This window comes from Desulfatibacillum aliphaticivorans DSM 15576, from assembly GCF_000429905.1.
GTDB classification, from domain to species: Bacteria; Desulfobacterota; Desulfobacteria; order Desulfobacterales; family Desulfatibacillaceae; genus Desulfatibacillum; species Desulfatibacillum aliphaticivorans.
In genome coordinates, this window is the sequence record NZ_AUCT01000013.1 from 114,952 (window position 1) to 172,622 (window position 57,671).

Sequence of the window (57,671 nt, forward strand, 5' to 3'; positions counted from 1 at the left end):
CCCTTTTTCCAGGGAAAAGGAGACGTCTTTTAGTACGGGCTCACGGGTTTTGGGGTACGTGTAGCAGAGGTTTTTTACCTCAATAAATGGCGCGGCTTCCCGTTCAGCCCTTACAAGGGATATGTGATGGGAATTCAGGGGCAAAAGCGGGAAGACCGCGCTATTCATAATATCTTCCACAGAGGGGATTGATTTGGATTGTATGTTTAAGCAAGCTCCCAAACGAACGCCGGCTGGAATTTCCAGGCCGAGTTTCGTCAATTGATCCTGATAACCGCCGATTGCATCGGGCGAAAAGTCCAGGACCAGTTTTCCTTTGTCCATAATCAGAACGCGGGAGGCGATCCGCAAGGCCTCGGAAAGCCTGTGCTCCACAAGGATGATGGTCAGGCCTTCCTCCCTGAGGGATTGCAAACATCCAAGCACGTCCCTGGCGCCCGCCGGATCCAACTGGCTGATGGGCTCGTCCAAAGCCAGGATCGGGGCGCCCATGGCCAGTTGGGCGGCTATGGCCACCCTTTGCTTTTGGCCGCCGGAAAGGGTTTGGATTTTGACGGAACCAAAGCCCTCCAGGCCCACGCGGGCCAGGGCCTGGGAAACCAAATCGGGAATATGCCGGGGATCCACGCCTATATTTTCCAGGCCAAAGGCCAGTTCGTCCTCCACGTATTCGCAAAACAACTGATCGTCCGGGCTTTGAAAAACCAGGCCGGCCTTTTTCGCCATTTCGGGCAGGGTTGACTGACCGGAATTAACGCCTTCCACCCAAACCTCTCCTTGCATAATCCCGGAGGATGCGTGGGGGATGATGCCGCTGACAGCCTTCAACAGCGTGCTTTTGCCGCAGCCAGTAGGTCCGGCGACAAGGACGCACTCCTGTTTTCGGATGGAGGCTGATACGGCGTCCAGGCTGTTTTTGTCTCCCGAAGGGTAGCGAAAGGAGACCTTATCCAATCGCACCATTACCGGCTTGTCAGTTTCCATGCATAATCCCACTTTTCCACGTCGTCTGCGGTCATAACCGTCACCTCGCCGCCCTGGAATTCTCCCTCGACATCCCCCATTATTTCCTCCATGTCCCCTTCGATTTCCAAGGCCTGCTCCCGGACTGCGTTCAACCGGTCTTCGTCCGCATCCCATAATCCCCGGGAATGGGCTTCCAGCAAACGGCGCGTAATTTCCTCCATGGCGTAGGGATTGTTTTCCTTTAACCATGCCGCGTTCTCTGGGTTGTTTATATAGGTATCCACCACAGAGTCGAACATCCAGGAGCCCACCTCGCCGCTGGTCGCGCTCCACCTGAAGAGATTGTTCACCCGGCCGGACACGCTGGAGGCGCCTTTGTATCCGTGCCTTTTCATGGCGTCGATCCAGTGGCGGTTAAAGAGCTTGGCCCGGGCGGAACGCTCCAGTTCCTCCTTGAAATCCACCACCTGGGCCTTGCCGGAAAATCCGTCGTCGGCCCACAGCGTTTTGGGCTGTTTGCCGCCCAGGCCTCGCGCCGAGGCCGCCATGCCGCCCTGGAAGCTGGCGTAGCATCCGCAGTCGAGCAGGTCGTATTCCCGGGAGAATTGGCGCATATAAGCCACGTCCAGGCTTTTCAGGCGTTTTGCCAGCATATTGTGGGCTGCCCGGCTGCCTTGCAGGTCGCCGTAAGCGTGACCGCCCCAGTTGATATAGGCTTCGGCGAGATCTTTTTCATCGGTCCAGGCGCTGGCGTCCACGGCCAGGCCCACGCCGATGCCATAAGTTCCGGGCGCGGAGGAAAACACCCGGAAAGTCGCCTTCCGGAACATGGCGGAGTCATCCAGGGCCTCGTCCAGGGATTGGGACATTTCCTCCATTTCCTCCTGCACATGCTTGCGGATGAAATTTCTTTCCAGGGGTTCATCCAAGGCGGCGGCCATTTGCACGGCTTTGTCCGTCCACTTACAGAAATTGGGAACCAGGTCCCGGACAATGCCCGAGGTCTGAATGGTCACGTCCACCCTGGGGCGGGGAATTGTTTTTCCGTTTGAAAGCTCCAGAACCAGGGACTCCAGGCTTAGTACGGCCAGGCCTTCCAGCCTGCCGGAATAGCTCCATTTGGGCATGACGCCCATGAGGTAGAGGATTTGGGCGAAGACCTCGCCGTCGCACTTGAACGCGTCCGAACTCCACAGGCTCACGCCCACGTTTTCGCAAAAACTCCCTTCCTCCTCGTAATATTTCAGAAGCAGACCGTCAGCCAGTTCCTTGCCCACTTCCCAGGCCGCCGCCGTGGGGACCGCTTCCACGTCCGTGGCGAAAAAATTCCGGCCCGTTGGCAGGGCCTCGGTCTTTCCCTTGAGCAGCGAGGCGGAAAGTCCCGGCTCCACGTATTCTCCGTTTAAGGTTTTAAGCAGGTATTCCAGCTCCCTATGAGACTGGGCCAGTAAGGCTGCGGTATGGGGCTCGTCAAAAACCGCGCCTTTGCCGCCCTGGCGGATGGAATCCAGGTACAGGGCCGTGTCCTCCTCGTTGGGGTTTCGACCCAGAACATGCATGCCGTTAGGCATGAGGGTCTCACGCGCTCTTTGGATATGCCGGGAAACCAGAGGCAAGGCTTTCTTAAACCCGTTTGAGCCGTTTTTATTGAGCATGCCAAGGCTATCCATGAGGGGCGTCATATCTTTTTCCAGGCGGGCGCGGCGGGCTTCGTCCCGGGAGGCCTCGGCTTTTTGGTATTGAACGAGCAAATCCTCCAGGTCCCGCATTTTATCGCCCAGGGGAGCGGGAAGGTAAGGAGGAGTCAGGTGATCCACCAGAACGGCCCGAGCCCTGCGCTTGGCGATTATCCCCTCTCCCGTGACGTCCATGGAATACACATAGGCGTTGGGAATCTGGTTCAGGCAAATATCGGAATAGCAAAGATGGGACATGGCGGCCCGCTTGCCCGGAAGATACTCCAGGGCGCCTTCCGTGCCGAAATGGATGACGGCGTCGGACGTGCGTTCGATAAAATGATAGGTCGCCAGAAAATTGTGGGGCGGCGGGATTTCCGGGTCGTGCAGGATGCGGCACACCTCGCCGTTGCACTTGGCGCCGTAGCAGCCTCTTTTGGGCTGAAGCATGATTTTCAGGTTCCCGTATTCCAGCCCGGTAATGACGATTTGTCCGTCATAGACCATGCCTTCACCCGGAAAACGGTCCCAGGCTTCGTTAACCCGTTTGCGGATGGAGTCCGGCAGGATGTCGAACCATGCTCCGTAATCCCATTGGTCCATCATATACAGGGCGCCGCCCTTGTTGACGATTTCGTCCACCGTGGTCCATCGGAATTCGCTGATGGCCTTTTTTTCCATGATGGCGTCCAGGATTTCCTGTCCGGTTTCCGGGCAGTCCCCTACGTCGTAACCGGCCGCCTTAAGCTCTTTGATGACCGCCGCGAGGCTTTCAAACACATCCAGGCCCACGGCGACGCCCACGGTGGCTTCCACGCCTTTGCAGGGCGCGTTGTGCAGTACGATGGTCAGCTTTTTATCCTGGTTGGATTTGTTACGCAGGACCGTCCAGCGCGCCGCCCTTTTGCAGGCCGCTTCCACACGTTCCGGGATGGGAATGTATTTGCGTCCTCCGTGAGGGTCGGCGTCCGGGGCCGTCGCATCGGCGCCGGCGACCATGATGGGCTCGATGGCGCCGGCCATTTCAGGCTGGGCCAGTCCGTATCCGATGGAAAAGGACGGCATGCCTTCCGGATCGTTCAACCATTCCTTCGGGGTGCGCTGGTGGTTGCGTAAAAGCTGCATGACCGGAACGTTAAGCCTGCTTAGAACGGGGTAGTCCTCGGCTTTGGAAAGAAGCCTGCCGGCCAGGAGATTGAGAATCACCTGTACAGGCGCCTTTTCATCCTGGAAATAGTCCAGCCAGGGATACCGGTCTTTTTCCGGCAGAGCTCCGTCCCCGGGGCCTTCGCAATACACGCACACGGGAAAAAGCCCCTGCTTTTCCAACTCCGGAATCACGGCGTCGATATCGTCCTTGTTGTCCTCCACAATCTGGCCGTAGTAGCAAAGCACGCCCGCCGCGTTATTTTGCGGGGACCGCCCCCTGGATTGCGACCATTCCAGGTATTGGGAGAGATCCGTGAACGTTTTTTCAGACTCCGGGTGGTATATTCCATAGGTTCGAACCGCCTGTACAGGTTCGTAAGATATATCCGACCCGGCGCAATGGCCTAGAAACCGAACTCCTTGTTCGTAATTTTTGGCGGAAAGATGCTCTATATAACGTTGGAATGCGGCGGCTTCCTCCTCACTAAACGTGGAAAAGGCCGGGTCCGCCTCCATGCCCACGGCGATCCTGTGGAGGGCGGTTTGAATTTGCTCCCGGATTGCAGCGTACTCAGGGAGACTGGCGGAAAGATCCGCTATGACCATGTCCGGCGCAAATTCCCTGACGGCCTCGGCTGCACCGGGCCTTTGCATAAATAACCGCAATGTCAGGCCTGAAGGCGCCAGGGCCTTGGCTGCTTTACGCCAGGTTTTTTCCGAAAAGCCGTAACAACGAACATACGCTATTTTCATGAGAATCCGCCTTTATTATTGAAGGGCTTCCCGGCGCCTGGGAGCGGTTTGCAGACGCCGGAAAACCCTGGGTGGACAAGCAGGCGATCCGGAGGAGACATCCTGTAGAGCCTGCTTGTCCTTACATGGTTAATGCTCGATTTCCACGCCGATGATGCCGTAGAAGCCGGGCTGTTCGTAACCGAGGCCTTCCTGAGTCTTATCGTCAGTCAGGTTTTCCAACCGGGTGTACAGCTTGACGTTATTCAGCACCCGGACGCTGGCCGCCGCATCCACCCTTAGGTAGTCGTCCATTTCAATATCCCCGTTCCAGCGCAGGCGGGGGCCTGTGTAATAAGGATGAATGTTGAAAGTGTATTTGCCGTCGTCATACGCGATATCCAGGTTGGCCTTGTTGCGGGCGACCTGGACGTTGCGGAACTTTTCTCCGTCTTCAAAGCTGTAAGAGTCGCAATAGGTGTAATTGGCTGAAACGGTCACTGTGTGCGTCGCCATGAATGACAAACCCAGTTCCACGCCTTCGGTCTCGCCGTTGTCGCGGTTTACGTATGCGCCTGTTCCATTCACGTAAAAACGTTTTTGTTTGCTGTCATAGACAATGATGTTATCCAGTTCGCTCTTCCAATAGCAGACCTCGGCGTTTAGGCGTTTGCCGAACAGGCTCTGCCGGACGCCGCCTTCGTAGGTCCAGCCGTCCTCCGGAGTAATGCCCGGATTGCCGTATTTGGGGTCGTACATGTTGGAGAAGGTAGGAGCGCGGAAGCTGGTTCCATAGTTCGTGAACAGCGTGGTTCCCACGCTCTTGAACAGGTAGGACGCGCCCAGTTTGTAGTTGGTTTGGTCGCTGTAGGTCTCGTGGTCGTCAAAGCGGAGTCCGGCGGAGAGGATCAGGGTTTCATCCATAAGCAGAAGCTGGTCGTTCAGGAAAAAGGAGTCATTCTTGGCTTCGGCTTCGGCTTCTCCGTAACGCCCCCATTTCTGGCCTTCCTGCTTGATATACTCGTAACCCAAAAGCAGGGTGTTGGCGTGGTTTTGCCCAATGTTCGCATCGTAGATGAAGTTGTATTCAAATTGGTAGTTCTGGTTTTTTGTATTGGAGGAAAGCCCGTTGCCGCCGTCGGAAACCGGGACCCGATCTCCTGCATTGGGGTATGTTACTCCGCCAAAAACAAAACCATCATACGGAGCTTCCTGATATCCCAAAAAACCGTCGTCAATGTCGATGCCAGTGCTTTCCTTCTTAAACCATCCGTACATGGCTTTCTGGGAAAATTTTTCGTTGATTGTGTGGTTAACGCTTAAGGAGCCGATCCAATGATCGTAGGTGTTGGTGTTGTGGGGGTCGGGAGTCTGGAACGCCCAGTGAGTCGTATTGGCCTGGCTGCAATCATCAGAGGATTCATCCAGTTCCGCGGAATTGAACTCCGTTTTCATGTAAGTCAGGGAAGCCCCCAGTTCCACGCTTCCCAAAGTGTATCCCATGTTGGCGCTGGCGGTTTGATTGTCGTAGGTTTCGAATTTATGCACGCCGCCGGAATCGGTCATGGCTACATTTACACCGTACTTTAAATTGTCTTTGGTTCCCCGGGAGGAGGCGTAGGCCTTTTTCCAATCCAAAGAGCCGTATTCGCCGCCGAAGTTGATCTGCTGACCTTCCACCCCGCCCTTGGTGGTGATGGCGATGACGCCCGCCGTGGTGTTGGCGCCGTACAAGGCGGTCTGGGGGCCCCGGAGGATTTCAACGTTTTCCACAATGCCTGGGTCTAACTGGCCCAAAAAATGTCCAACGCTGCCGCCAAGACCCTCGTTGATTTTCACGCCGTCTATTACAACGAGAAAGTGGCCCTCGCCGTAACCGCGCATTTTGGGATAGCTAAACTGCCCCGGACCGCCGGCCTGTTTGAATTCCACTCCGGGAGTAAAGCGCAGCACCTCGGTGAAGTCCGTAAACTGCTTGGACTTGATGTCGTACTCCGAGATCACGGTCATGGAGTCCGTCACGTTCTCCAGTTTTCTTTCGATTTTTGTGGATTTCACCACGATGGTTTCGTCAGTCTTCGGCTCTGCAATTTCTTCCGCAAAACCCGTTTGAATTAATAAACACACGCACGCTGACAAGGCGAAAACGCCCATGAAGCATTGTTTTGCCAAACGATTCATTCGTCCATTCCTCTCTAATTGCTCAACATCATCATCGTTTCGGCGAGATACAGCCCAACCTCACGGGCGGCCGGATGCAATAATCCCCTTGCGGCCGCTCAAATACCGCGCACCTGTGCGAAGGAAGTCGAGGCCGGGTGACTCGCCGACCTTTACCGATTGCGCAACCCCGCCAGGTCTTCTGACTTCCGGATCGTCCTAGTAACCGCTCCTTCCCATTCCCATGCAGCGAACAGTGGATTCATTGCGGCTTTCGTCCCCGGTAACAGCGGCGCACCCGTGACGGATTTTCACCGTCTTCCCTATTAAGCTTTGCGGCGCCGGAGCTGCTCCTTTTATTTAAAGGTTAATTGCTCTTTTTCTCTCCCCCCCTTTCTTTGTTATCCGTATTTTGACTTTTCATAGTCCACTTGTCGCGGAATCCAAGGCCCAGAGCTTTCAGCGCCAAATCCAAAAATTCGGCTGAGCTCATCTTTTGGGAGCTAGGGGATAGTTCTTCCCTATATTGCGTAAATCTGGAAAAATCGCCGGAAATGGAACATGCCGCCAACGCAGCCTGGCCTCCCATCAATTCGGGCAGGCAGGTTTCCGGCAAGAGTCCCCATGCATACTTGTCCCGAATGTGGACCAGGGCCATAATAGCCCCGGCGGTGACCGGGTCTTTGTCAATGCAGGAAAAATTATCCTCTAAAAGTTGCTGCTCCTGTTGGTTCAGACAGGCGGCCATTCCCCGGAGCATGGATTCTTTGGTCACACCAAAACGCTGCAAATGAATGCGGCAGGAGCATTGCCTTTCCGGGTTCATGCCGTTTTGACGCAGCAGGGTCTGCTTGATCGCTTTTTTTACGGCCAGCCCGATCAACTCCCCGAGTTTGGAGTGTTTCCCTGCTCCGGTCATGGGTTTTCCTGTATTCAACTTGGAAGCGATGGCGATCTGATCTGTTCCCGTGCCAGTGGCCAGGCCGTCTGAATACCGGGAGTTGACTGCAAGTTCCTGCAAAACCGCCGTCTTAGCCTCCGTGGCGGTCATGACCGCCCGGACCATGGCGCCTTTGGTCAGCTCCTTGTTGATGCAGATCATGGTGTTGATGGTGCCGTGAGGGGGCGGCTGGGGCGCTTCCAGTTTTTCGCTTCCGGTTTCCGTTTCCCAAAACGAAGCCGGGTCGCCCACGCGGCCGGCATTGGTTTCCACTCCGCCTGTACAGGCCGTAACCACCATGAGGTCCCGAAAGGACTCCACGGCCACGGCTGCGCAGTTCATATTGGCGGCCGTGCCAAGCGTCGCCCATTTTTCCGAACCCAGGCCGTGTTGCTTGCAGGCTATCCTGCGGTACTCCGCCGGGTCCGTCACCGCTGTCTTTTGCACGCCATGCATGTGATTGGTCGGTTCGCACCCTTGCTGGTTGAACATGCCGTCGTAATCGTCCGTCAGGCCGCCTTCAGCCCGGCAGGTAGAAATAGTCCGGTGCGGAGAGGTAAAGCGGACAATCAGAATTTTGTCGCCTCTGTGAAGCTCCATGCCCTCGTAATATTGGCCCATAAGCATTAATCAAATCCTCGTTAAGTCGTATGTGTTCCCGCTCCGGCTAAAACCCAACGCTGGCCCCTGCGGTCCAAGTGCGGGGCCATCCCGGATACCCGTCGCCGTAGAGATATGTTTTGTCAGCCAGGTTTTCCACTTCTCCAAACAGGGAGAAGCTATCGTGCTTGTATTCCGCGCGAAAATCCGCCGTTGCGTATTCGGAGACCTGCTCTGAATTGTCCGTAAGGGTGAATTGGCTGGAGTAGTAGTTCACAGAAAGCCCCATCAAAAGACTGTCCCAGGGCTGAAAGGCGGCTTCACACTTGACCTTGTGCTTGGGTTTGCAAGTCAGCCAAAGGCCGGTTTCATCGTCTTTGGCTTCCAGGTAGGTGTAGGAAGCGGCGAGCGAAAAACACCTGCATGGAATCAACTTGACGTTCGCCTCTCCTCCCTTGAGGGAGGTTTCTCCGAAGTTTTGGTACTGGCCCATGGCCCCATGGCGAACATAGGTAATGCGATCCCTGATGAAATTTGCAAAAAGAGTCGCCCCCCAATGCAACCAGGGCGCTGTTTCGTCCTGATAGGAAAGGGAGCAGCTTTGCACGTTCTCCAGGCCCAGCCCGGGATTGGGATTGGTCGTCGAACTTTTGCTGTAGCGCTGCCTGATGGTGGGAGTGTTGGCCGAGAGGTTTGCTTTGGCCTGGAAGGTCCGTTGTCCGATTGTCCACATCAGTGCCGCTTCCGGGTTCAACACCGGGTCGTATTCGGAATAGTAATCGCCTCTAAGGCCCAAAGAAAGGGAAAGAGGGAGGCTCCCCAAAGGAAAGCCTTTTTTGGCGAAAGCGAAAAAGCCGTGTTCGTCATGCCCTCCAAACCCTGTACCCTGAGCCCGGATGCACTTTCCTCCGGCGCCAACAGACATCCCCTGCAACGGCCCGTCGTTCGCCTGGAGAAGGAATTTCTGCCCCCATTCCGTGGAGCGGAGGATTGAGTCCAGGTTTTTGCTGTGGTCCGTGTTTTCCGAGTCGCCGAAGTTAAAGTAGGTTTTAGAGGCCAGGGAGTCTATCTTGCCGTCAAGAAGCAAGGAGCCTTGGCTCTGATCATTACGGGAGTGGGGAGTGGGGTATTCGGGCAGTCCGGCGTATCCCTGCTCCATATCCACAATGTTACCGGACAAGGAAAGCGTGCGTTTATCCGAGGCCTTGTACTGAAGCCGCGCCCCCGCTCGCAGGGTTTGCTTGTCGTTGTTTATGCGGAATCCGTCTGTGCGCTCACATCCCGCGTCAAACCCGACGCCGAGCTTGCCTTGGGCCGCCTGGACGGATGCGCTTCCATATGCGCCGCCGTAATTGCCTCCGTAACCCTTTATCCGGCCCGAAAAGGTCTTGATGCTCCCCGTGCTTATTAGAATTACGCCGCCGCTGGCGTCCTCTCCGTATTCCACGCCGCCGCTTTTCAACACCTCTATCCGGCTTAGGCTTTCCAGGGAAACCAAGTCCCAGCGCACGCTGCCTGCATGGGTTGCATCATTGATGGGCCTGCCGTCCAAAAGCACTTTAACTTTGTACGACCCTCTGATGGATATGCTGGAGCTTGAGGCCTTCACACCTGGGGTCCTGTTTAACACGTCCTCAATGGACTGGGCCTGCATGGCCCTGATTTCCTCTTCTTCAAGGACTACCCGGTCCGCATCGGCCAAAGCCCATGGAGGGAAAAGCATCAGGGCTGACAGAAAAAGCAATATAAAAAGACGCACTATCATGGTTACTCGGTCAACTCCTCGATTTCGCCTTCCATATCCAGGTATTCCTGCATGAGGTTTTCCTCCATTTCCTCCGAGGCGTTCCACATGCCCCGCTTGATGGCCTCCAGCAGCTTGTCCAGGATGTTTTGCAGGGCGTAGGGATTGACCTCTTTCATCCAATCCTGCATTTCCCGGTCCAGAGCGTATTTATTAGCGACCCGCTCGTACATCCAGTCATCCATGACGTCCGCCGTGGCGTCCCAGCCGAGCATGACGTCCATCATGTGGGAGATGTCGCCGGCGCCTTTGTATCCGTGGCGTTTGAGGCCGTCCAGCCACTTGGGATTGATAAGGCGAGACCGGAGGATGTGCTTGGCTTCCTCCTGCGTGGTGCGCATTTTCACCCGTCTCGGGTCGGAGCTGTCCCCCATCAGGGACAAGGGGGCCTCGCCCCGGACGGTTTTGGCCGCCACAATCAAGCCTCCGTAATAATTGTAATAATCCGTGCAGCTCATCATGTCGTATTCGCGGGAGTCCTCATTTTTTACTGTTGTGTCCATGCGGGACAAGACCCTGCGGAAGGTTTCGGGCTTTTGAGCGCCGTAGGTTCCTTTTCCATAGGCATGGGAGGAATAGCGGATGTAATTGGCGGCCAGGTCGTCCTGCGTGTCCCACTGCTTGGATTCCACCAGTTCGGCCACGCCCGCGCCGTAAGCGCCGGGAGGACAGCCGAAAACCCGGAACGTGGCTTCCCGAAAGGCTTCGTCTTTACTCATGCCCGATTCCATATAGGTCTGCATGTCCGTGACCACGTGCTTGCGGATCAGGTTGGATTCTTCAGGTTCGTCCAGGACGGCGGCCATTTGGGCTGCATCATCCAGCAATTCCATGAGATTGGGAAAGGAATCCCGGAAGAATCCCGATGTCCGGGGGGTGACGTCGATTCTCGGCCTGTTTAGTTGCGAGGAAGGGATGACCTCCAGGCCGACAACCCTGCCGCTTCCCTTGGCCCACACAGGTTTCAAACCATACAGATAGAGGATCTCGGCGATGTCATCCCCCCGGGATCGCATGGTGGGGCCGCCGTATATGACGATGCCTACGTTTTCAGGATATTTGCCTGTTTCCTCCCGGGTGCGTTCAATGAGCGCGTCGCCCAGCCGCACCCCCACCTCCCAGGCGCCTGGCGTGGGGATGGTCAGGGGGTCCACGGAATAAAAATTGCGGCCCGTGGGCAATATGTCCGCCTGCCCTCTGGAGGGCGCGCCGGAAGGGCCGGGCGGAACGAATTCGCCGTTCAGGCCGGCCATGGTTGCGTCTATTTCTTCGGTAGTCCTGGCTATATTGGGCGCCAGAGATTCGGCGATGTATGCCAGGCTTTTTTCCAGCATAAGGTCGCGCTTGCCAACAGCGTCCTCGACAATAGAGGGAACGGCGTTTTTATCAAAACCGGTCTTGTGGAAATTACCCACCATGGCCAGGGCGGTCTCGTGAGCCAGGCGGATGCATTCACCGCCTTTTTTACCGCCATATTGAGCCAAGGCGTTGCCTTTGTTGTCCAGCAGCACGTCCATGTCCCACCCCAATGTCTGGCACACGGACTCCCGCAAGGACGGGACGTCCCCATTATCCAGGCGGGTGAGTTGGACCAGAAACTCCACCAACTGCTCGCCTTGGGGCGGAACGGAGAAGGTGTGCAGGCCGTCCTCGATCATGGTGTCGGAAAGCTCGTGCATGTAGGAATGGAGCTTTTCCAGGAATGCGTTAAAGTCAGCAAAAACGCTTTCCTCCGCCGCCTCCAGGTCCTTGTCCAGATCCGCCTCCTTGACCGCCTCCCACACCAGGGGCTTGAGCACACTGCATTTTGCCGGATCTTCCTTTTTGGCGTCCTCGTATTCCTTGACCTTGGATTCCACCTTGGTCAGGTCTTCATACAAGTCCGCATTGGTGAAGACCGGGGTCAGGTGGTCGATAATGCAGCAATAGGAACGCCTTTTGGCCTGGGCGCCCTCGCTGGGATCGTTGATGATGTAAGGATAGATGTTGGGCAGATCCATGATGGCCGAGTCGGGATAGCATTCCTCGGACAGGCCGAGAGCCTTGCCTGGCAGCCATTCCAGGGACCCGTGCTTGCCAATGTGCATGACGGCGTCGGCCTTGAACACGTTTTTAATCCATCGGTAGTGCGCCAGATAATGGTGCGGCGGAGAAAGGTACATGTCGTGATAGATGGCTTCCGTGTTTTCGAAAAAGCCCCTGGGCGGCTGGATGGTCACGAACACATTGCCGTTGACGAATCCCGGAAACATCATTTGCTCTTTGTAAACAAAGAGTTCGCCGGGGATTTTTCCCCAATCGTGGGTTTGCTTCTGCCGCGTTGCTGCGGGAAGCCCTTCGTGCCATGGCTTGTATTCCTTGTCCGAGGCGAAAGCCTGGCAGCGTTCCGCCATTTTATCGTAGGTGAGCCACCGTTGGTCGCAGGTCATGCAGCCCAGGATGCGTTCGGCCAGTTGCTGGCCGTTTTCAAAGCATTCCTCCACCTGGTATCCGTCGTTTTTCATCCTGTCCAGCATGAGCTTGACCGACTCGAAACTGTCCAGGCCCCTGGCGCAGCCGATCCGGTCGTTTCGGGGCGGGTAGTGATGAAAGACGATGGCGACTTTTTTCTCGCTGTTTTTCAATTTGGAAAGCCTGCCCCAGTTGAGCGCCAGGGAGACCATTTTTTTGCTGCGGTTTTCAATGGGCTTGTACCGGCTGAGCAGGGCCCCCGTGACCGGGTCAACGTCCTCTTCCTCCCGGCTGGCTATGGGTACGGTAATAAGGGCGCCGTCAAATTCAGGCTGGGCCGCATTGAACGAAACCTCCATGGTTTTCATGCCCTGGACCGAAGCCCGCCAAACCTCTTGGGGCTGCATGGTCATCATGGCCTGGATGACCGGAACGTTCATGGCGGGATAGAGTTTTTTGTACTCTTTGGAAACCATGGTGAGGGCGAACATCATGGGGTTGATCAGGACGTCAATAACGGACTTTCCGTCCTCCATGAAAAAATTTTCCACCACGTAATCCGAGCCCCGGTTTTTAACCACGACGTCCTTAAACCGTTGGTGAAACACGGGGATGACGTTGGCGCCCCGCCGCTCTATTTCCCGTATGATTGCGTCAATATAGGCCAGATTGTTGTTCACCCAATAGGATTGATAAAACCACAGGCCCACCGTCAGCCTGCCAGGGCGGATATTTTTCTCCTTATACTCCTCAATAGAGGGGATGCCGGGAAAATCCGGGTGGTAGATTCCCTCCTGGGGCAAAACCTCGGGCAAAGGCGCGTCGGGCGCCCGTCTGTCCAAAAAGGCTTCCAGATACCGCATGAGGGAACAAAAATTCATGGCGCCGCCGTAGGAAAGATAGGCGCAGATATCCTTCCATTCCGGGGAGTCGAATCGGGTGGAGTACTCCTGAGCCAGAGCCATGGACTCTTCGTCTCCGCCCGTGGGTTGGACGTGCAGCAGGGGCTTGGCCCCGTCTTCCATTTCCATGGCAGCCATCATGGCGTCCCAGGCCGGGCAGGATTGCTTTCCGCCGTGGAGGCCTATGATAACAATATCGGAAGTCATGGCGCGCTTGACAAAGGAATCAATTTGCCTTTGATCGAAAAGCTGGCTTTGGGTCCGGGCGAAAACCCGGGCCAGGCCGCCCTGGCCCAGAAAACGTTGAATTCCCCCGGACAAGGATTGGATCTCCATGGAAGTGGCGCTGAAATAGCAAAGGCTGAATTGGCTCATAATCTTTTCCCTGATAGCATGGCTACGCGGCCGAAGCCTCTTTGTGCAGCTTGAAAAGGGTTCTTGTCATAACGCAGGATAAAGGCGCTCCGGTTTCCTTGTTGTAATAGAGGCGGGAGGGGCATTCTCCCGGGCAAACCTCCCTGGCCTCGCAGGTGCGGCATTCCTTATAAATGGAGTGCTTGATCAGCGCTGTGCATATGAGGGGCGCTGCGCCCTCCATGATGTTTCCCTTAAAAAATGCCGGATCTCCAATAGCTTGCCCGCAGGGATAAACCCCGCCGGCAGGACTCACAGCCAGGCTTTGCCCCAGTTGAGCGCGGCAATAGGCCTTTGTTTTTCGGTTTGAAGAAGGGCGAAACAGCCTTTCGGCCTCCCGGAGGGCAATGGGGCTTTTCCTGCGGGCGTTTACAAAGTCAAGGCAGCGCTGTAGATCCTCAAGCCCGTCAACCAGCGCTTGATGAGAAGGCGGAAAAACACCGGACTTTGGTTGAGATCCTTTGCGAACCAAAAGATCCAAAGCCATGCCCTGGATGGTGGGGAACGCGGCCAGAAGCAGGGCGGTTTTGCCCAAACTGGCGGCGTTATCCGCAGTAACCACGGTGGTGGTTCGAAACGGTACGTTACGGTCGGTAAGGAGCGCCAGGTTGTTCAAGGTCTGCTCGGCCTTTCCCCGCAATTTGTTGTGGATATGGATGGGGCCGTCCAAAGAAACGCCCAATTGGACCTTGTGTGTGAGCAAGGCCCGGGCAATATTGTCGTCAATAAGCGTTCCGTTGGTTTGCAGGCCAACGCTGGCCTGAACCTTTGATTTTTGGATGTAATCCAGAATTTCCAGAACCACGTCCCAGGCCAGTAAGGGCTCTCCGCCCGTGATTTGAATGTGGAAGCTCTCGCCGCCGGCGGCCGCCAGGTCAATGGCCGTTTTCGCCCATTCGGGCTTCATGACATCGTTATTGGGTTCGCCCCTGTAGCAATATTTGCAAGCCAGGTTGCACTTGCCGGTGACCGAAAGGGTCAGGTATTTGATGGGGCGGTTTTCCATGGTCATTCTCCATGCAGCCCGGGCCGGCTGGCGGCCAGGAGCTTTTCCAACAGTTCGGTGGCGCTGTTGCACAGGATTATGGACGAAGAGTCCTTACCGTAGATGGATTGTGCGTCCTGTTTGGAGCGCAGGGAGAACACGGGCTTATGGGCTGAGAGGGCCGCCTGGATCAACCGGGTGTTATTTCGGTTGGCCGGGCCGATTTCGTAACCGGCGTCCACAATCAGGTCTGCGCGGAGTGCGGATTTCAGGGCGTTATCCAGGGAATCGCCGCCCACGGGCTCCTGGGGGCTTTGGATAAAGCAATCGGCTCCGATGGCGGAAGCCACAAAACAGTCCAGGTCGTTGGCGTGCACGACTCCCGCGGCCAGGGAGAATCCGTGCTTGGAGAGAAGCCGGAACAAACCGGCCCCGCTTCCCATGCCGGAGTTTACAAAAACCTTTTCCCGGCTGGCTTTGGGGCGCATTTCCAGTGTGCACAGGCTCGAGTCAAAGCTGGCGTCTTCGAATTCATAAAGCTCCGCCACCCGGTTTTCGGAAAGCACTTGCTCCGTGGGGCCGGAGCGGGCCGCCCTGCCCTTTGCCACGCACACGGCTATGTCCGACACCCTGGCGGCCACGTCCACGTCGTGGAGGGAGGCGGCCACGGCCAGCCCTTTTTCCCGGCAAAGCTGGCGTAAAATACCCATGACCTCCATGCGGTGTTTCAGGTCCAGGTGCATGGTGGGTTCGTCCAAAAGAATGATTTCCGGCTCCTGAGCCAGGGCTCTGGCGATGGAAACCTTTTGGCGCTCCCCGTCGGAAAGCTCGCCCATTTGCCGATGGGCCAGGTTTGCCGCTTTGACCCATTCCAGGCATTCCCTGACCACTTCCAGGTCGCGGCCCGACAACCGGCCCATAAATCCGGTGTGGGGGTGGCGTCCCAGAGAGACGAATTCAAACATGGTGAAGACGCCGGGGTTGACCTTTTCGGTCAATACCACGGAAAGGCGCTTGGCCAGAGCGGAAGCGGAGTAGTCGTACAAATTTTTCCCCTGCAGAAAAATTTTACCCCTTACAGGGGGAAGCAAACGCGCTAAGGTGCGCAGGAGGGTGGTTTTACCGGCCCCGTTGGGCCCCAGGAGCGCCGTAAATGTCCCGGGCGGAAAAGAAAGATCCAGGCCGTAAAGAACTTCCTTGTTTCCATAACCCACACAGAGGTCTTGAGTAAAAATGGCTGCATCGGGTTTACCATTCATGAGACCACCCTCCTGCGCAACAGTAGTCCGATAACAATGGGCGCGCCGAAAAAGGCCGTGATGGCCGATATGGGCAATTCCACCGGTGAGAACAGCAACCGGGCAAGGAGGTCGCAAATACCGGTAACCACTGCTCCCAGCAGGGCCGCCCCCGGCGCCAGTACATTGTTATCCGAGGTCCTGAAAACCAGCCTGGCCATATGGGGGACCGCCAGGCCTATGAAGGCTACAGGACCGGCCATGCCCGTCACCATTCCGGCGAGGGCGCAGGCCGCTAAAAGGATGAGGATGCGGAACAAGCGAATATTCACTCCCATGGAAGCCGCATATTCCTCACCCAGCAAGAACGCGTTGAGGGGCTTGGAAAGCAGATACACGCCGAACGCGACGGCCCCTCCACCAAAAAACAAAATATATATTTCGGATTGATGAAATCCCGAAAAACTGCCTAATTGCCACAAAACAAAGCCCTTGACCTGCTCCTTTTCAGCGAAGGCCACCAAGATGCTGGTCACCGCATGGCAAAGGTAGCCGATCATGAGGCCAAGGATTAAAAGCGTCACCCCCTGGCGAATCCTGGAAGCTGCGGCAAGGACCAGCATCATGACCCCATAGGCTCCTGCAAAGGCCGCCAAGGTGGTGAGATAAGGCGCAATTTGCGTCAGGCCCAATTGAAGGGAGGTAAGCATGACCAGGCTCACCATGAGAGTGGCGCCGGAGGAGATTCCCAGGATATAAGGCCCGACCACAGGGTTCCGGAAATATACCTGGAGCAGCAGGCCGGCTATGGCCAGGTAGGCGCCGCCCATGGCGCTTGCCAGGGCGCGGGGAATGCGGATTTTCCACAGGATGGTTCCCAACGTGCTCGCGTCGTCCCCGCTCATGATGATGTGCATAGCCTGGCTGAAGTCGATTTTCACCGAGCCCAGGAATATATTGGCGCATAAGACGACCATCAAGGCGGCGGACAAGCCAATAAACCCGGCGGTCCATCGTTGTTTGGATATTTGTGCAAAATCTTCCATCTAGGCGTCTTTCTCGGGCAGTTCGGTAAAGTACTTCCGTTCATAATCAGGGTACAAATCAGGGTGCACAATGGCGGCGATTTCCAATAAAATTTCGTCCAATTTGTCCCCGGATTGAGCGTAATGGGGCAAAGGCGCGAACACCTTGCCAGCATGCAAAGGCTGTATGGCCGACATGGACGGGTTGGTTTTGGCCAGGGCTTCCTTGGACGTGGCGCCCGTCAAGGGCGTGCGGTAGGTAAAGAGGATTTCCGCGTCTTCGCCGCCCGTCAGGAATCGTTCCATGGAAATCTCGATGCACGAGGCGCCGAACACGTCGTCAAATACATAGTCCCCCATGGCCAGGCCCACCAACTCGCCAACCCAGGCGTTGCCCGGCTCTACCAGCACGCGTTTTTCGTAGATGTCGCCCCACATGACCTTGGGGTGCTCATTCGTTTGGGCCGCTTTTTCCGCGATTTCCTGCAGGACGCCGGCCACCTGGCCGAAATATTCCGAGGCTTCCGTCTCCCTGCCGAAAAAGGGCGCCAAAAAATTTACGAACTTCATTTTGGCGTTTAAACACATGGCCACGGGCGTGGAGGTGATGAGGCACGGAATGCCCAGGTCCTCCAAAATAGGGATGACGGAGTGATCCCAGGTCATGACCATTTCCGGGCTGGATTTTTTAAGCACTTCAAAATCTATGGAATTATAGCTTCCCAGGTAGGCGATCTTGCCGGATTCCATGCCTTGAACCACTTCCGGGATGACCCATTCGTCCTGGGGAGCGGTCACGCCCACCAGCACGTCATCGATGACGCCCAGAACCTTGAGGATGGAGATGTCAAAATATCCATAGGCGGCCACGCTGCGCACCGGGGTTTCCACGATCCGGCATTTGGGAAAGCCTTCCAAAGGGGGCTTGCCGCAGGGAACCAGCAAAAATTCCCGCTTGGCGCCGTCCCGAACCTTTACGTAGCCGTCGTCCAGGTATTCCAAGGAAAACTCGCCCAGGGCTAAAAAAGAGGCTGGCGTGGGCGCGGCCTTTTCCGCATGTTTCTCCTGGATGGAGGCTTCGGATGAGGAATTACAGCCGGTGCAAAGCAGCAGGGCGGCCGTAAAGATGCAAATGAGGGCGGACAAAAAAATCGAAGCCCTGGCTCCAAGTCCTGGGTTTGAAGTGTCGTGAAAAGGTAGCCCGGGAACCTTCGTCCCTTCCCCCCTGGCGGGGGAAGGACAGGATGGGGGGAAACGGTTTTCCTTAACTGATGACCATCACCCCCACCCCAACCCTCCCCCGTCAAGGGGGAGGGGGTTTTGGAAGCGCCTGCTTTGCCGTACGTTTCATATTCGCTGGCAACACATTTTTGCCTAAGCGAGAAGTGATTTGTTTTTGAGCGTTGTGTAATAAAACTAAGCATAACTACCCCGCATATGCCTTTCACCCCAGGGGGTGATGGAAAAAACGTAAAAAATCAGGCCCAGAACGAAAAGGGCCATGCCTGCATAGTAAATGGGGATGCCGGGGTCCTGGCGGACCGTCAATCCCACGTATTTGCGCCGAACCATGCCTCCTTCGGACCGGGGCGCAAATTCGGCCATGTGCGCGGACAGGCCCTGAAACCGGGCGGGGCGGTTGACGCCCGCCCGGGCGGTTTTGGTTCGGCCCTGGGAATCCTGAAAAAGGAGCGACGCGGTCGCGTTGATGGCGCGGCCGTCAAAGGGGGCCATGCGCTTTCCCCGATAGGTCTGGGTTTGCAAGCCGGTCAGGGTAATGGTTATGGACGTGTTTTCCACCCTGGTCGGCCGGTCGGGCAATAGGATCAGGCTGGTCACCGTATTGGCGAAGATGTAACTGGTCAGATACCCGGCCAGGATGATGATCAAGGCGTAATGCATGATGTGCGGAGACAGGCGCAAAACCAGGGACGTCCGGCCGGGAAGCCTCTTCCTGTTGCGCCAGATGGCGTTCACCCTGTCCGTGGTGCACACAAAGGTGTTCAGGCAGAGCAAAGCCAGCAAGCCCAGCAGCAGGAAAAACCACCACGTCACGGAGAGATGAGCCAGCCCCCAGGTTTTGGCCCAGGAAATCAGCGAGAGATCCTGCAGGGGCTTGAACACATGCACCTGGCTTCTGATCAGAAAGTATCCTAATCCCGCGCACACGCAAAGGTTCGTCATGCACACGAAGGTGAGACGCACGCTCGCCAGGGCATGCCAACTTTTTTTTATCAAGGCATCCATGTCGGCGGAAACAACCTCCCCATATCCGGTAAGCACGCGAACACAAAGGCGACGACCGCTCCAAATACGGCGGCCCAGGCGATGCGATGCGTTTCAAAAAAGCGTAAAAGATCCAAGTGAAGAAACAGGGCGTAATAAAACCACACGACCATGCCCGCGATGACGGCCGGGTCCTCCCATACTATGGGGGCGCCCCACCCCAGGTAGGACCATAATTCCCCGCTGAACATGGACGCGGTGAACAAGGCAAAACCCCAGACCGTCCACTTGCGCCAGGATTTCTTCGCGGCCATGGCCGGGCGCTCCCCCTCTGGGGAAAGCAGCCAGGCGCCGGCAATGCCTGCGGCGGCGAAAAAGCACGCCCGGGCGCCTGCGCCCAGCAGCATGAACAGAAATGCGAAAACGGTTCTCGTCTGAAGAAAAGGCAGGTAATGGTCTTTGGGAAAAAATAAGGCCAGCAGGGATAATGCAGCCAGGATAACGAAAAACAGCCTGCGTTCCTTGTCGCCGGCGAACGGCCGGAACAGGCAAATGCCCGCAAAGGCCCAGACCGCAAAATACGGGGCCTGATACAAGGCCAATAGCGGATGCCATTTCACCAGGCGCAGAATGCACGAAATTCCAGCCAGGAGAAATCCCAACCCGACAAAGGATTTTGCCAGTGTTTTCACTGAAAGAAATGACGATAGGGCGGCTGCGCAATGCGCTATGCACCCCAAGAAAAATATGGCTTTAAAAACAGCAGGTTCCATGATCCAAAATAAAAAGCCCTGCCTGTCGGGGAACAGGCAGGGCTGGATATGCCCTACAAAGCGAAGATCACGGATATAACGAATCCGCATCCCGCCTTAGACCCGAAGGCGAATGGAACGGCAACGGTTACGGCAGGTTTCCTGGCTCGTGAATCGTTCTACTTGCCGCGCCTTCCCATTTGCCTTGGCAAACAGTGGCTTGTGCAGCTTTCGTCCTCACTTACAGTGGCGGGTCCGCAGCGGATTTGCACCGCTTTCCCATTTTAACCCCGAAGGGTCCGTAACGACTAATTTTGTTTGGCTATAAAGTTTTTCCACGCGCTCTGTCAAGGAAAAACGAACGGGATGCATAAATTGCGTCAATGCGGCCTATGGGTAAAAGGACGATAAATCAGGCCGTCCGCTGATTTTGCCAGACGGCCTTTAAAAAGGCCATGGGGCTGGGGTAGACGCTAAAGGCACTGGGTCCCCGCCAATCGCCGTCCACGGCCTGCCGGTACTCAGCAAAGCAAAATTTTTCCATAAGAATAGGAGCGCATTATTGCGAGTTGGAGGAGTTAACAAAAGCCCGTAATCAGGCTGCGACCACCGCCTGGCAGAAAAGGTTGGTCAACTGTTCGATTTCCTTCATTTTATCGAAGCGGTTGTCCTTATCCATGATAACCCAGCGGAGCGCCATGTGGCTGAAAGCGCCCAAAAACATGTTTCTGAAAACATGGGGGTTGATGTCGGTTCTAAAGTCGCCCTGTTCCTGGCCTTCCTTGATGATGTCCTCCAGGGTTTTGATGTAGGTCATAAAAAGGTCAAAGGCCTTGGAGCCGTAAAACCTTTTATTCAATTGGACGTCCAGGAGAAAGACTTGCAGAAAGTCCCTGTCGGGCAGGTACAGCCAAAAATGGAATTTGATGAACCTGCGGAGCTTGGACAAGGGCGGTTTGATGATAAAGGCCTCGGACAACGCGTCCACGTGGGCCTGTAGGCGCTTTTCCGGGATGGAAAGCAGGAGGTCTTCCTTGTTTTTAAAATAATCGTATATGGTGCCTTCCGCCACTTCCGCCAACTGGGCGATTTCAGTGATTCTGGCCTTGCCGAAGCCTTTTTGCGAGAATACCTCCAGGGCGGCCTTGAGTATGCGGGGCTCCTTGTCGTTGTTGGCATCGCGCTGTTTGACGGAAATCATGGCCAGAATGAGCGTCATGATGTCGTCGAAGTCCTTGATGCTTTCGTCCAGTTCGCCGATGGCCAGTTTGCTGACCGCCTCGAAATCCACCAGGCCGTAAACGCATTCCCTGAGCAGATACAGGTTGATGTCTTTTCGGAACACGCCTTCCTGGATGCCGCTTTTCAGAATATCCATGAGGACAGCGGCGTGCTTTCTCATGACCTGATAGCCGGGCGTGGAGTAAAAGGCCTTGTTTGAACGGCATTCGAACAAGAGGGTTCGTACGTATCCGGGGTGGGTGTCGTTGTATTTGAGGCTGTACCAGATGAATTTGCGAAGCCGGGATTCCGGGTCCCTAATCCCTTCCAACTGCTCGTCCAGTTGGCACAAGGACTCGTTCATTCTTTCCGTAGCCACGGAAAAAAGCAGGTCTTCCTTGCCTTTAAAATACTGATACACCAAGGAATCCGCCACGCCCGCCTTTTTGGCGACCTTGGCGATGGTGGCGCCGGCGATGCCCGATTCCGCGATCAGTTCTTCGGCTGCTTTTAGTATACCGTATTTATTGTCGCTCATTTCAAACTCTACGAAGCCTTTTATCAAACTTGAACTGGCGTACAGCAATACCTCTAAATTGAATTGGTTTCAAGGCCTTCGATGGCTATGAGCCATGATTATGAGAGAAAAGTTAAGCGATTTTTCCGGATTGGTCGCGTTGGAGCCCGGACGCCCTGCAAAACGGCGCCCGGGCAATAGTTATTTTATGAGGATTCCAACTCCTTCAGGATCATGTCAGCGTACAGCATGGCGCTGGTGGAAGCGCCGTTGGCCGCCAGGCCCCTGCCGATATAGGCGTCCCCTGCTTTTTGATCGGCTTCCCTGGCAAGAATGGCGGACGCGCCAAGCCCGCCGATGCCTGCGCCGACGATTATAGTATCGTACTTAGCGCTCATGATTCGCTGCCTCCTGAAAAAGTAACAGCGTCAGATTACGGGGCACGCATAAGGCGTTTTGAAATCCACGGGCGCGTTCCGGTCTCTGTACTCCAGGGATATGCAACGCTTGATGTATTCCTTTTCCTGCATGCCTGTGGCGCCCCCCATAATAATGCAGGCGTCAACCGGCTTCATCCGGCCGGGTTCCAGGGCGATTATCGCCGCGTCATCCTGTACTGTATTTTCCTGAGCGATTAATGTTAACAAGGCTTCCGGGACCTCATGCACCTCCGGGACCGGAGGCGGCGCCGCGCCGTTAACCCGCCGCCCGAAGCAGGCGTTCATGGCGCTGTCCGGAACTCCGTCGGAAGTCATGATCCACAAGGCGCCGGGCTCGGCCTCCAGCCATTCGGCCTGATACAGGGCGTTGGTTTTGCCCGCCAGCCAGAAATTTCTTTGGGACAGCATGGTCAGCCTTCCGCTTTGGCGGCCGTAGGCGTACAAAGCGCTGTCCCCCATGTGCATGAGCAAGGCTTTCCAACCCTCTTCGGTTTGTACGAACTTCAGCGCCGTAAGCGTGCAGCTTGCGGTTCGCGGGACGGCGGAAATAGCCTTGGACGCCTGATTTACAGCCTCTTTCTTAAAAGGCTCCAGGCCCGACTCATCGAGATCAAGCCTGGAGCAATTTTTTCGAAACAGGGCGTCCAAACGCAGCAGCAGGTCTCTGGAGGCTGCGGGATTTCTATCCGAACTGTCCGATACGGCGAAAAAGCAGGTTTTAAAGTCAAGCAATATGCAGTCCCCGTTTCCCACAGGGCCTGCGTCGGGCCTGAATCCTGCTCGGACTCCTGCGCCGGCTGATCCCGGCCGCAGGAATGTCCGCCTGGCGAGGTTGATGAAAATAGCCGCCTCCCCTGCTTCGCCTTTAGCTGATGATATCAAAATGTATGATATCGGTAATATGTCCCTGCATTTCTTCTTTGGGCTTGAACACGGCTTTGAGCCTCATGCCCACTTCAATTTTGCTGACGTCGGTTTCGTTGATGATGTGAGAAAAGATATTGTCCGCGCCGTCCATCTGAATGTATCCGTAGGTGTAGGGAACAGGGCGCTGTCCGCCTGTGTTGGGGTCGATGAACGGGTAGTTCACCACGGAAAAGGCCCGCAAGGTCCCGGTGTCGGACAGGGGCACGAGTTCGTCCATTTCCGTGTAGCAGGGTCCGCAGACCCGCCTGGGCGGCACGTAGACCTTTTTGCATTGGGGACAGCGAATTCCCACAAACCGCTGATTCTCCCGAATTTCCTGGAAAAACATGCTGCCATGCAGACCGATGGACCAATCATAGGGCATGGCTTTATCCAATGCAACCGTGAGCAATTTGTCGTAATCTCTTTCAGTTGTCATGAAAGATTCCTCCTTGCAATCCTCAAGAGCGTTCAGCGCCTAAAATCATCACGTCGGACCAGAAGCATCCGCCGAAGCCTGTTGCCAGGGCCTTGTTGACCTTGGGGAGCTGGCGTTTTCCGCCTTTTCCCATTACCTGGATGGAGGCTTCGGCCACCCTGAGCAGGGCCGTGGCGCCGATGCAGTTTGTGCTGATCACGCCGCCTGAGGGGTTGACCGGGATCATTCCGTCCATGTTTGTGTTTCCGTCCCGGACGAATTTGGCGCCTTCGCCGCGGCCGCAGAAATTAAGGTCTTCAATCCATTTGATGCCGGCGTAGGTGTATGGCAGATAAAGCTCGGCCACGTCCAGCTCCTCGGCCGGATTGCTTATGCCCGCTTTTTTGTAAGCTTCCTGGGAAGCGCGCGCCAAAGAGACCAGCCCGGCGTCATAGTCCGTGGAATCCCCGAACCAGCTATAGGTGTGCCGCACGGCAGTCGCGTGCACCCAGGCGGGTTGTTTGGCCAGCCTTTGGGCTTCTCCGTCCGCGGCGAAAACCACGGCGCAGGCGCCGTCGGTCCTGGGGCAGACGTCCAGAAGTTTGATGGGATGGGCCAGCATGGGGGAGGACATGACGTCCTCCAGGGTGATGGGCCGCTGCAAGTGGGCGTGAGGGTTGTTAAGGGCGTTGTTGCGGTCCCTCACGGCCACGCGGGCAGCGTCTTCCTGGGTGGCGCCGTACTGCTTCATATAGGCCGTGGCTTCGGTGGCCAGGCTGGGAATGGCGCCGGAATAGGAGAAGCGGTCCCAAATGGGGTCGCTGCACGTGATGATGGCGCCCGTGGTGTCGCTTTCGGAGTTTTTCTCCCACCCTATGGCGAGCACCCGGTCGAACATGCCCGAGGCCACGTGGTAATAGGCTGCGATGGCCACGGAGGCGCCTGTGGTTCCGCCCGTGGTGACCTTCATAATGGGCTTCATGAACCCGCCGGAGCCTTCGATGCTCCAGTTGTCCACATAATTGATTGATTCGAAATGGTCCATATTGCCAATGACAATGGCGTCGATGTCCCTGATGGTGATGCCGCAGTCCTCCAGGGCTCTATCGACGGCCTCGCGGATCATTTCCTGTCCTGTTACGTCCGGCCTGTGACTTTTATGATCGGTCTGGCCGGTTCCGACGATTGCAACTTTTTGGGCCATGGTTAACCTCTTATTTTTGGTTGCCGAGAATCCACACGCAATGGGCCTGGCCGCATGCACCGTTGATTCCGTGGGCCAAGGCTGTTTTAGCGTTTTCCACCTGCCGCTGTCCTGCTTCGCCTCTCAGCTGAAGCACGGACTCGATGATGCGGGCCAATCCTGCGACCAGCATGGCGTGGGAGGATAAAACGCCGCCCGAGGGGTTGACGGGCAGGCCGCCGGACATGGCGGTGACGCCCTGATCCAGGAGCCTTGCTCCTTTTCCCGCCTCGCAGAACCCCATGCCTTCGAGCCACATGGGCTCCATGTAGCTGAACGCGTCGTACAGCTCCACCAGGTCGATGGATTTCAAGGGATCGGAGATTCCGGCCATGGTGTAAGCCTTTTTCGAGGCGGCGGCCAAGGATTGGGGAACGGCGAGATCGCGGTCGCCCAGGAGATAGGCGTCCGAGCAATGAGCCATTCCGCGCACCCAGACGGGCTTTGTTTTGGCCTTTTTTACATGGGACTCATTGGCAATGATTATGGCTGCGGCGCCGTCGCTGACCGGGCTGCAATCCAGCTTTTTCAGCGGATCCGCCAGCTTTTCCGAGTTCATGACGTCGTCCACGGTCACGTCCAACTGAAGATGGGCGAAAGGATTGTTTTTTCCGTTTGCGTGATTCTTGACGGAAACCCTGGCGAAGTCTTCTTCCGTCAGCCCGTAGCGGTCCATGTACATGCGGGCCTGAAGCGCGCTGGAGCTGATGGATTCCAGGCCCAAAAGGCGCTGGTAGATGGGGTCGAACATTCCGTTGGTGATGAACCGGACATCCCCTTCGCTGCCTTTGGCGTGGGTCACCACCAGGGTGGTTCCGAATCCGCCCAGGGTTCTCATGGCGCCGTAAAGGGCGCCGAAGGTTCCGTCGCCTTCCACGGTGGAGATGTTTTTGTCGTGCGCGCCGGCTGCGTCGCCCACGGCCATGGAGGAAATGGTCCGGCCGTCAATAAAGTCGTTGGAGACGGTCACTACATTATCCACGTCCCCCAGGGTCAGGCCGGCGTCTTCCATGGCTGCGCGGGTTACGTCAAAGACCAGGTCCGCACAGGTTTTATCTTTTTTTCTTTTGGCGTATTTTGTCTGTGCAACGCCAACGATGGCTATGTTGTCCATTGTATCCTCCGCAAACCGGAATCAGATGATCTCAAAACCGTCAATATCCAGGATATGCCCCTTTCTTTCGGATTTCTCCTTGAAGCAGGCGCGCACCCGGACTCCTTTTTCCAGTTTATCCAAATCCTTTTTGATCAAATGCACCAGGCTCACATCCGCTCCGTCCAGTTGGATCATGGCGTATGCGAACGGGACCTCCACAGGCTGCAGAGGGTGTGAAAACCGGACGACGGTGTAGGACTGAACGGTTCCCTCGTTGCTCAGTTGGACCCATTCCCCCGTGTCCGTAAAGCATTGCGCGCATGTCCTGCGGGGAGGAACATAGACTGTGCCGCAGCTGTTGCAGCGGCATCCCATAATGGTTTCCTTGTCGCGAAGCCCCATGAGAAACAGGCTTCCTGTCTCGCCCGCCCACCATGTGTAAGGCACGGCGATTTGCCCTTTAAAAGTCAGAGGCTCTACTTGCTCCAGCCATTTTTCCATGCTGATTATCCTCCAATGGTTTCTATACCGATAACATCAAGGCTTCCCCCTGGGAGAGTCCGCCGCAAATGGCGGCTGCGCCCAGGCCCCCGCCCCTGCGCATCAACTCGTACATGAGCGTCATGGTTATTCTTGCGCCGCTGGCGCCCACGGGATGGCCGATGGCTATGGCGCCGCCGTTGACGTTGGTTTTTGCCTGCAGTTCGGCGAACTTGTCCATGTTGTCCTGGGCCAGCATTTTCAGGCTGACCAGGGTGACGGCGGCGAAGGCCTCGTTGATTTCGATCAGGTCCAGGTCGTCCACGGACCGGCCCGTCTTTTCCAGCATGGCCTGGATGGCCTGAGCGGGCACGCAGGCCATGTACTTGGGCGATCCTGCGGCGGACTGGCAGGCCTCGATTTTCGCCAAGGGCTTCAGGCCCAGGGATTCGGCTCTTTTGCGCCGCATGATGACAATGGCCGAAGCGCCGGAGTTCAGGCCCGGAGCGTTGCCGGCCGTGACCGTGGGGCTGCCGTAAACCGGCCTGAGCTTGGCCATTTTGGCCGGGTCGATGTTGTTCCTGGGAGACTCGTCCTTGTCCATGACAATGGGATCGCCTCTTTTTTGGGGGACCGAAACGCTCATCAATTCTTCGCCCATTTTGAACTTGCCCTCGTCAAAGGCCCGGAACCACCGTGCGTGGCTTTGAAGCGCCCACTCATCCTGGAGCTCGCGCGAGACGCCGTACTCCAGGGCCACCTCGCCGGCGTCCGCCGCTACGGGGGCGAAGCCTTTGCGGCCGTATCCCAGTTCGAACAGCACGTCTTCCAGCTCAATGGGGCCGAGACGGGCGCCCCAGCGGGCTTTTTCCGCTCTGGCTATCAAGGGGGTGTTGCCCATGTTTTCCGCTCCGCTAGCGATAATCACGTCCGCCTCCCCGGCCTTGATGGCCCGGAGCCCCATGCGCAAAGCGGTCATGGATGAGCAGCACGCCCTATCAATGGTCAGGGAAATGGAGCTTTCCGGAAACCCGGCCAGCAGGCTGATTTGCCGGGCGGGCACGTTGGTGTAAATGGCGTACTCGGCCGGAATGCAGGTCCCGTAATAGATTTCGTCCACTTCTTTGGGGTCCAGACCAATTCGGTCCACGACCTCCCTGAGCGCCAAGGCCCCCAGCTCGATGCTGTCCGTGCTTTTCAACAATCCGTCAAACTTGCCGAAAGGCGTTCTTACGGCGCTGACGATCACCACATCATCCTGGTTCATGTTGCGTCCTCCAACAAAGGGCGGCCCCTCCGCCGCCCAGGCTGAATCACTGCATTATTTGCCTTTCCAGGACCCTTTTCCGGACTTTGCCGGTGGGGGTCATGGGCAGGGCTTCCACAAAGGTTACTGCTTTGGGCAATTTATATCTGGCTATTTTGCCGTCGCAGAATTGCAATACCAATTTTTCGGTCAGTTCCTGCTCGTTGGGCACGATGACGGCCATGGGAACTTCGCCCCATTTTTCGTCGGGCTTCCTCCGGTCCTGAAAAGTCAGAATTGCTTGTAAAGCCGTTACTGGCAGGTTGCTATTGGGAAACAAAAACGGAAGCGCAGATATTATCGTTCAAATTCGAACTAATATTGAATAATATTCATAACCCTGTCAAGCGATTTTTATTGGGCCTTGAGATGTCTCATACAGCAAATTCCCTGCTTAGGCATATATAGCAGGTCTTTTCGCGGATAAAACTTTTTCGCCGCTTGCGTCTTTAGGGATAAAACCGAATATCTCCGTTTGCTGATTCATGAATATCATTCGAGAATGGCCCTGTTCAGACAGAAACTCCTTTCCCGGCCCCAAGACCCTCCCTCCCCGTCCCCTGGAACGGGAAAATTCCTTAAAAAAACCATACTATGCCTTGACCCGGGGGCGCGCTCGTGCTTTGAATAAACGCAATCGACAAGGCGCCTTAGGGAGGGGGACCCCAAAGGCGCCCGCCAGCCGGATTCCCGACATGCAACAACATGGACTCTGCCAGGCTCCTCTCGGCCTTGTAACTGCAAGGGGCTTATATATGGTTTCTCTCGAAGGTTTCGACGGATTGGAAAAAACCGGTGAAGGGCCTGTATTCACCCTGTACCATGGGGTGCGCACGGCCGACGGCAAGCCGGCGGTCATCAAGCATATTCCTCCGGGCAAGCTCTCCCCTTCCGAGGCGGCCCATATAAATGATGAATACGAGCGCATCAGCGGCATGCGTTCGGAGCACGCGGTTCCGCTTTTGGAGTTCAAGCGCCTGCCGGGTCCTGACGGAGACGGCTTTTTGTTCGCGTTCGAGCGTCTGCAGGGAACGCCTCTGCTGGATTTTTTTAAGAGCCTTCCTTTTAATTTGGCCGTCTTTCTGGATAAGGCCCTGGATCTGGTGCAGGGGGTGAGCGACATGCACCGGGCCGGATTCACCCACAAGGAGCTGCGGCCCGCCGCCGTCATGGCGGAGGCACGGACCAACAGGGTCGTTATCTGCGAGTATCCGTTCTCCTGCCTGCTCAGCCGGGAGGACTTCCGGATATTTTCCCGGGACATCCTGGATCTCCGCATGCCCTACGCGGCGCCCGAGCAGTTCGGGGGGCGCATGAACCGCTGGATCGACTACCGGTCCGACTATTACAGCCTGGGCGCCCTGTTTTACGAAATTTTGGGCGGCGCCCCGCCTTTTCAATACGACGACCCCGTGAGGATGGTGCTGGCCCATGGATATGAAGAGCCGGTTTATCTGGGCGATGTGAACTCTTCCGTTCCCGAGGCGCTTTGCCGGATCGTCATGAAGCTGCTGGAGAAAAAGCCCGGAGACCGTTACCAGAGCGGGGACGGCCTCATGCACGATTTGGGGATCTGTCAGTCTCAGCTCCAGGAAAAGGGCGAGATCCAGCCCTTTGCGTTGGGAAAGAAGGACAAGCCCGAGGATTTCGGGTTCAGCCAGCCGGGCTTCGGCCGGGACGAGGAGGCCAGGGAGCACTTAAGCCATTGGGAGGCTGCGCCCAAGGCCAGGGACGTGGAAGAAGCCCGGGCGGCCATGCTGGAGTTGTATCAGAAGTATCAAACCCATGTGGAGAACACCGGGGAGATTATCTGGACCACGGACATGAACCTGACGCCCACCTATATCAGTCCTTCCAGCGAGCGGATACTGGGCTACACCCCCGAGGAGCTGTTTCTGCATTACAACCCGGCCCTTTTGACCCAGGATTCGGTGGAGCGGCTTTTGGAGGTGCGCAACGAGCGCACGGAGAACCCGGAGGATTTTTTCCGGCCTTTTTCCATAGATTTTGAAATCATACACAAAAACGGCTCCATCCGCCTTTGCGAAACCCAGGTGAGTTTTTTACAGGACGAGCAAGGGGCGCCGTCGGGCATCATCGGCATATCCCGGGACGTGACGGATCAGCGCAGCGCGGAAAAGGCGCTGCAGGAAAAGGAAGCCCAGTTGACCGCCATTGTAGGCGCTTTTGAGGGCTTCATTTATATAGCCTCCCCGGATTACACCCTGCACTACCTCAACGACCGCATGATGGCATGGATCGGCCGGGACGCCTCTGGGGAAACCTGCCACCAGGCCATCCACAACCGGGCGACGCCCTGCCCCTGGTGCGCCATGGGGCGGGTTACCAAAGGCGAGACCGTGCGTTCGGAAACGCAGTTCGGAAAAGACCTTCGCTGGTATTATTCCCTCAACTCCCCCGCGCGCCAGGCCTCCGGGGGCGTCTTCCAGCAATCCATTTTAATGGACGTGACCGAGCGCAAACGCCGGGAGCAGGCCCTGCAGGAAACGGAAAAGACCCTGCGCCAGGAAAACCTGCGCCTTAAATCCTCCATGCGGGAGCGCTATAAATTCGGCGACATCGTGGGCAAAAGCCTGCCCATGCAGAATGTGTACGAGCTGATTTTAAAAGCCTCGGAGTCCGACGCCAACGTGATTATTTACGGGGAGTCCGGCACCGGCAAGGAGTTGGCCGCCCGGGCCATCCACGCCATGAGCGCCCGGAGCAAGGGGCGTTTCGTGGCCGTCAACTGCGGCGCCATCCCCGGGCAGATCATGGAAAGCGAGTTTTTCGGGTATAAAAAAGGCGCTTTCACCGGCGCCTATGCAGACAAAGCCGGATACCTGGAGCAAGCCCGGGGCGGAACCCTGTTCCTGGACGAAATCGGCGAGATCGATCTGAATTTGCAGGTAAAGCTGCTGCGGGTGATCGAAGGCCGGGGCTTCACCCCCGTGGGCGGGGGCGAGGAAAAAGACACGGACATCCGCATCATCGCCGCCACCAACCGGGACTTGGCCGCCTCTGTAAAAAAAGGCCTGATCCGGGAGGATTTTTACTATCGGATTCACATCATCCCCATCCATCTGCCGCCCTTGCGCCGCCGCAAGGAGGACATCCTGCTTTTGATCGACCACTTCCTGCGGGAGTTCGGCGGGGACAGCCTGGCTTCCCCCCTGCCCGGGCACGTGATGGAAGCGCTGTTAAACCACCATTGGCCCGGCAACGTGCGGGAACTGCAGAACGTTCTCCAGCGCTACGTCACCTTGAAAAAGCTGGACCTCTCCGGCCTGTCCCATGACAAGGACCAGGGAGGGCGCGCTCCTCAGCCTCCCGCTGAAATCGCCCTCCGGGGAGAGGAGGCCTGGAACCTGTTCAAGGCTGCGGCCGGGTTTGAAAGGCAGTTTATCAGCCAGGCTTTGGAGCGGGAGAAGTGGCGCAAGGGCCGGACCGCCGATTTGTTGGGGATCAGCCGGCGGACTTTGTTTAAGAAGATGAAGGATCTTGGGATTGATTAGGCCTATTTTGGGCATGATTTTTCCCAAAGCAAATATGTCCTTGTTTATCAGCCTGTTTTGTCTGATCTCTCCTTGTTTTTGGGAACGATCCTTCCCAAGTTTTTGGCGCCCGCCGGATCTGACACATTCCGCCTTCCCTGGGGCTTATAAAAAATTTTTAACCATGCGTTCAAATCGGTTCATTTTTCCCAATGCCTGTATAATGACTCAAATAAGTAATAGTTTCTCCTCTTTAAATTCGATCCCATAGTAGCAAAACCTCCTTGACTCCACTCGGGTTCATCCGCTTCCCGTCCGCACTTACGCCGACCCTGATCCTTGGCACAGGAATTGCCTATAGTTCCGGCAACGCACATCTTTTTCATGCAAATAACGGGGGAGGATTATGGCAATCGGCGACATTCCCAGGCTTCCTGACAAGGACCTGAAGCGGGTGGAACAACTAGTAAAAAAAGTAAAAAGCGGCGAGACGCCTCCGTTGGAGGTTTTGGAGAAAAGCCTGACCGTTTTGGGCCGTTTTAAGCTGGACAGGTCAGGTTTTGAAATCAAGGACCGTTTTAAAATCGGCCGAGAGGACCTGGAAACCCTTTTTGGCGCGGCGGCCATGTCCATGAAGGCGTCTTCCGGCAAAAAAGGAGGATCGGCGCCCAAAAAGAAGCAAAGCCTATGCATCGACCTTAAGGAGTTGGGCCGGTTTAAGGTGCAGCCGGGCTTTCCTCCCAAGGCCGTCCCCATAAGCAAAGAGGAGATCGAGCAGACCGACGGCCCGGTCATTGAATTGGATCTGGATCTTATTCCTTATTTATTCCAGGGTTTTGAGGGCATGCTGTACTTGAGCGGAGAGCGGCTTGTCACCGTAAGGGGCGGCAAAAAGGCGCCCTCCGGGAATAAGAGCGACGGCTGGCAGGCGGGGGTTAATAAACTTAATTCCGTCTTGCCCCTCATGTCTTTCTCCACCAGAAAATTCCTCGGCCAATTGGGCAAGCCCCTGACGGCCTTTTGCGACGAAGTCCTGACCAAATGCGGAGTATGAATATGAGTGTTGAAAGCAGGCTTGCCAAGATTGTTGGAAAAAACCGGGTGTCCGGCGACCCCGGCGAACTGGATGCTTTTTCCCTGGATCATTCCTATGTGGGGAAAAAGGCGCCGGCCTTGATTGTGAGGCCGGAAAATCCTGACGAAGTGCAGGATATTGTCAAGCTGGCCAATGAAATGGATTTGTCCCTGGTTCCCGTCAGCTCCGGCGCGCCCCGGTTTCGGGGGGACAGCGTGCCCTCGGTTGACGGCGCCGTGATAGTGGATCTGTCCCAGATGAACAAGATCATGTGGATCAACCGGCGCAACCGGGTGGCTTTGGTGGAGCCGGGGGTGACCTTTGGCGAGCTTCAGGCCGAACTGGACAAGCACGGCCTGCGGGCCATGTTTCCTTTGGCGCCCAAAAGCTCCAAGTCGGTGATCGGCGCCTATATGGAAAGGGAGCCCTTTACGGTTCCGCGTTACGCCTGGGACCTGGGGGACCCGGTGGCCGGCGCTGAATTCGTCCTGGGGGACGGCAACACCATGCGCACCGGCGGGGCCGCGGGCCCGGCCGCCACCTTGGAGGCCCAGCGCGCCACGGGCGGCGCCCAAAAGCTGCCCATGTCTCCCATTAGCATGGATTTCAGGCGGATCGCCCAGGGCTCTTCCGGCTCCTTTGGGGTCTGCAACTGGATTTCCCTGCGTTGCGAGCTGCTCCCCGAGCACGAGCAGGTTTTTTTCGGCGAGGCGGATTCTCCCGCGCCGCTGATGGAGGCGGCCAGGCGCTTTTTAAACCTGCGTCTGGCGGACGACTTGTATGTGGTCAACCGCTTGACCTTCGCCAGCCTGCTGAAGACGGAGGCGGACAAGATCGAGGCCCTTAAGGAAAAGCTGCCTCCTTATGTATTGGTCGCCAGCGTCGCCGGATTCGGAGATCTGGCAAAAGATCAATTCAATTACAAGGCCGCCGACCTGAAAGACGAAGCCAAAAAGCTGGAATTGCCCCTGTCCTCCCGAATCGGGGGCGTGACCGGCGCCGCCTACCTATCGCAAGTAGTGCGGAAATGCTCGGCCGAGCCCTATTGGAAGCTGCGCGCTCAGGGCGACTGCCGGGAGCTTTTTTTCCTGGCGCCTCCCAACAAGGCGGCCGGATACGTGGAGCAAGCCCTGGCTTTGGCCCAAAAAGGCGGGTTCAACCCGGACGACGTGGGGGTTTACCTGCAGATGGCGGTTCACGGGGCCGTCTGCCACTGCGGGCTGGATTATTTCGTCAGCCCGGAAAAGGCGGAGGCGCTTAAGCCTCTGTTCATGGAGACGAGCAAGGCCTTGTTTGAAAACGGAGCGTATTTTTCAAGGCCTTACGGCCCCTGGAGCGGCCTGGTTTATCCCAGGTACGAAACCTTCGTCAAATACGCAAACAAGCTCAAGGCCGTCTTTGACCCCAAAGGCGTCATGAACCCCGGAAAGCTGTGTTTCAAGGAGAACTAAAGCCCATGGCTCTGATCGATTATCATTATGAAATGTCCCATTGCCACCGATGCTCATATTGCAAGTTCATCCCCTTTCAATTGATCAAAAGCAAGCGGTTTTCCTATTTGTGCCCTTCCATTTCCCTGCGGAACTTCCATTCCTTTTCCGCGGGAGGCAGGGCGGCGCTGGGGCTGGCCGTGGTGGAAGGCAGGCTGGACGAATACACGGAGATGATGAAGCAGATCGTCTTTGAATGCACCATGTGCGGCGCCTGCCAGGTGCAGTGCCGCACCTTCAACTTCAACCTGAATCCCATCGAAGTCATGCAGGCCTTGCGGACCCACGTTGTGGAGCAGGGCGAAATGATGCCCGAGCATATGTTTGTGATCGAAGGGTTGAAGCGCGAGGACAACGTTTTCGGCGAGCCCAAAAAGCACCGGGGCGACTGGGCCGAAGGCTTGGGCCTCAAGGACATCAGCCGGGAAAAGGTGGACGTCCTGCTGCATGTGGGCTGCCGCATGTCCTTTGACGACGAATTTTGGCCGATCCTGAAAATGGCCGTGGAAATCATGAAAAACGCCGGCCTGAGCGTGGGCATCGCCGGAGCCGAGGAATCCTGCTGCGGAGGCCGGGCTCTGGAAATGGGCTTTGAAGGCGTGTTTCAAAATTTCGCCGAAGCCATGGCCGGCCGGGTGAAAGCCTCGGGCGCCAAGCAGGTGGTCACCCTGTGCGCGGATTGCTTCGGAACCTTTAACGAGCATTACCCGGCCCACGGCTGGGGCCTGGATGCCGAAGTGGTTCACATCACCCAGTTTATCAGCAACCTCATTTCTGAAGGCAAGCTCACGCTGAAAAACCAGGTTCCCATGGCCGTGACCTATCACGACCCCTGCCACCTGGGCAGGCGGGGCGAGCCCGGCGTGCAATGGAAGGGCGAATATCAGCGCCTTGGGCCGCATCTTTTCGGCCCTGTGCCGGAAAAGCCCATTCGCCTGGGCCAGAACGGGTGCTATGACGCGCCCCGGGAAATCCTGGAAGCCATCCCCGGCGTGGAACTGACGGAAATGGAAAGAACCCGGGAATACAGCTGGTGCTGCGGCGCGGGCGGCGGGGTTTTGGAGGCTTTCGAGGAAATGGCCGAGGCCACCGCCTCCGAGCGAATTCAGGAAGCCGAGGCCACCGGAGCAAAAGCCCTGGTCACGGCCTGCCCCTGGTGCGAGCGCAATTTCAAGGACACGCTGGAAAGCACAGGCGGCGATATGAAGATATACGACATCGTGGAACTGGTTCACCAAGCCATTGGAGGATAAAGTTTTGGCAATCCCATTGGAAGCAAAAAAAGCTCTCGAAGAGGCCCTGGGCGCGGAAAACATTTCAGACGACCCGGGCGTCATAGAAACTTACTCCCATATGAACGGCTTGGGCTCGGCGGCCTCGGGCTATTGGTGGGCGCGTCCCGCGGCCGTGGCTCTTCCCGGAAGCACGGAAGAGGTGCAGAAGGTCGTGAAAATCTGCAACGAATTCGGGCTTAGATTCAAGGCGCATTCCACGGGGTGGATCTGTTGCGCTTTGGCCACGTCGAAAAACTGCGTGCTTCTGGACATGCGCCGCATGGACGGCCTGGAGTTTGTGGAGCCGGAAGGCTACGTCATCACCGAACCCTACGCCACCGCGGGCGAAACCCAGGTGGAGGCCATGAAGCTCGGCTACACCCCTCACCTTGTGGGGGCGGGCCCCAACGCCTCCAACCTGGCCAGCGCCACCAGCATGCAGGGCACGGGCGGAAACTCGGTGAGGACCTCCATGAACGAGCGCAACCCCCTGGCCATTGAGTGGGTGCTGCCCTCGGGGGAGATTCTGCGTCTCGGATCGGTGGACACACCCAATGCAGGTTGGTTTTGCGGGGACGGCCCCGGGCCCAGCCTGCGGGGCATGATGCGCGGCGCCGTGGGAAACATCGGCGGCAACGGGGTGTTTACAAAGATCGCCCTCAAACTCTATCCCTGGTACGGACCTCCTTACGAATGCGAAGGCCATCCTCCCTTTTTCAAGACCAAGGAAATGCCTCTCAGCTTCGTGCGCTACGTGTCCTGGGACGACCGGGATCAGGAATGCGACGCCTTGTATAGGCTGGGCGAGACGGAAATCCTGGACTATACCAACCGCTGGTCCGCCTCCGCTCTCATGAGCTCTTTGGCGACCACCAACCAGGAATACCGGGAAATGAAGGAAAAAGGCGATTTGCACAAGGTCTTCCCCAACGGATATTGGACCTTCTTTTTCAACGCCGCCTCCCAACGACAGTACGACTATAACGTCAAGGTGTTCGAACACATCATCAAAGATACCGGCGGAGTTATCGTGGATCCCAAGGATCTGGGCGACCCGGCTTATGAAGTGGCGGTTCAGAACGCGGTGCGGTCTCAGTGGATCGCAAAGTCCGCATACATGCCCACGGGCGCCAACACGGGCGTGCCGCCCCTGACCTACGAAACCATTGACCAATGCATGAAGTTCGCCCTGGACGAAACCATTGACGTGAAAAAAGAATGGATCGCCACAAACAGGGTTTATAACGACGGCGAGGACAACGCCTACGCCTGCCTGGATGAAAACGGCCACTTTCTTCACGTGGAGCACGCCTGCCATGCGGATTACGCTGAGCCGGACGCGGAGGCTCTGGGCATCATCTTCAAAGGATACGGCAGGGCCTTGGAGAAAAATCTGGGCGCCGCCTATATGTCCATGCCCGCGGGCTGGGCCAAGCGGAAGGAATACTCCAATTACATGGTTGCGATTCAACGCATGATCGACCCCAACCGGACGGCGGACTCCATGCTGACCAACCTGGCGGAACTCACGGGGGCTTAAGGTTTCTACTATGAAAAACAAATACGACGTAATCGTGATAGGCTCCGGGTGCGGCGGCGCGGCGGCGGCTGCGCTTTTAAGCAGCCTGGGGAACAAAACCCTGCTGGTGGAAAAAAGCCGGCGCATCGGAGGGCGCACCGCAACCTACGAAAAGAAGGGATTTAAGCTGGATCACGGGCATGTGCTCATGCGCAGCCAGAAAGGTCCCCACGGCGAGGTCCTGCGCCTTGCCAAGTGCAAGGACCTGATTCCGCCCTTTTCCGTGTGCAGAAACTGGGCGGTCAAGTCCATCATTGCGGACAAGCCCCTGGAAATCAGGCAGAACGTGTATTCCTACGTGCTTAGCTCCAAGGGGCGTCAGCAGTTGGGAGCCTTCGGCTTCACCCCGACGGAGCTTGCCAACATGGTCCGCTGGAACCTTGTCCGCCGCACCATGCCGGAGAAAAAAATCCGCCGGTACGACCATGTGGACATGCATTCCTACATGAAGAACTATATCGACAACAAGTACATCAGCGCTTTTTACGGCGGCCTGGCCGTGGTGCTATTTGGGGCGCTGGACAAGGAAACCTCGGCCGGGGAGTCCATCCGCATGTCCCAGGCCGGATTCAAGGATTTCCTGAATATGGGCTACCCCGTGACCGGCGAGGGAATCAGCGCGATTCCCAAGTCCTTTATCAGGGCGGCCGAACGATACGGCGCGGACGTGGAATTGGGCTGCCCGGTGAAAAACGTGGTCGTTGAAAACGGCAAGGCTAAAGGGGTGCGGATCAACGGCGAGACGATTTGGGCGGACTCCGTGGTCAGCAATATCGGAGTGCGCGAGACCGTGGACAAGCTGGTGGGGCCGGAGCATTTTGACAGCGTGTACGTCAATCGCATCCGGAACCTTAAGTATTCCTACGGCGGCGTAAGCCTCAAGTTCGCCTTGGACAAGTGGGTGACGCCCTGGGTGTGGGGCGGAGTCATGCCGGACAAGATTGAAAATATCAACCAGGATTTGCTGGACGGCAAGGTCCCCGAAACCTTGCCCATGATGTACATTTCGCCCTCCAAGCTGGACCCTGCCCTGGCGCCTCCAGGCAAGCAGGTGCTTTCGGTTATCTCCGGCGCGCCCATCAGCAAGAACGGTAACGGCGATATGGACTGGGACCTGGTGGCTGCCAAGCTGAAAAAGCAGGTGGAGGATTTCTTTCCCGGCATTGCGGAAAGCACGGTTTTCTGCGACGTGTCCACGCCCAAGGACATCTCCAAGTCCACGGGAAGGGCGTACGGCGACGCCATCGGCGTATCCCAGACCATCGACCAGGTGGGGATGCTGCGGCCTTCCAAGGTTTCGCCTATCCAGGGCTTGTATTACGTGGGCGCGGACGTGGGCCGGGGCAACGTGGCCTCGGAGCTGGCGTCCGAAAGCGCCATCTCCCTGTATCGCCGGTTTAAGAAAAAGCAAAACCTGCTTAACAGATTCATCTCTAAATAAAGGAAGAGAGACATGGATGTGATTAAGGATTTAGGCTTGTCCTGTGCGCTTTTTGGGGTGTACGCAGCAGCCAAGGCCGCCTCTTACCTGCCTCCGGTGAGCCGCCGGCTGGAGGAGAAGGATTTTTCCATGGTGTTTAAGGCCGGCCCGAAAAAGCTGGTCCGGTATTATACGGTTTACAACGGAAAGTTAAGCTCCGGCAGGAGGGACATCCCGGACCCTGACCTTTCCATCTCCTGGGCTTCGTCTTCCTGTTTATTGGATGCGTCCATGGCCGTCATTCGAGGAGACCGCACCGCGCCTTTACAGGCTATCCTGGACGGCGATCTTGCCGTGGAAGGGGATATCGGCAGGATCTATCAATTCAGCAAAGCCCTGTACACGATCAGTGAAAAGATTCCTGCAGACGCCATGCTGGGCGCATTCTCCAAGATTCGTATGAAACTCAGCAGAGAGGGGGCGTAATATGGGTACGGTGCTGGCGCTGATGGAGTTGTCCCGGGACAGGGAGGTTTTGCCTTCGTCTTTGGAAGCTCTGGCTGTAGGAAAGATGATCGCTGAAAAGGTCGGCCTCAAGCTGGCCGCATTAGTCATGGGAGGCGGAATCGAACAGGCTGCGGAATCGCTTCGGGCTTTTCCAACGGACGAGGTTCTGGTTGTGGATCAGCCCTTGCTGGAGGTTTATCAGCCGGAGCTTTACACCCAGGCTGTCGAGCAGGTCTGCAGCGAGATTAAGCCGGACTATCTGGTCATGGGGGAGACCTTCCAAAGCATTGACCTGGCGCCTCGGTTGGCTTTCGCACTGGATTCCGGGCTGGTTACCGGGTGTGTGGACCTGGAGTTCGATTCCGGCGAGACCCTTTTTATCAAACCGGTATACAGCGGCAACGTCATGGCCGCCTATGCGGTGGAAGGCGTCCCGCGGTTGGCGACTTTCCGTTCCAAGTCCTTTGAGCCGGCCAAGCCGGGGGAAAGCGCCCCGTCTCCCGTACGAAGCCTTGCAATATCCCTGGATCAAAGCAGCGTAAAGATTCAGGCCGTGGAGCAGGTGTTAAGCGGAAACGGGCACGCCCAGGGCTTGGAAAACGCGGAGATTGTGGTTTCGGGCGGCAGGGGGCTTGGCGGGCCCGAAGGTTTTGAAATTCTCCGGGAGCTTGCCGACCAACTGGGCGGCGCTTTGGGCGCCAGCAGGCCTCCCTGCGATCTGGGATGGATCGAGCCAAGCGCCCAGGTGGGCATCACTGGCGCCATTGTCGCTCCCGACCTGTACGTAGCCGTGGGCATATCCGGCTCCACCCAGCATGTGGGCGGTATGGAAGGCGCCAAGACCATCGTGGCCATCAACGATAAGGAAGACGCTCCGATTTTCAAGATTGCGGACTACGGAGTGGCGGGCGACTACAAAGAAGTGCTGCCTCAGCTTCTGGAAGGCTTGGGGCGGAGCAAATAAAGGGAGATGTGATGAACATTATCGTTTGCATGAAACAGGCGCCCGATCCGGAAGGACCCAGGGACTCCTTTTGCATCAACGTAGAGGACATGAAGGTGGAGCCCAAAGGCATTCCGCCCGCCCTGTCCCTGTTTGACGAAAACGCCCTGGAAGCCGCCTTGCGCATCAAGGACGCGGATAAGGAAAACGTCAAAATCACGGTCTTGTGCATGGGGAAGAAGGTTTCCAGCGCCGTGCTGCTGAAAGCCCTGGCCGCAGGCGCGGACGCCGCTGTGATGGTCCAGGGGGCGGAGTACGGCGTTCAGGACAGCTTTTCCACGGCCCGGGCTTTGGCTGCAGCCGTGGCAAAGATCGGGGATTATGATTTGATTCTTTGCGGCCGGCAGGCCTCGGACAGCAACGCCGGGCAGACGGGGATCTTGCTGGCTTATGTTCTGGGAATTCCGGCAGTGAGCCTGGCTCAAAAGATTGTCCCTGATTCAGCTCATGCGCTGATCGAACGGGTTTTGCAGGGCGGCTATGAAACCGTCAAGGCGCCCCTGCCCTGCCTGGCAGTGGTGGGCAACGAGGCCGGGGAGCTGCGCTATCCCGCCATGAAAGAACGGCGTCTGGCCAAGAAAAAACCGACCTCCGAATGGGCCATGGACGACCTGGCTTTGGGTGGGGCGCTTTCCCAAAAAGTGACGCTGAAAAGGCTGTTTGCGCCGACGGCCAGAACCAGGGCGTGCAAATTCGTTGCAGGCGACGCTTTGGCTCAGGTTTTAAGGGAGGATCAGGTGATTTAATAAATATCAACCGTTATCGTTGGAGGATTCCTAATAAGTTAGATGTAGGGTGGGCGCGACAAGCGTAACTTGCGCGCCAGGGGGGTAAAAGCGGGTTGGAAAGGCCTTGCAGGCATGATGCTTTGAAAAACGTGGCTGGTTACCATTTTTTTCAGACAGCCTGTCTGTGCATTTGGGGTGTGAAAGGGGGGGCTCCTAAGGCCTGCCAACCCGCCATCTTCCTGATTTTTTTAGGCTTTTTAAGGCGCGCCGTCTTCACTTAGCCGTTTAAGCATGTATAACGCGCGCTCGGCGTCAATTCTCTTGGTCTTTAACCGGTTTGCGTCAGGGCGCCTTATTTATGAAAGTAAGGCGATTTATCCAGGATAGCGAGAACCTTGTGGGGATCGACATCAAGCTGTATTTCGGACCTCTTTCCCGCTAATTTTTGGGGGAAGCTGGTACTGCCCCTCCACTGGCAGATCTTCCTGCGCCCCTGAAAAACAGCCAGCGCCGCCTCCTCGCCATACACCTTATCCCACCCGATGGGAATTCCCGATTGAGCCGATTGCGCCGCCCCGGCATTTGCAGAATACTTCACGCTGGTCTCATAGGTGCGGGAGGGGTTGAGAATGGTAATCTTGTATTGAAAATCCGCACGCCCCCAGTCCAGAAGCGCCAATTTCAGCCGGGCGTACTTGGCCTGGCGCTCCGGATAATCCCTGTTAATCCGTCGGAGTACGTTACGGTCATCCACCATGAACGAGGCGTGGTAAAAGGCGCACCGGCTGTCCTTATGCCGCCAATCCGTCCCCTGGATGCGAACCGCCAGCCTGGATGTTTCGCCTGTCCCATATTGGGAAAAGACATGGCACCATTGTTCATCCTGCAAGGCGATCTTTTTAAGAATGGTCTGGTCCGTGATCTTTTGAATGGAAAGCACGCGGGCGTTAAGCCCTCCTCCCCAGGGCGCCAGGGACGTGAGGGCCACCCGGGCCAGGAGGTTCTGGTCATTCAAGCCACCCAGCGCAAGTTTTTGGACCTGGACGTCCTTGGACTCAACAGCGATTTTGGCCAGGCGCTGTTGGTCGTTAATGGATTCCACGGCGGTTGACCGTACGCTGTGATCCTGGGACTCCAGGACGATCCTGGTCAACAGATCCTGGTCTTTCACCTTTCTGGTTTCTTTTGGAAAAAACCATTTGCCCACATCCTCTCGCAGGGACGGGTCCTTTATGGCTTTCGCCGCTTCCCGGCGGATATTCCAAGCTGCATCCCCCATGGCGATCCGGACCAGAAGATGTTGGTCGATCAGGCCCTGCACCGCAGCCTCGCGCACGTCCTCATCCTCATCTTCCTGGGCGATTTTTTGGAAAAACGCCTGGTCCTGTTTTAGCAGGCTATCCCTGCTGCTGGAATATGACTTGCGCCGCTCGTTGATCAGGGTCTTGACTGCAGCTTCACGAACGTACGCGTTGGCTGCTTCCAGAGCGATTTCCTTCAATAAGTCCGGATTGCGCACGCGGGATGTTTTTCCCGGATGCATCCAAGGGTCCAAAAGGGGGCGATACCCAGGCCCCAGGCGCTCGGCGGCGGCAAAGCGCACCAATCGGTCGCGTCCTTTCCTGACGGCGATATCAATGAGCAGTTGCTTGTTAGTGAGCTTTTCCACCGCCGCCCGGCTTACCTCCACTTTTTCCGACTCCGTGGCGATGCGCTCCAAAAGGGCCTGGTCTGTAATTTTTTTGGTGTCCTGGGGATAGGTCCAGGCCCTTGCCTCTGATAGCAGCGCAGGGTCTTTCAGGTTTTTCAGGGCGGCGGCCCGCACCCCGTGGCTCTGATCCTCCAGGGCGATGCGGAACAGCAGTTGCTGGTTCTGAATTTTTTCCGCCGCCCGCTCGCGCGCCTGGTAACTTACAGCCTGTACGGCGACTTTTTCCAACAATGCCTGGTCCGTTAGTTTTTCCACGGCGAGGGAGGGAACGCGAGAGGCATCCAGCAAAATGGCGATTTCCGCCAATAACTCCTGTTCCGCCAAGGCTTCCACGGCGGCCTTTTGCACGCTTGAGTTTTCGTCTTCCAGGGCGATCCGTCCCAACAATGCCTGGTCGACCAGTTTTGCCACGGCGATTTCCCGCACAAAGCCGCTGGGGTCTTTCAGGGCTATTGTTTCAAGGGTTGGTTGCGACGCCAGTTTTCTAACGGCCCGGGACCGGGCGTACTCTTCCCTGGCCTCCAGGGCGACCTTTGCCACAAGGATGGGATCTTCCAGTTCCTGCGCAGCGTTGGAGGCCTCATCCCCTTGAGCTTCCAGGGCGACCGCGGCCAGCCTGGCCTGCTTTTCCTCGTAAGACTCGCAGCCTGCAAGCAGGGCGGCCAGCATCACACAAATCAATGCCGTGGAAAACCATGAAAGACCTTGAATGATGAGGCCTGTCCTCCCCTTGCCTTTCAGCCCTGACCGCCTTCCCAAATTTGAGCCGCTTCGCTTCATGCCCCCTCCTTTTGGTAGTGTATGACAAATCTTACATGTATTTATCAAAAAGCGTCAAGGAGCGGGTATGGGCTACCCAAAAAATCGGCGGCGCAAGGCCGCCTGGTTTGTGGTCGAGATCACGGAATGGATGCCGTCCGCCAGGTGAAACATGGGCGCTGTGTGGAGGATCCTGTCTTTCGTGGCACATTTGCAGGGCGTTGTAACATAAATTGAAATGCGCGAGCATAACCCCCTTGGAGCGTCCCGTGGCGCCGCCGGTGTAAAACAAGCCGGCCATGTCCTCCCGTTTTATATCCATGGGCGCTCCATCCCTAATCTCTTCCAAAAGCAATCCTTATGCCACAGGCGCATGGGCGCTTGCCCTGCGGGGGGCTGAGGGGGTATATGAAAGGTATCCGGGCAATTATGGGGGATATGAAAACGGAGCGGGGGTTCTGATAAATATTTCTATCAAACATGCTGGAAATGAGCGCTACATGTGGTTGAATTAACTAAAAAAATACCGTATTTAAGCGCTGACTCCTTGTGATGGGCGATTTTCCCAGATTTTAACCTTAGAAATTGGCTGTTTTTTGTTAAAGGAACATGTATGAAGTTTTTCGGATTTGATAAAGATTCAGACGAAGGCGCTTTTTAGCATTAATATTTTTTGGAATGAATTCAAGTATAAAAGTCGTTTTTAGCCCAATAAAAGGAGGCTCTTATGTCCTATTTTCAGGTTGAAAAAGGGGCTTTAAAAGCCATGCATGAATTTCTTTCGGAGCAAGGCCTTGATCCCTGGGTGCGCGTGGAAATCCAGTTTACAGGATGCTGCGACGCCACCCTGGGCCTGGCTGCGGACAAGGCTCGGGAAGGGGATTTCTCGGAAGAGCACGGAGGCGTGACCATGGTCATGGACCCTGATGTGTACAAGACCGTGGGCGCAGTTTCCGTCGCCCATGCGGATGAGGCCAACCGCCAAGGCTTTGTGGTGAAATCCGAGCGCCCCTTGAACGAATGGGCGGGCTTCGCGCCCGTGGGCATAGTTGTGAGATAAAGACCGGCGGCTTCGCCTGCATGGCCGCCGGGCATAAAAAAAAGGCGATGCGGCGAGTTACGCCGCATCGCTCGGATGCTTGTAAGCAGGGACTTTCTCTAATGGATTTGAGAGCGCTTGCTCCCCTGGCCTTCTGCCCGCTTAGATTTTTACCATGATATGGCGGACGACCGTATAGTCTTCCAGGCCGTACATGGAGAGGTCTTTTCCGTATCCCGACATTTTAAACCCGCCATGGGGCATTTCGGATGCATACATGAAATAGGTGTTGATCCAGGTGACTCCAAATTGAAGCATGGATGACACCATGTGGGCCTTTTGAATATCCTTGGTCCAGATGGAGGAAGCCAGGCCGTATTTGCAGTCGTTGGCCCATTCAATGGCCTGATCCACGTCCTTGAACTTGGTGACGGAAACCACCGGTCCGAAGACTTCCTCCTGAACCACCTCGTCATCCTGAAGCGCGTCCGCAATCAGGGTGGGTTCAAAGTAGCATCCCTTGTCGATGGCATTGCCGCCCGCGGTGATTTTCAGATGGGGAACCTTCTTGGCCCTTTCCACAAAGCCCTGAATGATTTTCCGCTGTTCCGCGGAGATGAGCGGTCCGATATCCTCCGCATGGATGTTTTTAACCGCGTCCGTTAATTTGTCCACAACCTCTTGGTAAATATTTTCCTGGACGTAGAGGCGGCAGGCGGCGGTGCAATCCTGGCCCGCATTGTAATATCCCCACATGGCCATGTTTTCCACCAGGTCGTCAATGTCGCAGTCGTCAAAGGCGATGACCGGCGCTTTGCCCCCCAGTTCCAAATGGGTGCGTTTGACATTGGATGCGGCGGACTGCAAGACCTGCTTCCCCGTTCCTACAGACCCCGTGACCGAAACCATTTGAACCTTGTCATGAGCGGCCAGATGCTTTCCCACGACGCTTCCCTTGCCCGTGAGGACATTGAGAACGCCGGGGGGGAAAAGCTCTTTAATATCCTCCGCCAAGGCCAGAATGGTCAACGGAGTGCACTCGGATGGCTTGAAAACCACGGTATTGCCGGCGGCCAGGGCGGGGGCGATTTTCCAGGCGCCCATCATCAAGGGGTAGTTCCAGGGGGCGATTTGTCCGACCACGCCCACCGGGTCCCTCCGGATCATGCTGGTGAAGCCTTCCAGGTACTCGCCGGAGGCGCTGCCTGACATGCAACGGCTGGCGCCTGCAAAAAACCGGAAGTGGTCGGAAATGGCGGGCATTTCGTCTTCCAGCATGCGTTGATAAGGCTTGCCGCAGTTGATGGATTCCAGTTTGGCCAGAAGCTCCGCTTTTTGGTCGATGCGATCCGCGAATTTGTACAGGATTTCGGCCCTGTCGGCGAAAGACTTCCGCTTCCATGCCGGGAAAGCCTCGTTCGCCGCCTGAATCGCCTCATCCACCTGAGCGATGGACGCGCAGGGGACCTCCGTAATGACTTCATTATTATCAGGATTTATAAGAACAGACTTTTCAGCCTCTCCCAAAACCATATTTCCATTTATCAAAAAACGGATGTCAAACTTTTCCATCACACGTTCTCCTTTGTAATTATGAATATCCCATTTCGTCCATTGTCGATGCGATGCTGTCCCTCAAAATATCCACAATTTGGTCGGCGTGCTTTTTTTCGATGATCAAGGGGGGAGATAATATGCACAAGTTCTCGTACGGCCTGACGATCAGCCCTTTTTCCTGGCAGAACTCATCCACGCGCTGGGCGACTGCGATATTCTCATCTTCATTGTCTGACACAACGCATTCGACGCAAGCCATTAAACAATGGCCCCGGACGTCGCCGACCACGGAAAGCTCCTTAAGCGTTTTCAGGCGCTCCATGAAATATGGGCCCACCTCAAGGACATGGTCGGTTAATTTATCGCGCTTCATGATTTCAAGATATTTCAGGGCGGCGGCGCAGGTCACCGGATGCCCGGAATAGGTGAATCCATTGGTATAATAGGAATTCTCGCTGGCGGAGTCGCCGCTGATCCGGTCGACCAGCTTTTGGGAAAAAATAGCCGCGCCCAAGGGCTGATACCCGGATGAGATTCCTTTCGCCACGGTGATGATGTCCGGGACGATTCCGAAAACCTCTTCAGAAGCAAAATAGTGCCCCAGCCTTCCAAAGGCGGTCACCACCTCGTCGGAGATGTACAGCACATCGTATTCCCTGCACACGTCCAAAGTCTTTTTATGATATCCGGGAGGAGGAACGATCACGCCGCCGGAGCCCATGATGGGTTCTGCGATGAAGCAAGCGACCTTATCCGGCCCGATCTCCAAAATCTTATCCCTTAATTCATTGACCCTGAGGTCGCAAAAATCCTCGATGCTCATCCCCTGGGGCCTTTTAAAGGGATTGGGGTCGGAGGTGGCGTGAACAATGTCGGTGACATAATCGAAATAGCTCCGGTCGCATCTTTTTCCGTTTAGGGAAGCCGCCAGATAGGTGCTGCCATGGTAAGCGTTTTCGCGATAAATAATGTGCTTTTTTTCTGGTTGGCCCAGGCAGTTGAAATAGTAATGGACAAACCGAATGGCCGACTCCACGGCGGTGGAACCGCTGTTCGTAAACTGGAAGCAGTTCAGGTCGCCGGGCGTCAACGCGCTCAGTTCCGTCGCCAGTTGGATGGAGGGTGGACTGGTCATGGCGCCGAAGGGGGTGTAATAGGCCAGTTTGACGCATTGATCCGCTATGGCCTGCGCCATTTCCTCGTTTCCGTATCCGAGATTCACGCACCACATGCCGGAGATGGAATCAAGGAACTTGTTACCCTCACTATCAAAAACATGAACCCCTTTCCCGGATTCAATGATCATGGACTCGGCGTCGCTTCCCAGATTCGACCATGGATGGATGATGTGTTTTTTGTCTTTTCCTGCAAGATTCATGTCTTTTCCTTCAATATTCCTATGCCCCTTGGGGTCTTTTAAAATACAATGTTTTCAGAAACCTGTCCCCGCATGCAATGGTTGGACATCATGGATGACGCGTATCCGCCCGCATTAATAAAGGCAAGGAGGTCTCCCTCCTTGATCTGATCCGGCATGGGGAAATTGTCCTTCCAGACATCCAGGGACTCGTTGATATTCCCGGCAATCGTAACGGGTTTCATCTTGTCCGTCTTTTGCTCCAGGACGACCGGCTCGCAGGGCAATCCGTAAAAGGCGGGCTCTATGGCCAGGGTAAATCCGCCGTTAACTCCGATAAAATCGGTCTGCTGTTTTCTTTCGACGGTGTTGACCTCCAAAATCAGAATGCCGCTGTCCTTGACGACATAGTCCCCCGGTTCCACGCAAACGGTCAGCCCTTTGCCTCCGTAATGCTTGTTGATGACAGAGACCCAGGAGTCCAGATCCAGGTTCACGTCATCCTCATCATGGGGAACCCCGAGCCCGCCGCCCAGATTGACGGAGGCAAGGTCTTTCACTTTGTCCGTAAACCAGTGCGTGGCTTCCAGGATCTCATCAAAGATGGATAACTGGTTATTCAGGTAGCCGCATCCGGTATGGAAATGGATGGTATCCACAATAAGGCCGTGCTTGGAGGCCAGCGCCAGCGCTTCCTCGAACTGTTCCCTGTAGACGCCGAACTTGGTGGTTTTGTCTCCGCTGTATCTAAGGGTTTCGCTGTCCCTGTAACCGATGCCCATGGCCGGGTTGACCCGGATGCCGATTTTCCGATGGCTGCAGAACTGTCCCAAGCGCCGGATAGTGCTTAAAGAGTCGCAATTCAACCTCACGTCCGGATTATCGGCGAGCAGCCTTAGCTCGTCATTGGTCATTGCGTGGGCGGTGTACGAGATTTCACTGCATGTAAAGCCGCAGGAAAAAGCATGAAGCAGCTCATTGGGAGAGCATATGTCCACCCCGCACAGCCCCGTTTTTTTAATATGCGTCAGGATAGGGGCGAACCTGTTCGCTTTGATCGCATAATAAATTTGATAAGAATCAAGCTGACTCAGGGCTTCTTGCAATCGCTCAAGGTTTTGCGAAATCCGGTTTGCGCTGTAAAAAAAAGCAGGCGTCCCGGTCACGTTGATTAGGCCGGCCGCGGATTTTCCTGAAAAAACCAAATTCCCGTCTTTGTAACAAAGGTCCTCCCTCTCCCACCACAGACGGTTTTGTTGAGGAATCATCCACACTTCCTTTCCAAATCTCGAAGGTATTTCCGGCCCATTTCATTGATGGGCTCTTTGCGGCCGGTTATCCATTTTCGGCAATTAACGGAGCCGCAGGCGCAAGGAAATTGCTTGAACAATATGTCTTCCGTGGAGGCGTAATCCATTGTCAGGGCTTCCCCTTCATCAATATCCTGCAAAGCCCAGATTTCGAGCTTGTTCATGTCCAGGCACACAAGCGGGTCGCACGAATGCAGCAAGAGCCCGGAAAAATGAGGGTCGTAAAGATGCAGATTCGGGGTGATCTGAAGGGTGTGCTGAAGGATGTACGGCACGGCGATCCCCGTCATTCTTGCAACCATCTCTCCTTTTTTAAAGGGGCGTTTTGTATAAATGCCGTCTCCTTGTATTTCGCAATGGTTGACCGTGAAGTCTTTTTCGCCGGGGTAGCCTTTGCCTGTTTCCAACTCGTAGGGATAGATCATAGCGTCCTCTTTTAAAGTCTTATAAAATTCCGGTTTAAAATATAAACTCAGGAACGTTTTTCATTGGCTTAACCGCAGGAAAGAAACGAGGCTAAGCGGCTTTCGCCACTTTACTCACCTTTTTCAGCGCTTCGACTTTGTCGGGCTGCTCCCACGGGAACATGTCCCTGCCGAAATGGCCGTATGCGGAGGTCATGCGATAGGACCAGTTTTTCGGGGTTTTCAGGTTCAGGTTGGCTATGATCGCCGCCGGACGAAAATCGAAAATGTCGCTGTCGTTGACCAGCATTTCAATGATCGATTCGTCGATCAGCGCCGTTCCGTAGGTGTCCACATTGATGGAGACGGGTTTTGAAACGCCAATGGCGTAAGCGACCTGAATTTCGCATTTCTTAGCCAGGCCCGCGGCGACGATGTTTTTCGCCGCATACCGGGCGTAATAGGCGGCCGAGCGATCCACCTTGGAGGGGTCTTTTCCCGAGAAAGCGCCGCCGCCATGGCTTCCCACGCCGCCGTAGGTGTCCACGATGATTTTTCTACCGGTAAGCCCGGCGTCCGCATAGGGGCCTCCCAGGTAAAAGGCGCCCGTGGGATTGATGAAGTATTCGGTATCTTTTTTCAGCAGTCCGGTGGATTCAAACTCGTTCTTGACGACTTCAATGAGGTCCTTGCGAATTTTTTCCAGGGGAACTTCGCCGGTCTGGTGGGAAACCACCACGGATTTGATAAATTCCGGACGGCCGTCCTTATAGCCAACCGAGACCTGCGCTTTGGAGTCGGGCCTGAGGTAGGGAATTTCCTTGGATTGCCGCATGCCCTCCAGGGTTTTGAGAAGCCTGTGGCTATAGGCTATGGGGGCGGGCATCATTTCCGGCGTTTCGGCGGTTGCATACCCGAACATCATTCCCTGGTCGCCGGCGCCCTGCTCGTCATAGAGCCCTTCGCCCTCGGTCACGCCCTGGGAGATATCCGGCGACTGGCCGTGGATCCGGCTGATATAGTCGAAATTGTCGCCCCAAAACAAAAGGCTTTCGTTATCGTATCCGATTTCATTGACAACCTGTCTGGCGATTTTTTCCGAATCGATTTCTTCCCATCCATTGCATGTAATCTCTCCCACATTGGCCACCAGATTATATCCGGCCATGGTTTCACAAGCCACCCGGCCTTCGGGATCTTTTTCAAGACATGCATCAACGATGGCGTCTGAAATTTGGTCGCAGATTTTGTCCGGATGTCCGCTGCCCACAGACTCTGACGTAAATACATGTTTGGCGTTGATCTTGCTCATGTTCAGGTTCCTCCGAGAATTCTAAATAAATACAGTGATATATCCACTCCAGACCAGCTCAGCTTCAGGTGATGGGATCGAGAGCGTTTCCATTTTGCAATTCAAAACACGGATTAAGGCCTTAGCCATATTCGTGCCACAGGCTTTGGGAAAATGACTATCTATTTGATATTATGTGGTAAAATACTTCGAGAAAATATGAGCAAGAATCCTGCTTGCGTACAACTTTCACTAGTTTGTAAACTCTTTGCACAGTTATTTGTTTATGGTTGTATTGTGTGTGCACTATTGATACGGTGCATTCTCCTTGGTCGCATTGGGAATGTGTTTAATTGCCAATATTCTTAATGCCCGCGCCGTGTTCAAATGGATGCGGCGGGCGCGGAAAAATCGGGGCTTCTCTATTGAGATTGTGCAATTATTGCACAGTCAATGCCGCGAGATGAAAAAATAAGGCGGGTTCGAACATGAGCAATTTAAAAATTTTGGTCGTGGAAGCCAGCAAACTTGTCTTCGACCAGGTCAGGCGAATATACAGCGGCCAGCCCACCGAGATTTTTCTTGCCAAAAGTCTGGGGCACGCCTTTGAACAATTCGAGGAAATGACTTTTGACATCCTTATTATCAGCGGCTCCGCCCTCCGGCGCAACATCGACCACTCCATCGATCTTCTGGAGACCATCTCCAACAACTGTTCGATCACCCAAATCATCATCCTGGCGGAAAAAAAGGACCTCACGGCGGCGTCCTCGGCCTTGAGAACCGGGTCGTGCCAATATTCCCGGCTGCCTATAGACGATAAAGAGCTCAAGATGTTGATTGACGCCGCAGAGCATAACCGGCCTGAATTTGGAATGAACCTTTTATTAAAGGACGACCTCAAAAAGGTATCGTTCCATGACATGGTCGGCGCCTCCGGACTCATGAAGGAGGTTTTCAGGCAGATTCGCCAGGCCGCCATGTCGGATATTCCCGTATTGATCAGCGGGGAGACCGGCACGGGCAAGGACCTGGTGGCCAACGCCATCCACCAGATCAGCGCCAGGCAGGAATATCCGTTCATCCCCATCCATCTTGGGTCCCTGCCCTCGGAGCTTGTATCAAGCGAGCTTTTCGGCCATGAAAAAGGCGCCTTCACCGGCGCCTGGAAGCGCCATAAAGGGTCCTTTGAAAAAGCCAAAAAAGGAACGGTCTTTTTGGATGAAGTGGGCACCATCGACCAAAAAAACCAGGTGGCGCTTTTGCGGGTTCTGGAGACCCAGTCCTTTAATCGAATCGGCGGAACCGTCAATATTAAAACCAATGTTCGGGTTGTGGCGGCCACCAATGAAAATCTGGCCGCTGCGGTGGCTAAGAAAAAATTCCGGGAAGACCTTTTTTACAGGCTGGACGTTTTTTCCATAACCATTCCCCCGGTAAGAAAAAGGCCTGGGGACATCTCCCTGCTGGTGGATTATTATCTAAGGCGATTTAACGACGCCTACCAAAAAAATATCATGGGCCTTTCGCCCCAGTGCATTTCCATCATGGAAGCCTACGAATGGCCTGGAAATGTCAGGGAAATCAAGAACATCATCCACCGGGCGGTGGTGCTGTGCGACGAAAAGGTGCTCCTGCCCAAGCACCTTCCCAAAAGGCTTTTGGAGGGCAGCGGAAACAGCCATCCGGTGGACATAAGAGTCGGGGATTCCATTGAAGAGGCGGAATACAAGCTGATTGTGGAAACCCTGAATGTGGCCATGAACAATAAAAGCCGCGCCGCCAAAATGCTGGGAATCAGCCGAAGGGCCCTCTATAACAAATTGGAAAAACACAACCTGATGCTCTAACCCCACTCCGCTGCAAAGCCAAATCCTCAGCGTTCTCGGCTACGAGATAGTCGGTGGGGTCTTACAAGAAACACCCAAATAACATACTTATTTTACAGCTATTTATAAATAGGTACTGCCTCTTTCCCAGAAACTCCTGTTTAATTGTTTTTGTTAGCTTTTTTGCCTGCAAGGAGCCTGCGCCGAAAGAGGAGCAGTTGTTTCAAAGCGCTTTGAAAGATACCTTTACGGTTTGGAAAAAAGTGTCCAACGCCGCCAATCCCACCAAAGAAAGAATTGAAGGCGCGGAAGAGTCCGAAGGCTATTTCATAAAATATGACACGGATGTCCAACGCAAGGTCATGCTTGCGGAAAAATCCAAAATTGAAAAAGCCAGGAAAGAATTTCAGGAGGTTATCCAAGACTACTCCGACAGCATTTGGGCTGATGACGCCGCGTTTTTCCAGCTTATGTTGTTTATGCATGCAGAAATTAAAGAGCAATATGATGATCAGGAGCTTTATAAACGCATTGGTGCGTATTTAGGCAAGCGCCAAACCCTGAGCGTAGAGCCGTGGACAGTGGAAGCATTCGATGATTTCATGCCCGGCGTACTCGGCCCGCAAGGTCTAAACCGTTGGAACATAGACAATTCCGACGCGTTAAGGCTCTATTTGTATGCCAGGTTAATCACCGGTTACGCATCCCGCCGGGAATTTGACAAGGCGTCGCATGCCGTGGAGATGCTGAAACAGGAACCTGCGTTGGCGCCCTGCGCAGAGGAAATGAATCAGGTGATAGAGTATGTCAAAAAATCTCCACATAAGTTTCCAAATAACCATTGACCGGCCTAAAAATCTGACGAGCGCTCTATTTTATTATTGTCCTTTTTATCCCGATTGTGTGAATATGGGAAGCGAGGATTCCGCCCCGCGTCATTTTAACTTCCCACATAAGGAGAAAGCCATGATCGCAGTAATCGCAAAAATTCCGGTCCAGGAAGCCAAAAGAGACGAAGCCCTGGCAGGCGTCAAGGAACTCATGAAAGGCGTCGCAACCGAAGAAGGCACCCTGGCCTACAGCCTCAACATCAACAAAAAAGACCCCAACACCCTGGTTATTATCGAAAAATACAAAGACAAAGAAGCCCTGGGCGTTCACAGCTCCACGCCGCACTTCAAGGCCTTTATGGAAAAAGCCATGACCTTCGCCGCCGGCCAGCCTGAAATCACGGTGTACGAAGAGGTGGATTCCATCTAACTGAAAAAAACGCCCCCTGGCGCGGGGGATAGGGACGGTTGCGGCCGGGCGGTTAAGCGGCTCGGCGCAGCCTCCCTATATCTTTCTCGCCAGCCTTAAAGCCCCAATCCCGAACAATACGGAAACTCCCGCTTCAAAATACAACAAGGCCGAATATCCCAAAGACGACGCAATGGCTGCGCCCATGGTAGGGGCCAGAAAATAGCCTCCGTCGATCATCTCGATCATCATGTTGGTATTGAAGGACCGCAGCCTGGGCGGCGATGCGTCGAATATAAGCGCGCCGATAAGCGGCATGGTTATTCCCCATCCCAGCCCCAACAACGCGCCTGATCCGAAAAACAGCCAGGGGCTGCGAACCGTCCCCAGCAAATAAAAGCACAATCCCACATAAATAAGCCCTACGCCGCACACCCAGGCCTTGTTCCAGCGGTCGAAAAAGGAAAAAGCAGCCACCCGCACGCCGATCATAAAAATAATGGTGAGAGTGAAAAAATGCCCGACCTGTTGGATTCCGATGGCGCCGCCGTAACTCTTCAGGAAATAAAAAACCATGGCGAAACACAAATACGCCGCACCGGACATGGCCAGTAAAAAAAGCATAACCGGCGACTTGAAATTATCCAAAACCTCCCGCCTTGAAAGGACGTCTTCCTCCTTGGGCCGCTCCTGGACGGAAAAGGCTTCCATGCGGCTTACGAGCCATAAAAAAGGAGGCGCCGCCGCCATGACGATTCCGGTCCCCATAAACACCGCGCCCTGGGTCCCGCCCTTCGCCAGGACGTACTCCACTGCGGGCGGCATTATGGCGTAGGGAAAAAGGTTCGCCACCGTTATCGCGCCAAAGGCCTGGCCGCTTTTCAAGGGAGGAACCACGCTGACGGTGAGGGAAATCAACGCGGTGAGCCCGATTACAAAAGCCAGGCCATGGAATCCCCGGAGCACGGCCAATAGCCACACGTCCTGCACAAAAGCGTATGCGGACAGACTCGCCGCCATGCCTACGGCGCCCGCAATGCACTGGGCGCGGCGTTTCCCGGATGCACCCGTGAACTTAGCATGGGCCCTGCCGCCAAGGCGACCAGGGGAAAAGCGCCCAAAAGCAAACCGGCCGTCTTCGCGGAAACCCCACCCTGTTCCAGGTAGCTGAAAAAATTGAAAAACACCGCCAGGTTGCACATGATCATGAAATACACAATCAGCAGCACGGCGAAAGGTTGGGTAAACAATTTGTCTCCGGAAAAACCGGAGTCGGAAAGCTGACTCATGAATGCTCTCAGATTTGATGTGATGTCCTGCACACGGGCGGGCCGTTCTCCACCACAAAAGGCATAGCACATTCGTTTGCCTAAAATATAGTCCTGCCTTCCTTTTTAATGGCGAGAATATGCGAAATCCGCCCGCTGTTATTTGCAACGTCTATCGCCCGGCGAAGCAGGATTAAAATAATCAATTTTACTTATAGATAGGTTTCGTATAGTTCCAAGCGCATGAAGGAGCAGTAGGCTCCTTGCTCCCAATATTAGCTGAAGAAAAACCAAAAATTGAATTCAATCCTGGGGCGTAAGGTTATGGAATCAGGAAATATAGCATTCGTGCAAGGCGGCGGGGGAAAAGGCTCCCAGTTTTTCCCCGTATGGCTGTATCGGGTGGGCAGGATCGTTTTGGCGGGCGTTTTCTTATGGTCCGGCATCGCCAAAATTCAGGATCCCAGGTCCTTTGCGGTGATCATCGAGGCTTTCGGGCTGCTGCCGGAAATCGCCATCGAGCCGATCTCCCTGTTGCTGCCTATCCTGGAAATCGCCGCCGCCGTCGGCATATTGCTGGACGTGAAAGGCAGCTTGGGCATGATCACCGGCATGCTGATTTTATTCATTTTCGTCCTGGGGTACGGCCTGCATATGGGACTGGACGTGGATTGCGGCTGTTTCGGCCCGGACGATCCCGAGGCGGAGGCCTTTCATAGCCTGCGTCCGGCTTTGTACCGCGACTTTGTGATGATGGCCGGCGTGGCCTATCTATACATCTGGCGTTACGCGAGATCGGTGCGCCCTGTGCGTCCGATTGAAATTCTAACTGTTTGGAAGAAAGGCAACAAAAATGACTAAGACTTTGAAAGTGGTTCTGGCGATCGCTCTGGTAGGCCTTCTTGCCGCAAGCCCCGCCTGGGCGTTCAAGAACAAGTTTGAGAAGGAAGTAGATGCTGAAGCCCAAGCCGTCAAGCTGGTGCGCGAAGTGCAAAGGGGCGGCTACGACCTGGTGACCACCGATGAGCTGAAAAAGTGGATGGACGAAGGCAAGGATATGGTCATCATTGACACCATGCCTTACGAGGGCTCCTACGTGAAGAATCATGTTCCCGGGGCCGTCCAGTTCCTGTTCCCCATTCCGGACATGAACGAGTGGGACGTCAAGGAAACCGACGGAAAGACCCAGGCGGACTTTGCAGCCCTGCTGGGCCCTGACAAAGACAAGACCATCGTGATCTACTGCGGATTCGTGAAATGCACCCGCAGCCACAATGGCGCCGCCTGGGCCGAAAAAATGGGCTACAAGAATGTGTACCGTTACAGCGGCGGCATCTTTGCCTGGAAAGGCGCTGACTACGAAGTGGGCAAGGTGGAAAAATAGCGCATTAAAAAACGATTTTCCGTTCCCCCATAAATAACGGGCCGGCGCAGGGAGATTAATCCTTCCCGCTCCGGCCCGTTTTTTTATATTTGCGCCATCGGGACGCCAATTCTCAGGGTTTATACTCCCTGGCCCAGGAGGGCGGGGGAAGACCTTGGAGATGACGGCGAAGCACGTCCAGGGCGTTCATGGCGAAAATCTTTATGTTCCGGTCCCGCTCGCCAAAGGGGGAATGAAACCGATACACAAAGGTGTCGTCCGGCGTGGCCAGGGCGATGCACACGGTTCCCACCGGCTTTTCCTCGTCGCCGCCGGCCGGGCCGGCCACCCCGCTGGTGGAAATGCCGTAGGTGGTCTTGGCTATCTGGCGGGCGCCTTCGGCCATGGCCTTGGCGGTTTCCTCATGCACGGCGCCGTACTTCAACAAGGTTTTGCGGGAGACGTTCAGCATGGTCTCTTTGGCTGTGTTGGCGTAGGTGACGGCGGACATGACGAAATACTCCGAGCTGCCGGGCACGCTGGTCAGCCAGTGGGCGATCTGCCCGCCGGTGCAGGATTCGGCCACGGCCAGGGTGGCTTTTTCGTCCTTCAACATCAGCCCCACCACTTCCTCCATGTTTCGGCCGCCCACGGAAAACACGTTATTTTTCAGCCGATCCAAAATCTTGTCCGTGCCTTCGTCCAGGATGCGTTCCACGCCCATTTTGCTTTCGGCCCGGGCGTAGATCTTCACCTGGATAACGGGAAAGCTGGCCCTAAGCCCTATTTTCATGCCGGGCTCGCCGTCCGCAACGTCGGCTATGAGTTCGCCCACCCGGGCTTCAGGCATGCCGTAGGTGCAGATGGTCCGCATACCCGAAATGGTTACATCCTCCAGCATTTCCTCGATGCGGGGAATCACCTGGTCCGCCAGCATAAGTTTCATTTCGCGCGGCACGCCCGGCATAAAAAAGAATCGGCACTTGCCGATGATCAGGGAAAAACCGGGCGCCGTGCCCACGGGGTTGTCCAGGCGCACCGATCCTTGGGGAAAATACGCCTGTTTGCGGTTGGACTCACCCAAATTCCGGCCCAGGTTCCGGCCCACGGATTTAAAAAGCGCTTCGATCCAGGCCAGGGCCTCTTCGTCCAGCTCCAGGTCCACGCCCGCGGCTTTGGCCGCCGCTTCCGCTGACAGGTCGTCCATGGTGGGCCCCAAGCCGCCGGTGACCAAAGCCACGTCCGCCTGCTCTCCAATATCCTTTAACGCCCGGACCAGGTCGTCCATGTCGTCGCCAACCGTGACGTGCCGCCTGACGGAAACGCCCATCATTTCAAGCTGTTCAGCCATATAGGCCGAATTGGAATCCACCAGGGTCCCTGTGGTCAGTTCATCGCCTGTGGCCAGGATTTGCGCGTGAATCGTCTGCATAACGCCTCCAAGAATAAGTTACCCTCTCCGGCCCAATTCTATATAGGAAAGGCCCCTGGTTGGCAAGCCGGGCGCAGGCCCAAATATCCCGGATTGGGGAAAGCATGTATTGACGCACGGGCTTATCGGTCTTATATAAAGAAGTTAACTTTGAACCGAAAGGATGGTTTATATGCCAATTTATGAATTTCATTGCAATAAATGCGACGCCAACTTTGAGCAGCTTTTAATGGGCAGCGACAAGCCCGAATGCCCCAAATGCGCCTCCAATGACGTGAACAGGCTGCTGTCAGCCTGCGGCTTTGTGAGCAAAGGCGGCGGCGGAGAGACCGTTTCCAGTTCGGCGGGCGTTTCCTCCTGCGCGGGCTGCTCTGCAACCAGTTGCGCTTCCTGCGGGTCGTCCTGATAATGGCGGATCAAATCCTCATTAAAATAGGAACCCGGGGCAGCCCCCTTGCCCTGTGGCAGGCTGAGCATGTTGCAGCGCTTCTGGAGCGCCGGAATCCCAACGTGAAGACCGAGCTGGTCGTCATCAAGACCAAGGGCGACAAAATCCTGGACGTGCCCCTGGCCAAGGTGGGCGGCAAAGGCTTGTTCGTCAAGGAGATCGAAGAATCCCTTTTGGACGGCCGGACCGACATGGCCGTGCATTCCATGAAGGACGTGCCTTCGGAATTTCCCCCCGGGCTGTGTCTTGCTGCGATAATGGAGCGGGAGGACCCCCGGGACGCTTTGATTTGCTCCAGGGCCAAGGGTCTCTTGGACCTGCCGCCCAACGCCAAGATCGGCACAAGCAGCCTGCGGCGTTCGGCCCAGTTATTGGCCCTTATGCCGGATCTGCAAATTGAACCTTTGCGCGGCAATATCGGCACTCGTCTGGACAAGCTCACTTCCC

General features: G+C 55.7%; 48 protein-coding genes and 2 riboswitches (2 of these 50 only partly in view). Of the genes, 17 read left to right on the forward strand and 31 right to left on the reverse strand.

The window, feature by feature from the left end:
* The 21 genes from G491_RS0114340 to G491_RS36550 form a co-directional block, all read right to left on the reverse strand.
* A protein-coding gene (locus tag G491_RS0114340; protein WP_028315079.1) for an ABC transporter ATP-binding protein crosses the window boundary here: on the reverse strand, positions 1-984 show its 5' portion. The gene continues 732 nt to the left of window position 1, outside the view; the window shows 984 of its 1,716 coding nt (coding positions 1-984); its start codon is at positions 982-984; the stop codon falls past the left edge of the window.
* Entirely contained in the window at positions 963-4,544 is a 3,582-nt protein-coding gene (locus G491_RS0114345) for a cobaltochelatase subunit CobN (protein ID WP_028315080.1), read from the reverse strand. The genes G491_RS0114340 and G491_RS0114345 overlap by 22 nt, the downstream gene beginning before the upstream one ends.
* A gap of 129 nt (positions 4,545-4,673) precedes the next feature.
* Positions 4,674-6,704: a TonB-dependent receptor plug domain-containing protein gene (locus G491_RS0114350; protein ID WP_028315081.1), complete on the reverse strand. Its 2,031-nt coding sequence runs from the start codon at positions 6,702-6,704 to the stop codon at positions 4,674-4,676.
* A gap of 154 nt (positions 6,705-6,858) precedes the next feature.
* Positions 6,859-7,044: riboswitch (cobalamin riboswitch) on the reverse strand.
* Positions 7,045-7,050: 6 nt separating this feature from the next.
* Positions 7,051-8,250, reverse strand: a complete 1,200-nt coding sequence (locus G491_RS0114355) for an adenosylcobinamide amidohydrolase (RefSeq protein WP_028315082.1) — start codon at positions 8,248-8,250, stop codon at positions 7,051-7,053.
* A gap of 40 nt (positions 8,251-8,290) precedes the next feature.
* Positions 8,291-9,988, reverse strand: coding sequence for a TonB-dependent receptor plug domain-containing protein (locus G491_RS0114360; RefSeq protein ID WP_028315083.1), 1,698 nt, complete (start codon positions 9,986-9,988; stop codon positions 8,291-8,293).
* 2 nt (positions 9,989-9,990) lie between these two features.
* The gene (gene cobN / locus G491_RS0114365) at positions 9,991-13,755 is read right to left on the reverse strand and encodes a cobaltochelatase subunit CobN (protein WP_028315084.1); all 3,765 of its coding nucleotides are present in this window, start codon (positions 13,753-13,755) and stop codon (positions 9,991-9,993) included.
* 22 nt (positions 13,756-13,777) lie between these two features.
* Positions 13,778-14,800 (reverse strand): radical SAM/SPASM domain-containing protein, encoded by a 1,023-nt coding sequence (locus G491_RS0114370; protein ID WP_028315085.1) that lies wholly within the window; start codon positions 14,798-14,800, stop codon positions 13,778-13,780.
* Positions 14,801-14,802: 2 nt separating this feature from the next.
* A complete protein-coding gene (locus tag G491_RS0114375) occupies positions 14,803-16,038 on the reverse strand; it encodes an ABC transporter ATP-binding protein (protein ID WP_028315086.1) in 1,236 nt (411 codons plus the stop codon).
* Complete coding sequence (locus G491_RS0114380) at positions 16,035-17,063, reverse strand: FecCD family ABC transporter permease (RefSeq protein ID WP_028315087.1); 1,029 nt, start codon at positions 17,061-17,063, stop codon at positions 16,035-16,037. The genes G491_RS0114375 and G491_RS0114380 overlap by 4 nt, the downstream gene beginning before the upstream one ends.
* Positions 17,064-18,188, reverse strand: coding sequence for an ABC transporter substrate-binding protein (locus G491_RS0114385; protein ID WP_028315088.1), 1,125 nt, complete (start codon positions 18,186-18,188; stop codon positions 17,064-17,066). It lies immediately after the preceding gene.
* Between the two features lie 270 nt (positions 18,189-18,458).
* Positions 18,459-19,289, reverse strand: a complete 831-nt coding sequence (locus G491_RS0114390; protein ID WP_028315089.1) for a hypothetical protein — start codon at positions 19,287-19,289, stop codon at positions 18,459-18,461.
* The gene (gene ccsA / locus G491_RS0114395) at positions 19,277-19,960 is read right to left on the reverse strand and encodes a cytochrome c biogenesis protein CcsA (RefSeq protein WP_169829438.1); all 684 of its coding nucleotides are present in this window, start codon (positions 19,958-19,960) and stop codon (positions 19,277-19,279) included. The genes G491_RS0114390 and ccsA overlap by 13 nt, the downstream gene beginning before the upstream one ends.
* A gap of 195 nt (positions 19,961-20,155) precedes the next feature.
* Positions 20,156-20,339: riboswitch (cobalamin riboswitch) on the reverse strand.
* A 276-nt stretch (positions 20,340-20,615) separates the two neighbouring features.
* Entirely contained in the window at positions 20,616-21,779 is a 1,164-nt protein-coding gene (locus G491_RS0114405; RefSeq protein WP_028315091.1) for a TetR/AcrR family transcriptional regulator, read from the reverse strand.
* 185 nt (positions 21,780-21,964) lie between these two features.
* Positions 21,965-22,156, reverse strand: coding sequence for a hypothetical protein (locus G491_RS0114410; protein WP_028315092.1), 192 nt, complete (start codon positions 22,154-22,156; stop codon positions 21,965-21,967).
* A 30-nt stretch (positions 22,157-22,186) separates the two neighbouring features.
* The gene (locus G491_RS0114415; protein WP_169829439.1) at positions 22,187-22,930 is read right to left on the reverse strand and encodes a SpoIIE family protein phosphatase; all 744 of its coding nucleotides are present in this window, start codon (positions 22,928-22,930) and stop codon (positions 22,187-22,189) included.
* Between the two features lie 133 nt (positions 22,931-23,063).
* Entirely contained in the window at positions 23,064-23,543 is a 480-nt protein-coding gene (locus tag G491_RS0114420; RefSeq protein WP_028315094.1) for a Zn-ribbon domain-containing OB-fold protein, read from the reverse strand.
* A 22-nt stretch (positions 23,544-23,565) separates the two neighbouring features.
* A complete protein-coding gene (locus G491_RS0114425) occupies positions 23,566-24,726 on the reverse strand; it encodes a thiolase C-terminal domain-containing protein (RefSeq protein WP_028315095.1) in 1,161 nt (386 codons plus the stop codon).
* 10 nt (positions 24,727-24,736) lie between these two features.
* The gene (locus tag G491_RS0114430; RefSeq protein ID WP_028315096.1) at positions 24,737-25,879 is read right to left on the reverse strand and encodes a thiolase family protein; all 1,143 of its coding nucleotides are present in this window, start codon (positions 25,877-25,879) and stop codon (positions 24,737-24,739) included.
* Between the two features lie 21 nt (positions 25,880-25,900).
* Positions 25,901-26,362, reverse strand: a complete 462-nt coding sequence (locus tag G491_RS0114435) for a Zn-ribbon domain-containing OB-fold protein (RefSeq protein ID WP_028315097.1) — start codon at positions 26,360-26,362, stop codon at positions 25,901-25,903.
* Between the two features lie 22 nt (positions 26,363-26,384).
* Positions 26,385-27,608, reverse strand: coding sequence for a thiolase family protein (locus G491_RS0114440; protein WP_028315098.1), 1,224 nt, complete (start codon positions 27,606-27,608; stop codon positions 26,385-26,387).
* Between the two features lie 46 nt (positions 27,609-27,654).
* Complete coding sequence (locus G491_RS36550) at positions 27,655-27,927, reverse strand: AMP-binding enzyme (RefSeq protein ID WP_282705989.1); 273 nt, start codon at positions 27,925-27,927, stop codon at positions 27,655-27,657.
* A 475-nt stretch (positions 27,928-28,402) separates the two neighbouring features.
* Between G491_RS36550 and G491_RS33980 the strand changes: the two genes are divergently transcribed.
* The 9 genes from G491_RS33980 (at position 28,403) to G491_RS30910 (ending at position 40,235) form a co-directional block, all read left to right on the forward strand.
* The gene (locus tag G491_RS33980) at positions 28,403-31,162 is read left to right on the forward strand and encodes a sigma-54-dependent Fis family transcriptional regulator (protein WP_051327272.1); all 2,760 of its coding nucleotides are present in this window, start codon (positions 28,403-28,405) and stop codon (positions 31,160-31,162) included.
* A 385-nt stretch (positions 31,163-31,547) separates the two neighbouring features.
* Positions 31,548-32,195, forward strand: coding sequence for a hypothetical protein (locus G491_RS0114465; protein ID WP_028315099.1), 648 nt, complete (start codon positions 31,548-31,550; stop codon positions 32,193-32,195).
* A 2-nt stretch (positions 32,196-32,197) separates the two neighbouring features.
* The gene (locus G491_RS0114470; RefSeq protein WP_028315100.1) at positions 32,198-33,667 is read left to right on the forward strand and encodes an FAD-binding oxidoreductase; all 1,470 of its coding nucleotides are present in this window, start codon (positions 32,198-32,200) and stop codon (positions 33,665-33,667) included.
* Positions 33,668-33,672: 5 nt separating this feature from the next.
* Positions 33,673-34,959 carry a (Fe-S)-binding protein gene (locus G491_RS0114475; RefSeq protein ID WP_028315101.1) on the forward strand — a complete coding sequence of 429 codons (1,287 nt, stop codon included), beginning with the start codon at positions 33,673-33,675 and terminating at the stop codon, positions 34,957-34,959.
* 4 nt (positions 34,960-34,963) lie between these two features.
* The gene (locus G491_RS30905; protein ID WP_051327273.1) at positions 34,964-36,520 is read left to right on the forward strand and encodes an FAD-binding oxidoreductase; all 1,557 of its coding nucleotides are present in this window, start codon (positions 34,964-34,966) and stop codon (positions 36,518-36,520) included.
* Between the two features lie 10 nt (positions 36,521-36,530).
* Positions 36,531-38,000 (forward strand): phytoene desaturase family protein, encoded by a 1,470-nt coding sequence (locus tag G491_RS0114485; RefSeq protein ID WP_028315102.1) that lies wholly within the window; start codon positions 36,531-36,533, stop codon positions 37,998-38,000.
* A gap of 12 nt (positions 38,001-38,012) precedes the next feature.
* Entirely contained in the window at positions 38,013-38,465 is a 453-nt protein-coding gene (locus G491_RS0114490) for a hypothetical protein (RefSeq protein WP_015948770.1), read from the forward strand.
* 1 nt (position 38,466) lies between these two features.
* On the forward strand, positions 38,467-39,450 hold the full coding sequence (locus tag G491_RS0114495) for an electron transfer flavoprotein subunit alpha/FixB family protein (protein ID WP_035218962.1): 984 nt from the start codon (positions 38,467-38,469) through the stop codon (positions 39,448-39,450).
* A gap of 11 nt (positions 39,451-39,461) precedes the next feature.
* Positions 39,462-40,235 (forward strand): electron transfer flavoprotein subunit beta/FixA family protein, encoded by a 774-nt coding sequence (locus G491_RS30910; protein WP_051327274.1) that lies wholly within the window; start codon positions 39,462-39,464, stop codon positions 40,233-40,235.
* 334 nt (positions 40,236-40,569) lie between these two features.
* Here G491_RS30910 and G491_RS0114510 read toward each other — a convergent pair whose 3' ends face one another.
* A complete protein-coding gene (locus tag G491_RS0114510; protein ID WP_028315104.1) occupies positions 40,570-42,708 on the reverse strand; it encodes a hypothetical protein in 2,139 nt (712 codons plus the stop codon).
* A gap of 31 nt (positions 42,709-42,739) precedes the next feature.
* Entirely contained in the window at positions 42,740-43,009 is a 270-nt protein-coding gene (locus G491_RS0114515; protein ID WP_028315105.1) for an AMP-binding protein, read from the reverse strand.
* A 405-nt stretch (positions 43,010-43,414) separates the two neighbouring features.
* On the opposite strand from G491_RS0114515, the gene G491_RS0114520 reads away from it, so the two are divergent.
* Complete coding sequence (locus G491_RS0114520; RefSeq protein WP_028315106.1) at positions 43,415-43,747, forward strand: hypothetical protein; 333 nt, start codon at positions 43,415-43,417, stop codon at positions 43,745-43,747.
* 141 nt (positions 43,748-43,888) lie between these two features.
* Here G491_RS0114520 and G491_RS0114525 read toward each other — a convergent pair whose 3' ends face one another.
* The 5 genes from G491_RS0114525 to metK form a co-directional block, all read right to left on the reverse strand.
* Positions 43,889-45,298, reverse strand: coding sequence for a gamma-aminobutyraldehyde dehydrogenase (locus G491_RS0114525; protein ID WP_028315107.1), 1,410 nt, complete (start codon positions 45,296-45,298; stop codon positions 43,889-43,891).
* A 19-nt stretch (positions 45,299-45,317) separates the two neighbouring features.
* A complete protein-coding gene (locus tag G491_RS0114530) occupies positions 45,318-46,661 on the reverse strand; it encodes an aminotransferase (RefSeq protein ID WP_035218963.1) in 1,344 nt (447 codons plus the stop codon).
* Between the two features lie 38 nt (positions 46,662-46,699).
* Positions 46,700-47,908, reverse strand: a complete 1,209-nt coding sequence (locus G491_RS0114535; RefSeq protein WP_035218964.1) for a diaminopimelate decarboxylase — start codon at positions 47,906-47,908, stop codon at positions 46,700-46,702.
* Positions 47,905-48,375, reverse strand: coding sequence for an SET domain-containing protein (locus G491_RS0114540; protein ID WP_028315110.1), 471 nt, complete (start codon positions 48,373-48,375; stop codon positions 47,905-47,907). Before G491_RS0114540 ends, G491_RS0114535 begins: the two co-directional genes overlap by 4 nt.
* Before the next feature lie 91 nt (positions 48,376-48,466).
* Positions 48,467-49,666 carry a methionine adenosyltransferase gene (metK, locus tag G491_RS0114545; protein ID WP_084511529.1) on the reverse strand — a complete coding sequence of 400 codons (1,200 nt, stop codon included), beginning with the start codon at positions 49,664-49,666 and terminating at the stop codon, positions 48,467-48,469.
* Between the two features lie 902 nt (positions 49,667-50,568).
* On the opposite strand from metK, the gene G491_RS0114550 reads away from it, so the two are divergent.
* The 3 genes from G491_RS0114550 (at position 50,569) to G491_RS0114560 (ending at position 52,734) form a co-directional block, all read left to right on the forward strand.
* Positions 50,569-51,495, forward strand: coding sequence for a sigma-54 interaction domain-containing protein (locus G491_RS0114550; RefSeq protein WP_428829359.1), 927 nt, complete (start codon positions 50,569-50,571; stop codon positions 51,493-51,495).
* A gap of 197 nt (positions 51,496-51,692) precedes the next feature.
* Complete coding sequence (locus G491_RS0114555) at positions 51,693-52,319, forward strand: hypothetical protein (RefSeq protein WP_028315113.1); 627 nt, start codon at positions 51,693-51,695, stop codon at positions 52,317-52,319.
* A 121-nt stretch (positions 52,320-52,440) separates the two neighbouring features.
* Entirely contained in the window at positions 52,441-52,734 is a 294-nt protein-coding gene (locus G491_RS0114560; protein ID WP_015948750.1) for a putative quinol monooxygenase, read from the forward strand.
* Positions 52,735-52,809: 75 nt separating this feature from the next.
* On the opposite strand, the gene G491_RS0114565 is transcribed toward G491_RS0114560, so the two are convergent.
* Complete coding sequence (locus tag G491_RS0114565; RefSeq protein WP_028315114.1) at positions 52,810-53,733, reverse strand: MFS transporter; 924 nt, start codon at positions 53,731-53,733, stop codon at positions 52,810-52,812.
* Between the two features lie 2 nt (positions 53,734-53,735).
* Positions 53,736-54,002 (reverse strand): hypothetical protein, encoded by a 267-nt coding sequence (locus tag G491_RS0114570; RefSeq protein WP_028315115.1) that lies wholly within the window; start codon positions 54,000-54,002, stop codon positions 53,736-53,738.
* Between the two features lie 303 nt (positions 54,003-54,305).
* On the opposite strand from G491_RS0114570, the gene G491_RS0114575 reads away from it, so the two are divergent.
* Together G491_RS0114575 and G491_RS0114580 are read left to right on the forward strand one after the other, a co-directional pair.
* Positions 54,306-54,842: a MauE/DoxX family redox-associated membrane protein gene (locus G491_RS0114575; protein WP_015948748.1), complete on the forward strand. Its 537-nt coding sequence runs from the start codon at positions 54,306-54,308 to the stop codon at positions 54,840-54,842.
* Positions 54,835-55,365 (forward strand): rhodanese-like domain-containing protein, encoded by a 531-nt coding sequence (locus G491_RS0114580; protein WP_015948747.1) that lies wholly within the window; start codon positions 54,835-54,837, stop codon positions 55,363-55,365. The genes G491_RS0114575 and G491_RS0114580 overlap by 8 nt, the downstream gene beginning before the upstream one ends.
* Before the next feature lie 112 nt (positions 55,366-55,477).
* On the opposite strand, the gene G491_RS30915 is transcribed toward G491_RS0114580, so the two are convergent.
* On the reverse strand, positions 55,478-56,776 hold the full coding sequence (locus tag G491_RS30915; protein WP_051327275.1) for a CinA family nicotinamide mononucleotide deamidase-related protein: 1,299 nt from the start codon (positions 56,774-56,776) through the stop codon (positions 55,478-55,480).
* Positions 56,777-56,948: 172 nt separating this feature from the next.
* Between G491_RS30915 and G491_RS0114590 the strand changes: the two genes are divergently transcribed.
* A complete protein-coding gene (locus G491_RS0114590) occupies positions 56,949-57,182 on the forward strand; it encodes an FmdB family zinc ribbon protein (RefSeq protein ID WP_015948745.1) in 234 nt (77 codons plus the stop codon).
* A gap of 2 nt (positions 57,183-57,184) precedes the next feature.
* Positions 57,185-57,671, forward strand: the 5' portion of a protein-coding gene (hemC, locus tag G491_RS0114595; RefSeq protein ID WP_015948744.1) for a hydroxymethylbilane synthase. Its footprint extends 446 nt past the window's final position; 487 of the gene's 933 nt are visible here — the first part of the coding sequence; it begins with the start codon at positions 57,185-57,187; its stop codon lies off the right edge, out of view.

Coding starts and splice junctions, on each gene's coding strand:
- G491_RS0114345 (WP_028315080.1), bottom strand. CDS start 4,544: ATGAAAATAGCGTATGTTCGTTGTTACGGCTTTTCGGAAAAAACCTGG.
- G491_RS0114350 (WP_028315081.1), bottom strand. CDS start 6,704: ATGAATCGTTTGGCAAAACAATGCTTCATGGGCGTTTTCGCCTTGTCA.
- G491_RS0114355 (WP_028315082.1), bottom strand. CDS start 8,250: ATGCTTATGGGCCAATATTACGAGGGCATGGAGCTTCACAGAGGCGAC.
- G491_RS0114360 (WP_028315083.1), bottom strand. CDS start 9,988: ATGATAGTGCGTCTTTTTATATTGCTTTTTCTGTCAGCCCTGATGCTT.
- cobN (WP_028315084.1), bottom strand. CDS start 13,755: ATGAGCCAATTCAGCCTTTGCTATTTCAGCGCCACTTCCATGGAGATC.
- G491_RS0114370 (WP_028315085.1), bottom strand. CDS start 14,800: ATGGAAAACCGCCCCATCAAATACCTGACCCTTTCGGTCACCGGCAAG.
- G491_RS0114375 (WP_028315086.1), bottom strand. CDS start 16,038: ATGAATGGTAAACCCGATGCAGCCATTTTTACTCAAGACCTCTGTGTG.
- G491_RS0114380 (WP_028315087.1), bottom strand. CDS start 17,063: ATGGAAGATTTTGCACAAATATCCAAACAACGATGGACCGCCGGGTTT.
- G491_RS0114390 (WP_028315089.1), bottom strand. CDS start 19,289: ATGGATGCCTTGATAAAAAAAAGTTGGCATGCCCTGGCGAGCGTGCGT.
- G491_RS0114405 (WP_028315091.1), bottom strand. CDS start 21,779: ATGAGCGACAATAAATACGGTATACTAAAAGCAGCCGAAGAACTGATC.
- G491_RS0114410 (WP_028315092.1), bottom strand. CDS start 22,156: ATGAGCGCTAAGTACGATACTATAATCGTCGGCGCAGGCATCGGCGGG.
- G491_RS0114420 (WP_028315094.1), bottom strand. CDS start 23,543: ATGACAACTGAAAGAGATTACGACAAATTGCTCACGGTTGCATTGGAT.
- G491_RS0114425 (WP_028315095.1), bottom strand. CDS start 24,726: ATGGCCCAAAAAGTTGCAATCGTCGGAACCGGCCAGACCGATCATAAA.
- G491_RS0114430 (WP_028315096.1), bottom strand. CDS start 25,879: ATGGACAACATAGCCATCGTTGGCGTTGCACAGACAAAATACGCCAAA.
- G491_RS0114435 (WP_028315097.1), bottom strand. CDS start 26,362: ATGGAAAAATGGCTGGAGCAAGTAGAGCCTCTGACTTTTAAAGGGCAA.
- G491_RS0114440 (WP_028315098.1), bottom strand. CDS start 27,608: ATGAACCAGGATGATGTGGTGATCGTCAGCGCCGTAAGAACGCCTTTC.
- G491_RS33980 (WP_051327272.1), top strand. CDS start 28,403: ATGGTTTCTCTCGAAGGTTTCGACGGATTGGAAAAAACCGGTGAAGGG.
- G491_RS0114465 (WP_028315099.1), top strand. CDS start 31,548: ATGGCAATCGGCGACATTCCCAGGCTTCCTGACAAGGACCTGAAGCGG.
- G491_RS0114470 (WP_028315100.1), top strand. CDS start 32,198: ATGAGTGTTGAAAGCAGGCTTGCCAAGATTGTTGGAAAAAACCGGGTG.
- G491_RS0114475 (WP_028315101.1), top strand. CDS start 33,673: ATGGCTCTGATCGATTATCATTATGAAATGTCCCATTGCCACCGATGC.
- G491_RS0114485 (WP_028315102.1), top strand. CDS start 36,531: ATGAAAAACAAATACGACGTAATCGTGATAGGCTCCGGGTGCGGCGGC.
- G491_RS0114490 (WP_015948770.1), top strand. CDS start 38,013: ATGGATGTGATTAAGGATTTAGGCTTGTCCTGTGCGCTTTTTGGGGTG.
- G491_RS0114495 (WP_035218962.1), top strand. CDS start 38,467: ATGGGTACGGTGCTGGCGCTGATGGAGTTGTCCCGGGACAGGGAGGTT.
- G491_RS30910 (WP_051327274.1), top strand. CDS start 39,462: ATGAACATTATCGTTTGCATGAAACAGGCGCCCGATCCGGAAGGACCC.
- G491_RS0114510 (WP_028315104.1), bottom strand. CDS start 42,708: ATGAAGCGAAGCGGCTCAAATTTGGGAAGGCGGTCAGGGCTGAAAGGC.
- G491_RS0114515 (WP_028315105.1), bottom strand. CDS start 43,009: ATGGATATAAAACGGGAGGACATGGCCGGCTTGTTTTACACCGGCGGC.
- G491_RS0114520 (WP_028315106.1), top strand. CDS start 43,415: ATGTCCTATTTTCAGGTTGAAAAAGGGGCTTTAAAAGCCATGCATGAA.
- G491_RS0114525 (WP_028315107.1), bottom strand. CDS start 45,298: ATGGAAAAGTTTGACATCCGTTTTTTGATAAATGGAAATATGGTTTTG.
- G491_RS0114530 (WP_035218963.1), bottom strand. CDS start 46,661: ATGAATCTTGCAGGAAAAGACAAAAAACACATCATCCATCCATGGTCG.
- G491_RS0114535 (WP_035218964.1), bottom strand. CDS start 47,908: ATGATTCCTCAACAAAACCGTCTGTGGTGGGAGAGGGAGGACCTTTGT.
- G491_RS0114540 (WP_028315110.1), bottom strand. CDS start 48,375: ATGATCTATCCCTACGAGTTGGAAACAGGCAAAGGCTACCCCGGCGAA.
- metK (WP_084511529.1), bottom strand. CDS start 49,666: ATGAGCAAGATCAACGCCAAACATGTATTTACGTCAGAGTCTGTGGGC.
- G491_RS0114550 (WP_428829359.1), top strand. CDS start 50,569: ATGGTCGGCGCCTCCGGACTCATGAAGGAGGTTTTCAGGCAGATTCGC.
- G491_RS0114560 (WP_015948750.1), top strand. CDS start 52,441: ATGATCGCAGTAATCGCAAAAATTCCGGTCCAGGAAGCCAAAAGAGAC.
- G491_RS0114565 (WP_028315114.1), bottom strand. CDS start 53,733: ATGGCGGCGAGTCTGTCCGCATACGCTTTTGTGCAGGACGTGTGGCTA.
- G491_RS0114570 (WP_028315115.1), bottom strand. CDS start 54,002: ATGAGTCAGCTTTCCGACTCCGGTTTTTCCGGAGACAAATTGTTTACC.
- G491_RS0114575 (WP_015948748.1), top strand. CDS start 54,306: ATGGAATCAGGAAATATAGCATTCGTGCAAGGCGGCGGGGGAAAAGGC.
- G491_RS0114580 (WP_015948747.1), top strand. CDS start 54,835: ATGACTAAGACTTTGAAAGTGGTTCTGGCGATCGCTCTGGTAGGCCTT.
- G491_RS30915 (WP_051327275.1), bottom strand. CDS start 56,776: ATGCAGACGATTCACGCGCAAATCCTGGCCACAGGCGATGAACTGACC.
- G491_RS0114590 (WP_015948745.1), top strand. CDS start 56,949: ATGCCAATTTATGAATTTCATTGCAATAAATGCGACGCCAACTTTGAG.